The sequence below is a fragment of the Pseudomonas sp. DCB_AW genome, assembly GCF_026240895.1.
Lineage (GTDB): Bacteria > Pseudomonadota > Gammaproteobacteria > Pseudomonadales > Pseudomonadaceae > Aquipseudomonas > Aquipseudomonas kermanshahensis.
Genome location: NZ_JAPFCE010000003.1, coordinates 1 through 55,587 on the forward strand (window position 1 = coordinate 1; position 55,587 = coordinate 55,587).

Here is a 55,587-nt window from a genome sequence, read left to right on the forward strand (position 1 = left end):
AAGGGCTGCGCAGCGGCCCCAGCAATCTATGGGGTTTGCTGAAATCTTGGGGCTGCTGCGCAGCCCTTTCGCGACGCAAGGCCGCTCCTACAGGGCATGTGTTTTATTCGGATTTCCGAACAAGCATAGGAAAACCTGTTCGGTTTTTCGGAAAAATTCCGGATAATCTGCGCCAGGCGTGACTCGCCCTTAACAGCCAAACGGATTTGACAAAACCAGGTCCTGTTTCCATAGTGAGTCAACGCAAACGTTTGCGATCCGATAAAAAACACAAGATTCGGAGTCATCGTCCATGAAACTGCCGTTCCCCGGTCGTCTGCTGGCCCTCGCTGTCGTCTCGTCACTTTCCCTGGCCTTGCCGCTCAGTGCTGCACACGCCGAAGAAAAGCCCAAAGTCGCCTTGGTGATGAAGTCCCTCGCCAACGAATTCTTCCGCACCATGGAAGACGGCGCCAAGGATTATCAAAAAAGCCACGCCAATGATTTCGACCTGATCGCCAACGGCATCAAGAACGAAACCGACACCGGCGAGCAGATCCGCATCGTCGAGCAGATGGTCAACGCAGGGGCCAAAGCCCTAGTGATTGCGCCAGCGGACTCCAAAGCCCTGGTTTCAGCCGTTAAAAAAGCCGTGGACCAAGGCGTGGTGGTGATCAACATCGACAACCGCCTAGACCCCGAACTGCTCAAAAGCAAAGGCATCAGCGTACCCTTCGTAGGCCCCGACAACCGCAAAGGCGCCCGCTTGGTGGGCGACTACCTGGCCCAGCAGAAGCTCAAGGCCGGTGACCAGGTCGGCATCATCGAAGGCGTGCCGACCACCACCAACGCCCAACAGCGCACCGCTGGCTTCAAGGATGCGATGGAAGCCGCTCAGATGAAGATCGTTTCGGTGCAGTCCGGCAACTGGGAAATCGACAAAGGCAACGCCGTCGCCGCCTCCATGCTCAACGAATACCCCGAGCTCAAGGCCCTGCTAGCCGGTAACGACAGCATGGCCCTGGGCGCCGTGTCGGCCGTGCGCGCCGCAGGCAAGACCGGCCAGGTGCAAGTGGTCGGTTACGACAACATCAATGCCATCAAACCCATGCTCAAGGACGGCCGCGTACTCGCCACCCTCGACCAGGCCGCCAGCCAGCAGGCGGTGTTCGGTATCCAGGCGGCGCTGAAGATGATCAACGGTGAGAAGCCGGGCGTGGATGCCGACAATGTCATCCAGACCCCCGTCACGCTCATCACCCAGCCCTGATACCCGCCAGGAGAGAGGGCCATGCCTGCAACGGCCAATGAAGTGGTGCTCGCCGCCAGCGGGCTGGGCAAGACCTACGCCCAGCCGGTGCTCGGTGACGTCGGCCTGAGCCTGCGCGCCGGTGAAGTATTGGCCCTGACGGGCGAGAACGGTGCTGGCAAGAGCACGTTGTCCAAGCTCATCAGTGGCCTCGAGGTGCCCACCACCGGGCACATGACCTACCGCGGCCAGGCCTACGCGCCCGGCAGCCGCAGCGAGGCCGAGCGCCTCGGTGTGCGCATGGTCATGCAGGAACTCAACCTGCTGCCGACCCTGACCGTGGCCGAAAACCTGTTCCTCGACAACCTGCCCAGCCGCTTCGGCTGGATCAGCCACAAGCGCCTGCGCCAACTGGCCACCGCTGCCATGGCCCAGGTCGGGCTGGACGCCATCGACCCGGACACCCCGGTCGGCGAGCTGGGCATCGGCCATCAGCAGATGGTCGAAATCGCCCGCAACCTGATCGGCGATTGCCGTGTGTTGATCTTCGACGAACCCACCGCCATGCTCACTGCGCGTGAAGTGGAGCTGCTGTTCACCCAGATCGAACGCCTGCGCCAACGCGGCGTGGCCATCGTTTATATCTCCCATCGCCTCGAAGAACTGCAGCGCGTGGCCCAGCGCATCGTCGTGCTGCGTGACGGCAAGCTGGTGTGCGACGAGCCGATCCAGCGCTACAGCAGCGCCGAGCTGGTCAACCTGATGGTCGGCCGTGAGCTGGGCGAACACATCGACCTGGGCCGCCGCGAGATTGGCGCGCCGTTGCTGAAGGTCGACCGGCTTAGTCGGGGCGACAAGGTGCGTGAGGTGTCGTTCGAGGTCAGGGCAGGGGAGATCTTCGGTATCTCTGGCCTGATTGGCGCCGGCCGCACCGAGCTGCTGCGCCTGATCTACGGTGCCGACCGCGCCGACAGTGGCAGCATCGCCCTGGGCCAGCCGCCACAGGCAGTGACCATCGACTCACCCAAAGCCGCCGTCAAAGCCGGTATCGCCCTGATTACCGAAGACCGCAAAGGCGAAGGCCTGCTGTTGACCCAGTCGATCAGCGCCAATATCGCCTTGGGCAACCTTGGCGCGGTATCGCGCGCCGGTGTGCTCGACAGCGAGGCTGAAATGGCCCTGGCCGAACGCCAGATCCAGGCCATGCGCATCCGCAGCGCCGGCCCGCAACAGGCTGTTGGCGAACTGTCCGGTGGCAACCAGCAGAAGGTGGTGATCGGCCGTTGGCTAGAGCGTGATTGCCAGGTGCTGTTGTTCGATGAGCCAACCCGAGGCATCGACGTCGGCGCCAAGTTCGACATCTACGGTTTGCTGGCCGAACTGGCGCGCCAAGGTAAGGCCTTGGTGGTGGTGTCCAGCGACCTGCGCGAACTGATGCTGATCTGCGACCGCATTGCCGTGCTCTCGGCTGGCCGCCTGATCGACACCTTCGAGCGCGACCATTGGAGCCAGGACCAGCTGCTTGCCGCAGCCTTTGCCGGCTATCAGACACGTGACGCACTGCTGCATGACGCAGCACCCAGGATGGATGCATGAAAACCACTCCCCTCGACAGCCAAAACGCCGCCCCCGTGCGCCGCAGTGGCACGTACTTCGGCCTGGGCACTTACCTGGGCCTGGCCGGCGCGCTGCTGGCGATGATCGTGCTGTTCTCGTTCCTCAGTAGCCACTTCTGGTCCTATGCCACCTTCAGCACACTGGCCAACCAGATCCCCGACTTGATGGTGCTGGCGGTCGGCATGACCTTCGTGCTGATCATCGGCGGCATCGACTTGTCGGTCGGCTCGGTGCTGGCGCTGGCGGCCTCGACAGTCAGCGTGGCCATTCTCGGCTGGGGCTGGGGCGTGCTGCCCTCGGCGCTGCTCGGCATGGCCGTGGCAGCCCTGGCCGGTAGCATCACCGGCGGCGTTACCGTGGCCTGGCGCATCCCCTCGTTCATCGTTTCGCTCGGCGTGCTGGAGATGGCCCGCGGCCTGGCCTACCAGTTCACCGACTCGCGCACCGCTTATATCGGCGACGCCTACGCCTGGTTCTCCAACCCGATCGCGTTCGGTATTTCGCCGGCATTCCTCATCGCCTTGCTAGTGATCGTGTTGGCCCAACTGGTGCTGACCCGCACGGTGTTCGGCCGCTACCTGATCGGCATCGGCACCAACGAAGAGGCCGTGCGCCTGGCGGGCATCGACCCGCGCCCCTACAAAGTGCTGGTGTTCGCCCTGATGGGGCTGCTCGCCGGCCTGGCGGCGCTGTTCCAGATTTCGCGCCTTGAGGCCGCCGACCCCAACGCCGGGTCCGGCCTTGAATTGCAGGTGATTGCCGCCGTGGTGATTGGTGGCACCAGCTTGATGGGTGGCCGCGGTTCGGTCATCAGTACCTTCTTTGGCGTGCTGATCATTTCAGTGCTGGCCGCAGGGCTGGCGCAGATCGGCGCATCGGAACCCACAAAACGCATCATCACCGGGGCGGTGATCGTCATCGCCGTGGTGCTCGACACTTACCGTAGCCGGCGTGCAGGCCGGCGGAACTGAAAACATGGCAACCATTAAAGACGTCGCGGCACTGGCGGGTATTTCTTACACCACCGTGTCCCATGTGTTGAACAAGACCCGCCCTGTCAGTGAACAGGTGCGGCTCAAGGTCGAGGCCGCCATCGTCGAGCTCGACTATGTACCCAGCGCGGTGGCGCGCTCGCTCAAGGCGCGCAGCACTGCCACCATCGGCTTGCTGGTGCCCAACAGCGTCAACCCGTACTTCGCCGAACTGGCGCGAGGGATCGAAGACGCCTGCGAACGCAACGGCTACTGCGTGATCCTGTGCAACTCCGACGACAACCCGCAAAAGCAGCGCAGCTACCTGCGTGTACTGCTGGAAAAACGCATCGATGGCCTGGTGGTAGCGTCTGTAGGTGAAGACAGCGACCTGTTGCAAAGCCTGGCCTGCGTGCGCACGCCCATGGTCATCGTCGACCGCGAGCTGGACGGCGTCGACGCCGACCTGGTGCGCATCGACCACGAGCACGGCGCTTACCTGGCCACTCGGCACCTGCTGGAGCTTGGCCATCGCGACATCGCCTACATCGGCGGCCCGGCCGAAACCGGTGTCAGCCAACTGCGCCTGGCCGGTTTCCGTCGCGCCCTGCAAGAGGCAGGGGTAGAGGCGGAGCCCAGCCGCGTGCTGCATTGCGATTTCACCAGCCCAGGCGGCCACGGCGCGGCCGCACAGTTGCTGGACGGCAACCGGCCGACGGCGATCTTCGCCGGTAACGACATGATCGGCTTTGGCGTGCTGCGCGCCGCCGCCGAGCGCAACATCAACGTACCGGGTGAACTGTCGGTGATTGGCTTCGATGACATCGAGCTCAGCCGTTACGTTTACCCGCCGCTGACCACCGTGGGCCAGTCGATCCGCGAGCTGGGCGAAAACGCCGCCGCGTTGCTGCTCTCGCGCATCGCCACGCCTCGGCAGGGTTCGGCAGAGCAGCGCATCGTCGCCCCGCGCATCGTACAGCGCGAGTCCACCGGGCCACGCCCGGACCTATTCAATGATTACCGCTAAGGAGCGCTTATGCATGCCAAGGTAGTGGTGGTCGGTAGCCTCAACATGGACTTGGTCGCCCGCGCCCAGCGTTTGCCACGGGCCGGCGAAACCTTGCCTGGCGAGGCGTTTTTCACGGCGCCCGGCGGCAAGGGCGCCAACCAGGCGGTGGCGGTAGCACGGTTGGGTGGCAGTGTGGCGATGGTCGGCAACGTCGGTGATGACGCCTATGGCCAGCAACTGCGCAAGGCGCTGGAGCGCGAAGGCGTTGATTGCCAGGCGGTGAGCGTGTGCGAAGGGGTTTCCAGCGGTGTGGCGCTGATCACCGTCGACGCCGCCAGCCAGAACTGCATCGTCATCATCCCGGGTGGTAATGGCCTGCTGACGCCGCAGTCGGTGCAGGGCTTCGATAAGTTGCTGCAGGCAGCCGACGTCATCATCTGTCAGTTGGAAGTGCCGACCGAAACCGTGGCCTGGGCCTTGGCCAGGGGGCACGAACTGGGCAAGCGTGTCATCCTCAATCCGGCGCCTGCTACAGGCCCGCTGCCCTCAACCTGGTTTGGCCATATCGATTACCTGACCCCAAACGAAAGCGAGGCCGAAGCACTGACCGGTATCGCCGTCACCGACCAGGGCAGCGCCCTGCGCGCCGGTGAGCGATTGCTGCAACTGGGCGCTGGCAAAGTGATCATCACCCTCGGCGCCCAAGGCGCCCTGTTGGTGACCGCGCAGGGCCATCAGCACTTCCCCGCGCCGGTGGTGCAGCCGGTGGACACCACGGCCGCTGGCGACACCTTCGTGGGTGGTTTTGCCGCAGCTTTGGTGCGGGGCCTGGAGGAGGGCGAAGCAATCGCCTTCGGCCAGCGCGCCGCGGCATTGTCGGTCACCCGCGTGGGGGCGCAACCGTCGATTCCCTACCTCTCGGAGCTGCAGCCATGAAAAAGACCGCGCTGCTCAATATCGCCCTGTCACGGACCATTGCCGGCTTGGGGCATGGCGACATTCTGGTGATTGGCGATGCCGGGCTGCCGGTGCCGCCTGGCGTCGAGCTGATCGACCTGGCGCTGACGCCGGGCATACCGGATTTCGCCAGCGTGCTACGGGTGGTGCTGAGCGAGATGCAGGTAGAGCGGCATGTGCTGGCCGAGGAGATGCAGAAAGTAGTGCCACCCGGGCTGGTCGAGATTGAACGCTTGCGCGGTAAGCTGGGCAAGCGGGAGTGGATGAGCCATGAGGAATTCAAAGTGCTGTCGCGCAGTGCGCGTGCCGTGGTGCGCACGGGGGAGTGCCAGCCGTACAGCAACATTGCCCTGATATCCGGGGTGACTTTCTAACCCTGACGCGATCCCTTGTAGGAGCGGCCTTGCGTCGCGAAAGGGTCGCGTAGCGGCCCCAGGTTTTAGCAGCGCCGCATATACCGCAGGGGACCGCCATGCGGCCCTTTCGCGACGCAAGGCCGCTCCTACAGGAGATCGTGTGGCCTGCGAGTAACGCTGCAAAACCTGCACCTCACCCAAGGCAACAGGAGTGCCCTATGCTCAAACCCCTGCTACAAGGACTCACCCTCATGGCCGCAGCCACCACCACTACCCTCCAGGCCGCCCCGCGCGACCTGATCATCGACACCGACCCCGGTGCCGACGACGTGGTTGCGCTGTTCCTGGCCATGGCCTCGCCCGATGAGCTGAACATCCGCGCCATCACCACCGTGGCCGGCAACGTGCGCCTCGATAAAACCTCGCGCAACGCCCGCCTGGCCCGCGAATGGGCTGGCCGTGAAGACATCCCCGTGTACGCCGGGGCCGGCCGCCCGCTGGTGCGCACGCCCATCTACGCCGCCGAAGTGCATGGCGAAGAAGGCCTGACCGGTGTGCAAGTCCACGCGCCGCAAAAGCCGCTGGCCCAAGGCAATGCCGTGCAATACCTGGTCGACACCCTCGGCAGCGCACAACCCCACAGCATCACCCTGGCCATGCTCGGCCCACAGACCAACCTGGCCCTGGCACTCATCCAGCGCCCGGAGATCGCCCAAGGCATCAAAGAAGTCGTGGTCATGGGCGGCGCCCATTTCAACGGCGGCAACATCACCCCTGCAGCCGAATTCAACCTCTACGCCGACCCGCATGCCGCCGAGGTGGTGCTGGCCAGTGGCGTACAACTGACTTACCTGCCGCTGGACGTCACCCACAAGCTGCTGACCAGCGAAGCACGCCTCAAGCAACTCGCGGCGGTCAACAACCAGGCCAGCAAGCGGGTCGTGGATATTCTCAATGCCTACATCACCCACGACATGGACCTGTACGGCATGCCTGGCGGCCCGGTGCACGACGCCAGTGTCATTGCCTACCTGCTAAAACCCGAGCTGTTCAGTGGCCGACGCGTTCACATGGCCATCGACAGCCGCGAGGGCCCGACCTTTGGCCAGACCATCGCCGACTGGTATGGCGTGCTGAAACAGCCCGCCAACGTCATGTGGGTAGAGGAGGGGGATGCTCAGGGCTTTTTCGACCTGCTCAGCGCGCGCCTGGCTCGATTGCAATAGGGGAATGCCTGGCGAAGCGCTCGAACGCTTGGTCCATAAAGCTGCGCGCCGCTTCGCTGCCGCGGTCGCGCACCAGCAGGTCGATGGCAATCAGTAGCAACTCCTCCGGCGTGCTGGGGCTGTAGGCGCTCTGGCCCTCCGCCCATTTGACCTTGATATCGGCGTCGATGCTGTGGCTGCTCATGAAAGGCTCTCACTGGGGGCCTGGGACGAAGGGGCGAACACCGGATCCTGATGTTCGAGGGAGGCACGGCGCGCTCCACTTCTTGCAGTAAATCATGCCTTTGCGTCAATGACTCTGCGACATAAGAATAAAAAGCTTTGCGCGGCAAACCAAGCGTATTGTGCAAAATCCAGTCACGATTGCATTTCGCCTCCACCGGCATGTTCAGGCAGACTTGTGCGGTTTTGCAACAAACAATGCGCGCAGCTGTCGGATCAGACAGTGCCCAGATCGATTTTAGGAGGATTCATGTTCCGTACCCGTGCTTACCTGGCGACCCTGGCGGTGGCTGCTGTGCTGGCTGGTTGCAGTACCGGTGGCAATTCTGCTGGCAGTGCGCCTGCCGTACCGGCAGGCAACGACGGTCGCTGCGAAGCCAGCGGTGCCGATTTTGCCATCGGCAAGCCGGGCAGCCCAGACCTGCTGGAGCAGGCCCGCAAGGCCAGTGGCTCGCAGATGGCTCGTATGCTCAAGCCGCACGATGTGGTGACCCTGGAGTACCGCTCCGAGCGCCTTAACCTGAATGTGGATGAGCAAGGTGTGGTAACCCGCGTCAACTGCGGCTAAGCCGTTGCGAACCCCATAAAAAAACCCGCCACTTGGGCGGGTTTTTTTACAGCTGTCCGAATTACTCCGGACGAACCTGTGCAGCCTGCATGCCTTTCTGGCCTTTTTCGGCCACGAAGGAAACAGCCTGGCCTTCTTTCAGGCTCTTGAAGCCGTCAGATTCGATGGCCTTGAAGTGTACGAAGAGGTCGTCGCCGCCGCTTTGTGGGGTGATGAAGCCGTAGCCTTTTTCATCATTGAACCATTTGACGGTGCCGTTTTGGCGATTGGACATGGGGTGAATCTCCAGACATTTGATTTTTTCAGTGGTGCGATGTTGCCGAGGCTCCGAAGCACCGGCAACATCATAGTCTAATTCTGCGCATCTAGCGCCTTTTACGTTCGCCAGATGTTGATCCAGCGCAAACAATGGGTGTCGAATCGCGGCTTTATGGTTTCAGCCCTTCATGCATGCTTGCTGCACAACCGTTTGAGCTTTCTGCATCAGCTTGGCGTCAACGCCATCCTTGCTGTCTAGGTCCTTGATCTGCTCATCGCTGAAGTTCTTTTCAATAGCCGTTGCGCCACAGCTGCAGTGCTGCTGCGCCGCCTTGGCGTCCAGGCCCTGGGCGGTGGCGGCCTCGATGCACTGGGACATGTAGTTTTGCTTCGCGCCAGCCGGGAACGAACCCGCGTTGGCCGCAACCGGCAGCAGCAGGGCGCCAGCAACGCTCAGGGCCAGAAGAGACGGAAATCTCATAACCAGACACTCCTTGGTTTAGGTCTCATCAAGAGTAGGATGCTTCCCAAAGTCTGATAGGAATTTTTCCGCGTAAGTTCACCCCGGTTGTGTAATTTCCAAATATTTCTGCATCGTGCCCAACCCCGCGTGCTAGCATGCTCGGCTTGTAGCTGACAACGTGCAGCTCACCTGTTTTTTACCTTCCAGTCACTCTGGTTCGCCCCTGGTAAGCCGAAAGGCTTCTGCCACTGTGAGGCAGGCTTTCTTTCGAGAAAGACAGCGCGGATCTTGTACTGGCTCATCCCAACCCACGTGACCTTTGGTAGGGGTCACCAGTAGGAGAGGATGCGCCATGCCCGCCATTACTCTTCCCGATGGCAGTCAACCTTCGTTTGATCACGCCGTATCCGTAGCCGACGTCGCCGCCTCTATTCAGGCTCTTGAAGCCGTGAGATTCGATGGCACTGAAGTGTACGAAGGGGTCGTCGACGCCGCTTAGTGGGCTGATGAAGCCGAAGCCTTTTGCATCATTGAACCATTTGACGGTGCCGTTTTGGCGATTGGACATGGGGTGAATCTCCAGACATTTGATTTTTTCAGTGGTGCGATGTTGCCGAGGCTCCGAAGCACCGAAGCACCGAAGCACCGGCAACATCATGGTCTAATTCTGCGCATCTACCGCCTTTTACGTTCGCCAGATGTTGTTCCAGCGCAAACAATGGGTGGTGAACCTCCGCTTTATGGTTTCAGCCCTTCGTGCATGCTTGCTTAACAACCGTTTGAGCTTTCTGCATCAGTTTGGCGTCCACGCCATCACTGCTGTTCAGGTCCTTGATCTCGTCTTCGCTCAAGTTCTTTTCGATAGCTGTTGCGCCACAGGTGCAGTGCTGCTGCGCCGCCTTGGCGTCCAGGCCCTGGCCGGAGGCGACCTTGGTGCACTGGGGCATGTAGTTTTACTTCGCGCCAGCCGGGAGCGAACCCGCGTTGGCTGCAACCGGCAGCAGCAGGGCGCCAGCAACGCTCAGGGCCAGAAGAGACGGAAATCTCATAACCGGACAGTCCTTGGGTTAGGGAAGGTTTGAAATACCCACCGATTTTTTGATACTCCAATCACTTGGCGTTCAAAAAAACGGTGGCCTGCCAAAAATCAGGCTCTGGCACTTCTTAACTCATGGTTTTTCCTTGAACAGCGCCTTTCCGCGTATTTCGCGCATCACAGGCGCACCGCTCCCGCAACCAGCAGCCGTTTTCGCATCATCCACAGGTTCGACAGGGCAAACAGTGCGGTCTGTTGCGCGGTGTTTTTCAGGTGGCCGCGATAGCGCACTTTCGTATAGCCAAACTGGCGCTTGATCACTCGAAACGGATGTTCGACCTTGGCCCGTATCTGGGCCTTGGCGTATTCGATTTTGCGACGCGCCTGAGCGATCAAGCTCTTCTTGCCATGCTTCTTATACGTGCTGGGCCGTGCCGCAATCGACCAGATCATTTTGCGGTTCTGATGCTCAGGACGCTTGTCCACGCCGGTGTAACCGGCATCGCCAGAGACGTAGGTTTCCTCGCCGTGCAGCAACTGATCGACGTGCCAAGTCCGCCACATTCGCCGCCGTGCCCACCAGGCTACGCACCAACCCGGACTCGGCATCGACGCCAATGTGCGATTTCATTCCAAAAAAGTACTGATTCCCTTTCTTGGTTTGGTGCATTTCAGGATCGCGCTTGCCGTCCTTGTTCTTGGTCGAGCTCGGGGCATGAATGATCGTCGCATCGACCACGGTGCCAGGCGCAGCATTAGGCCACGGTCACTCAGATAACCGTTGATGACCTGCAAAATCCCGCCCGCCAACTCATGTTATTCCAGCAGGCGACGGAAGTTGAGGGTCGTGGTTTCATCGGGAATCCGATCCAGATGCAGCCCGGAAAACTGGCGCAGGATCGTCGTCTCGTACAGTGCTTCTTCCATCACCGGATCGCTGTAGCCGAACCAGTTCTGCATCAGATGAAGCCGCAGCATCGCCATCAACGGATACGCCGGACGGCCACCTTCACCCTTCGGATAATGCGGTTCGATCAAGGCAATCAAACCTTCGGGCACGACTTGATCCATCTCGATCAGGAAGCGCTCGCGGCGGGTCTGCTTACGTTTGCCAGCGTACTCGGCATCGGAAGGACATCTGTTTCATGGGGCTCAATCGTCGTGTTCGTGTCAGGCGGGTATTTCAACAGGGATGGGAGTCTTTTTCATAGTTTCCTTAGGTCTCATCAAGAGTAGGATGCTTCCCAAAGTCTGATAGGAATTTTTCCGCGTAAGTTTACCGCGGTTGTGTAATTTCCAAATATTTCTGCATCGTGCCCAACCCCGCGTGCTAGCATGCTCGGCTTGTAGCTGACAACGTGCAGCTCACCTGTTTTTTACCTTCCAGTCACTCTGGTTCGCCCCTGGTAAGCCGAAAGGCTTCTGCCACTGTGAGGCAGGCTTTCTCTTGAGAAAGACAGCGCGGATCTTGTACTGGCTCATCCCAACCCACGTGACCTTTGGTAGGGGTCACCACTAGGAGAGGAGGCGCCATGCCCACTATTACTCTTCCCGATGGCAGTCAACGTTCGTTTGATCACGCCGTATCCGTAGCCGACGTCGCCGCCTCCATTGGTGCTGGCCTGGCCAAGGCCACCCTGGCCGGCAAGGTCGACGGCAAGCTGGTCGACGCCTGCGACCTGATCACCTACGACGCCACCCTGCAGATCATCACCCCTAAAGATGAAGAGGGACTGGAGATCATCCGTCACTCGTGCGCCCACTTGATTGGCCACGCGGTGAAACAGCTGTACCCGACCGCCAAGATGGTGATCGGCCCGGTGATCGACGAAGGCTTCTATTACGACATCGCCTATGAGCGCCCCTTCACCCCAGAAGACATGGCCGCCATCGAAAAGCGCATGCTGCAGCTGATCGAGAAGGATTACGACGTCGTCAAGAAGATGACCCCGCGCGCCGAAGTCATCGACGTGTTCAAGGCCCGTGGTGAAGACTACAAGCTGCGCCTGGTCGAAGACATGCCGGATGAACAGGCCATGGGCCTGTACTACCACGAAGAATACGTCGACATGTGCCGCGGCCCGCACGTGCCGAACACGCGCTTCCTCAAGGCATTCAAGCTGACCAAGTTGTCCGGCGCCTACTGGCGCGGCGATGCCAAGAACGAGCAGCTGCAACGCGTCTACGGCACCGCCTGGGCCGACAAGAAGCAGCTGGCCGCCTATATCCAGCGCATCGAAGAAGCCGAAAAACGCGACCACCGCAAGATCGGCAAGCAACTCGACCTCTTCCACCTGCAGGAAGAAGCCCCAGGCATGGTGTTCTGGCACCCGGACGGCTGGACCGTCTATCAGGTGCTCGAGCAGTACATGCGCAAGGTTCAGCGCGACAACAACTACCTCGAGATCAAGACCCCGCAGGTTGTTGACCGTATTCTGTGGGAGCGTTCCGGCCACTGGTCCAACTACGCCGAGAACATGTTCACCACGTCGTCGGAAAACCGTGACTACGCGGTCAAACCGATGAACTGCCCGTGCCACGTGCAGGTGTTCAACCAGGGCCTGAAGTCGTACCGCGACCTGCCGATGCGCCTGGCCGAGTTCGGTGCTTGCCACCGTAACGAGCCGTCCGGCGCCCTGCACGGCATCATGCGTGTACGTGGCTTCACCCAGGACGACGCGCACATCTTCTGCACCGAAGATCAGGTGAAGAAAGAAGCCGCCGACTTCATCAAGCTGACCCTGGACGTCTACAAGGACTTCGGTTTCAGCGACATCGCCATGAAGCTCTCGACCCGCCCAGCCAAGCGCGTGGGCTCTGAAGAGCTGTGGGACCGCGCCGAGGGCGCCCTGGCCGATGCCCTGAACGAATCTGGCCTGGAGTGGGAATACCAGCCGGGCGAGGGCGCGTTCTACGGTCCGAAGATCGAATTTACCCTGCGCGACTGCCTCGGCCGTAACTGGCAGTGTGGTACCCTGCAGTACGATCCGAACCTGCCAGAGCGTCTGGACGCCAGCTACATCGCCGAAGACAACAGCCGCAAGCGCCCGGTAATGCTGCACCGCGCCATCCTCGGTTCGTTCGAACGCTTCATCGGCATGCTCATCGAGCATTACGCGGGTGTGTTCCCGGCATGGCTGGCGCCGACCCAGGCAGTGGTCATGAATATCACCGACAAACAGGCCGATTTCGCCCTTGAAGTTGAGAAATCTCTGAACGGTAGCGGTTTCCGTGCCAAGTCGGACTTGAGAAATGAGAAGATCGGCTTTAAAATCCGCGAGCATACTTTGCTCAAGGTCCCGTACCTTTTGGTTATAGGGGACCGCGAAGTCGAAACGCAAACCGTCGCTGTGCGTACTCGCGAAGGCGCAGACCTGGGCTCCATGCCCGTCGCGCAATTCGCTGAGCTCCTGACACAAGCGGTTTCCCGGCGTGGTCGCCAAGAATCGGAGTAATGACTATTAAGCGTGAAATGAGAAACGATAAACGTGCTGTACCGAAGGCCCCGATCAACGAGAATATCTCGGCCCGCGAGGTTCGGTTAATTGGCGCAGACGGCGAGCAGGTTGGCATCGTCTCGATTGATGAAGCGCTGCGTATCGCTGATGAAGCGAAGCTGGATCTGGTGGAAATCTCTGCAGACGCGGTACCGCCGGTCTGCAAGGTCATGGACTACGGCAAGCACCTCTTCGAAAAGAAGAAGCAGGCTAACGAAGCCAAGAAAAACCAGAAGCAGATCCAGATCAAAGAAATCAAGTTTCGTCCAGGGACGGAGGATGGGGATTACCAGGTAAAACTACGCAACCTGGTACGTTTCCTTACCGATGGGGACAAGGCCAAGATCTCTCTGAGATTCCGTGGTCGTGAGATGGCCCACCAGGAGCTGGGCATGGAGCTGTTGAAGCGGGTTGAAAATGACCTGCTTGAATACGGCACCGTTGAGCAGCATCCTAAGATGGAAGGACGCCAGCTTATGATGGTCATCGCCCCCAAGAAAAAGAAGTAATCTCCCGGGCACGGCAGGCCTGATGATTATGTGTAATTTTATCGAATGCGGAGTTCCAACATGCCAAAAATGAAAACCAAGAGCGGTGCTGCGAAGCGTTTCCTGAAAACAGCTTCGGGCTTCAAGCACAAGCACGCTTTCAAGAGCCACATCCTGACCAAAATGTCGACCAAGCGTAAGCGTCAACTGCGTGGTAGCAGCTTGCTGCACCCGTCTGACGTCGCGAAAGTCGCGCGCATGCTGCGCGTTCGTTAATTCTGGTCAAAGATAGAGGAAGTTACTCATGGCTCGTGTAAAGCGCGGCGTTATCGCTCGTAAGCGTCACAAAAAAATTCTGAAACTGGCTAAAGGTTACTACGGTGCACGCTCGCGCGTATTCCGCGTAGCCAAGCAGGCTGTCATCAAGGCCGGTCAATACGCCTACCGTGACCGTCGCCAGAAGAAGCGTCAGTTCCGCGCACTGTGGATCGCTCGTATCAACGCCGGTGCCCGCACCAACGGTCTGTCTTACAGCCGTCTGATTGCTGGCCTGAAAAAGGCGTCGATCGAAATCGACCGTAAGGTTCTGGCCGATCTGGCAGTGAACGAAAAAGCGGCGTTTGCTGCGATTGTCGAGAAAGCTAAAGCCGTTCTGGCTTAAGTACCCGCGACAATCACCCGGCGGCGCTAGCGTCGCCGGGCATTGAACGTCATCGATAGGGGAAGAGCCTTCAAAGCTCTTCCCCTATTTTCGTATCTGGAGTCTGTACATGGAAAACCTGGATGCGCTGGTCTCCCAAGCCCTTGAGGCCGTAGAGCGCGCTGAAGACATCAATGCCCTGGAACAGATCCGGGTTCAATATCTCGGCAAGAAAGGCGAGTTGACCCAGGTGATGAAGACCCTGGGCAACCTGCCAGCCGAAGAGCGGCCGAAAGTCGGCGCGCTGATCAACGATGCCAAGGAACGCGTCACCGAGGTGCTCAACGCACGCAAGGCCGCCTATGAAGAAGCCGAGCTCAGCGCTCGCCTGGCTGCCGAATGCATTGACGTCACCCTGCCAGGCCGTGGCCAGACCACCGGTGGCCTGCACCCGATCACCCGTACACTCGAGCGCATCGAGCAGTTCTTCACCCACATCGGCTACGGCATTGCCGAAGGCCCAGAGGTCGAAGACGACTACCACAACTTCGAAGCGCTCAACATCCCCGGCCACCACCCGGCGCGGGCGATGCACGACACCTTCTATTTCAATGCCAACATGCTGCTGCGCACCCATACCTCGCCGGTGCAGGTGCGGACCATGGAGTCCAGCCAGCCGCCCATTCGCATTGTCTGCCCGGGCCGCGTCTACCGCTGCGACTCGGATATCACCCACTCGCCGATGTTCCACCAGGTCGAAGGCCTGCTGATCGATCGCGATATCAACTTCGCCGACCTCAAGGGCACCATCGAAGAATTCCTGCGCGTCTTCTTCGAAAAAGAACTGGCTGTGCGCTTCCGCCCGTCGTTCTTCCCCTTCACCGAGCCGTCCGCTGAAGTCGATATCCAGTGCGTGATGTGTTCTGGCAAAGGCTGCCGCGTCTGCAAGCAGACCGGCTGGCTCGAAGTCATGGGCTGCGGCATGGTCCACCCGAACGTGCTGCGCATGTCCGGTATCGACCCTGAAGAATTCCAGGGCTTCGCCTTCGGCATGGGCGCCGAGCGCCTGGCCATGCTGCGCTACGGCGTCAACGATTTGCGTCTGTTCTTCGACAACGACCTGCGCTTCCTCGCGCAATTCCGCTAGGTCAATGCCCGACGCAACTTTCAGGAGAACAGCATGAAATTCAGTGAACAGTGGCTGCGCGGTTGGGTAAACCCGCAAGTCTCCCGTGACGAACTGGTCGCCCGCCTGTCCATGGCCGGCCTCGAAGTCGACAGCGTGACCCCCGCTGCCGGCCAGTTCAGCGGCATCGTCGTGGGCGAAATCCTCGCCACCGAGCAACACCCGGACGCCGACAAGCTGCGCGTCTGCCAGGTCAGCAACGGCCAGGAAACCTTCCAGGTTGTCTGCGGCGCCCCCAATGCGCGCCCGGGCATCAAGATCCCGTTCGCCATGATCGGTGCCGAACTGCCAGGCGACTTCAAGATCAAGAAGGCCAAGCTGCGCGGCGTCGAGTCGTTCGGCATGCTGTGCTCGGCGGCCGAGCTGCAGATCAGCGAAGAAAACGACGGCCTGCTGGAACTGGCGGCTGACGCTCCGGTTGGCGAAGACATTCGCCAGTACCTGAGCCTGGACGACGCCAGCATCGAAATCGGCCTGACCCCGAACCGCGGCGACTGCCTGTCCCTGGCCGGCCTGGCCCGCGATGTCAGCGCCCTGTACAACGTCCCGGTCACCCGCCCAGTCTTCCCGGCTGTACCGGCTGCCCACGACGAAGTGCGCCCGGTCGAAGTGACTGCCCCGGCTGCCTGCCCACGCTACCTCGGCCGCGTCATCCGCAACGTCGACCTGTCCAAGCCGACCCCGCTGTGGATGGTCGAACGCCTGCGCCGCAGTGACGTGCGCAGCATCGACGCCGCCGTCGACATCACCAACTACGTGATGCTCGAACTCGGCCAGCCGATGCACGCCTTCGACCTCGCCGAAATCAACGGCGGCATCCGCGTCCGCATGGCTGAAGAGGGCGAAAAACTCGTCCTGCTCGACGGCCAGGAGGTCGCCCTGCGTGCCGATACCCTGGTCATCGCCGACCACACCCGCGCCCTGGCCATTGCCGGCGTCATGGGTGGCGAGCACAGCGGCGTCAACACCGAAAAAACCCGCGACCTGTTCCTTGAAAGCGCCTTCTTCGAGCCGATCTCCGTCGCTGGCAAGGCCCGTTCCTACGGCCTGCACACCGATGCCTCGCACCGCTACGAGCGCGGCGTCGACTCGCAGCTGGCCCGCGAAGCCATGGAACGCGCCACCGCGCTGATCCTGGAAATCGTCGGCGGCGAAGCCGGCCCGATCGTCGAAGCTGTCAGCGAACAGCACCTGCCCAACGTCGCCCCGGTAACCCTGCGCGCCGAACGCATCACCCAGATGCTTGGCATGGAGCTGGAAGCCGCCCAGGTCGAGCAACTGCTCAACGCCCTGGAACTGACCACCACGGCGAACGGGGCAGGGCAGTGGACCGTCAACGTCCCGAGCCACCGCTTCGACATCAGCCTGGAAGTCGACCTGATCGAAGAGCTGGCCCGCCTGTACGGCTACAACAACCTGCCGGTCCGCTACCCACAGGCGCGCCTCGCGCCCCAGGGCAAGCCGGAAACCCGCGGTGACCTGCCGAACCTGCGCCGCCTGCTGGTCGCCCGCGGCTACCAGGAAGCCATCACCTACAGCTTCATCGACCCGAAGTTGTTCGAGCTGTTCACCCCTGGCGTGGAGCCGCTGCTGCTGGCCAACCCCATCTCCAGCGACATGGCCGCCATGCGCGCGTCCCTGTGGCCGGGCCTGGTCAAGGCGCTGCAGCACAACCTCAACCGCCAGCAAGACCGCGTACGCCTGTTCGAAAGCGGCCTGCGCTTCGTCGGCCAGCTCGGTAACCTTGAGCAGCAACCGATGATCGCCGGCGTCGTCACCGGCAGCCGCCTGCCAGAAGGCTGGGCCAACGGCCGCGACGGCATCGACTTCTTCGACGTCAAAGCCGACGTGGAAGCCCTGCTGGGTTACTCCGGCGCGCTGAGCGACTTCACCTTCAGCGCCGGCAAACACCCCGCCCTGCACCCAGGCCAAACCGCCCTCATCGAACGCGACGGCAAGCCCGTCGGCCACCTCGGCGCCATTCACCCCGAGCTTGCCAAAGCCCTGGGCCTGGATCGCCCGGTGTTCCTGTTCGAGCTGGTGTTGGGTGACGTGGTCGAAGGCCGCCTGCCGAAGTTCAGCGAACTGTCCAAGTTCCCAGAAACCCGTCGCGACCTGGCGTTGATTGCAGGACGTGATGTAGCTTCTAACGCGGTGCTTGAATTAATTCGTGACAATGCAGGCGAATGGCTCACAGACCTCAGGCTGTTTGATGTCTACCAAGGTAAAGGCATTGATCCTGATAGAAAAAGCCTGGCCGTCGGCTTGACCTGGCAGCATCCATCGCGCACTCTTAACGACGATGAGGTGAACGTTACCCTGCAAAATATCCTCACCTCGCTCGAACAAAGGTTGAACACCACGTTAAGGAAATAACGGCATGGGTGCTCTGACGAAAGCTGAGATGGCCGAAAGGCTGTACGAGGAGCTGGGGCTTAACAAGCGTGAGGCCAAGGAGTTGGTCGAGCTGTTTTTCGAAGAAATTCGGCACGCACTTGAAGAGAACGAGCAGGTCAAGCTGTCCGGTTTCGGCAACTTCGACCTTCGCGACAAACGCCAGCGGCCGGGCCGCAACCCCAAGACAGGGGAAGAGATCCCGATCACCGCTCGCCGCGTCGTCACCTTTCGTCCAGGGCAGAAGTTGAAGGCCCGGGTTGAGGCCTATGCTGGAACCAAGCCATAACGACGAACTGCCCCCCATACCGGGCAAACGCTACTTCACCATTGGTGAAGTCAGCGAGCTTTGCGCGGTAAAGCCGCACGTGCTGCGGTATTGGGAGCAGGAGTTCCCTCAGTTGAACCCCGTGAAGCGGCGGGGGAATCGGCGGTATTACCAGCGCCAGGACGTGCTGATGATCCGCCAGATTCGAGCGCTGCTGTATGACCAGGGGTTCACCATTGGCGGGGCGCGGTTGCGGCTCTCCAGTGATGAGGTGAAGGATGAGTCAAGCCAGTACAAGCAGCTGATTCGGCAGATGATTGTTGAGTTGGAGGATGTGTTGGTGGTGTTGAAGAAGTAATTTGCTCCGACGAATGGAAATTTTTTTGAGAAAAAGCTTTCATTTATCAAAAGGTTAGGGTAGATTCTTCAACGTTCTCAGCGGTATCGAGAATAGAGTCGGGGCGTAGCGCAGCCCGGTAGCGCACTTGCATGGGGTGCAAGGGGTCGAGTGTTCGAATCACTCCGTCCCGACCAAATAACTCCAAAGAATCCAGTCACTTAGCGGTGACTGGATTTTTTATGGCTGTCCGCTTTTTCGTGGTTAGCAATTTTGCCCCACTTTTTGCCCCACCGAATTTCAGCTGCCCACTGTCTAAGAGTTTGAATCGGACGATCTCTGGCGCTGCACCCACTCATGCGGAAGGCGAGTAGCCTGGAGGGGGATGTGATGGTGCGAATCCCTACGCTTCCGCCACCAATTCTAATTAAAGCCCTGATTTTTCAGGGCTTTTTTTTGGTGCGCCCGGCAGGGCGCGCTCACTCAGGGGTGAAAGTCCCCCGCACACCCGGCAAGGGGAAGTGCTAGCTAGAGGCAAGGGTTTCGCGGGCGACTGCGAGTCTGAAGGAAGCCCGAGGCAAATCGCTGGCCTGACGAACAGGAAGCGGATACGAGGCGGCATGGCGGGGTAAGCAGTCCAAAATCTGCGAAGCCCAATACTTGCACAGAACGCCATGACGTAGATCCGACAGGCATAAGCGTGAAAGTGGGTGCGCAATACCCGGGGAGATCTGCACGGTTGCCCGTCAGGGCTACCGGCACCGCGAGGTGCTGGAATGACTGTGCAGAAGTCAGCAGAGGGCATAGTAGGTCGCGAGACTGAAGGCCTGAACGATTAATACCGAGAGTAGAACAGCTGATCTCGACAAGGCGGCACTGCTGGAGGATCGGTACCTGCCACGGGCGGTGCGCCGAGTGGACATTCCCAAGCCTAATGGCGGGGTTAGAACACTCGGCGTACCCACGGTGGTGGATCGGCTTATCCAGCAGGCGCTCCATCAAGTACTGCAACCGATCTTCGAGCCAACCTTCTCCGATGGCAGCTACGGCTTTCGTCCGCAGAGAAGTGCGCTCGATGCGGTCGCCAAGGCGAAAGAGTATGTGGCCGAAGGAAAGCACTGGGTAGTGGACATCGACCTGGAGAAATTCTTCGACCGGGTCAACCACGACGTGTTGATGGCTCGACTCGCCTATCGAGTGAGGGATGGTCGCGTACTCAAGCTGATCCGGCGCTTCTTAGAGGCGGGGATGATGGCTAATGGCGTGATTCAACCCCGCAGCGAGGGTACGCCTCAGGGTGGGCCGCTGTCCCCATTACTGTCGAATATCCTGCTGACCGATCTTGATCGAGAGCTGGAAAGGCGGCAGTTGAAGTTCTGCCGATACGCTGACGACTGCAATATCTACATCGGCAGTGAAGGCGCAGGGCAACGGGCGATGGCGAACATCAGAGCCTTCCTGGAAGGTCATCTGAAGCTACGTATCAACGAGCAGAAAAGCGCAGTAGCACGGCCTTGGAAGCGAAAGTTTCTGGGCTACGCGATTACGATCTATCGCCAAGAGACACGGGTGCGACCTGCCCCCGAAAGCCTGCGAAGACTGATGGATCGAGTTCGTGAGTTGCTGCGCAAGGGGCGAGGACGGTCCTTGTCTCACACTATAGAGATGCTAAATCCCGTGTTGCGGGGGTGGGCAAACTACTTTCGGCTTGCTGGCCGGTGAATACCATCCCCAAGCCGTACGTGCGGTTGAAATTCCCAAGCCGCAGGGCGGCACGCGGCAACTGGGAATTCCCAGCGTCGTGGATCGCCTGATCCAGCAGGCATTGCTGCAACAACTCACGCCATTCTTCGATCCTCTGTTCTCGGATTTCAGCTACGGCTTCCGTCCGGGCAGGAGCGCGCATCAAGCTGTCGAGATGGCCCGTGCCCATGTGGCATCGGGGCACCGGTGGTGCGTGGAAGTCGATCTGGAGAAGTTCTTTGATCGGGTCAACCACGACATCCTCATGGCCTGTATCGTGCGCCGGGTCTACGAGGGCGCGCAACCTGATGCGTCTGGGCTTAAGCGAGGAGCGTGCCTGTAAATCGGCCTATAACGGCCGAGGCCCATGGTGGAACTCGGGGGCGCCACATATGAATCAGGCGCTGCCGAAGAAACTATGGGACCGACTCGGACTGGTCTCGATACTGGATACGATCAACCGGCTTAGCCGCATAGCTTGAACCGCCGTGTACGGAACCGTACGCACGGTGGTGTGAGAGGACGGCGGGTGTGAACCCGCCTCCTACTCAATCCTGCTCGTTTCTAGCCCATCTCCTAGCCCATACTTTGGGCGCTGGCTTTTCCTGGTTCACCATGGAATTTTCTGCCGAACGGGCACGCGGTCACTTCAGGCGCTGGTGCAATACTGTTCGTGGCCTGCTATCACACGCTCCATTCGATCTCCTGACTTCAGGAAGGCGAGGGCATGCCAAGCTAGTAGTCGGCTCTTTCATCGCGAGCGTTCAGCCATCTCACCTTGCGTGATTTCACCAGACAGCGACTGATCTGCGAGCAGTTTGTTCCGTATCGGTTGCGCTCGCCTCCCCTTTTATCGCGAGACTGGAGCAGCAGATCGCGCTGATTCGCAAGGCAAGGACGTGATTCTCTACGCCGGCCAATCCAATCCAGCCAAACTGGACTTGTGGTTGGCGAAAGTATCAGTGGTGGAAATGGCGAGGCGGATGGCACTCTGCTAGCGTCATTTGACCCACTTATTAGAAGGGAGTCATATGGACACGCAGGGACAAGTTCGCACATGGTTGCTTGAGCAGCAGGACTGGCTTCAGGAGGCCGCTGATAAGCTCTTAAAGCATGGGATCCTTACGCCGAAGGATATCTCACACCTGGTTGCTTTGCTCAAAACGCCTGCCGGGCAAGCCGTTCCAAAGAATCGCAGTTTTGATGAGTTGACTCATGCCCCGGTCGGGTCGGTGCTTCGATTAAAAAGCATTGCAGACGTAGAGGGTATCGAGAGCTTGGGACCTCGTGCACCGCTTGACTTTGGCCCAGGTAACTTGACGGTCATCTACGGGCACAACGGGTCTGGAAAGTCGTGCTACACCCGGATTTTGAAGAAAGCGACGGGGAAGGCCCGTGCGAGCGACCTGAAACCGAACGTTTTCCATGCCACGCCCGCAGCGAGCAAGTGTACGTTGAACTTTGAGCTGGACCAAACGGCAGATAGCGTGGAATGGCACATCACGCACCCAGCGATAGAGCAGCTGCGCGAGATAGACATCTTCGACAGTGATGAGGCCTTGCATTATCTGAAGAGTGAGAGTGCAGCGACCTACAGCCCGCCGATCATGGGTCTATTTGAGAAGCTAGCAGCCGGTACTGACGCGGTGAAAGATGCGTTGCAAGCTGAGCAGGATCAGCTTGTGAGTAAGCTTCCGGTCATCCCGGCGTCTTATCATGAAACCAGCATTGGCAAATCATACCGCAGCCTTGGAACCCTCGCGGCGTCGGCTGTTGAGCAACTGCTAAGCTGGAGCTCCGAGGACGCCAGCAGCCTTGAGGCGTTGAATGAGCGTTTGAAGACTACAGATCCTGCATCCTTGGCAAAACAGAAACGCGATACCAGCGTGCAATTGATGCATCTCATCAACGGTGTCAAGAAGGCCGCAGTGGCGTATGGACCGGCGCAAGCTGAAATTATTCGCGCACTGCGTTCGGCGGCCTCCGAAAAACGGCAGATTGCGATCGAAGGGGCTCACGCTAAATCCGCGGTTCTGGAGGGGGTCGGCACGTCCACTTGGAAAGCAATGTGGGAGGCGGCCCGCGCGTATTCCCAGATCCCCTATCCCGGGCAGCTTTATCCGGTCACCCAGGACGGACGCTGCGTTCTCTGCCAGCAAACACTACCCCCCGACGCCCAGCAGCGCTTGAACAATTTCGAAGCATTCATCCACAGCAGATTGGAGGCCGACGCGAAGGCCGCCGAGCTCACCTACAACGAGACACTGCGTGCGCTGCCTGACAGCCTCACAGAAGCGGAGGTTCAGACTCAGTGCACGGCTGCTGCCTTGACCTCCCCGGAGTGGCACGCCGCCCTGTGGCGTTTTTGGCGCAGTGTAGGAGAGTCGAGGAAAGCGCTACTGGATCACGAGCAGGCAGGCTTGGCGGGTCTCATCCCAGATTTCACCGCGAACCTGCTCATACTTGATAGGTTCGCCCAGCAACTGACGTCAGAAGCTGCGCAGTTTGACCAGGATGCGTTGCAGTTTGATAGGCCGAAGGCACTTGCGGAAAAAGCGGTGCTTGAAGCACGACAGTGGGTTTCGCAGCAGAGCGAGGCCGTCAGGAATGAGCAGCAGCGGTTGAAGGATTATAAATTGCTCGACAAGCTCAAGAGCACCGCAAGCTCGCGCCGCATCTCCACCAAGGCAACGGAAATCTCCGAAAACGTGGTTACTGAGGTCTACGTGGCACGCTTCAATAAGGAGCTGCGAGCGCTCGGCGCGACGCGTATTCAAGTCGAATTGGTCAAGACCAGAACCTCACGCGGCAAAGTGCTGCACCAACTGAGACTTAAGGCAGTAAAAAGTGGCGATCACTCACCGGATAAGGTACTCAGTGAAGGAGAACGCCGGATAATATCGTTGGCGGCGTTTTTAGCGGATGTGACTGACAAACCGGGGGTTGCCCCGTTTATCTTCGACGACCCGATTTCGTCGCTGGACCATGATTTTGAATGGAAGGTTGCCTGCCGGTTGGCCGAGTTGGCCAAAGAGCGTCAGGTACTGATTTTCACGCATCGGTTGTCATTGTACGGGGCGATGGATGATGTCGCCAAAAAGATTGGCGAATCCTGGAAGAAAAATAACCTCCAGCAAATGTGTATCGAATCCTTTGGTGGGGTGTCTGGGCATCCCGCTCACCAAGCTGTATGGAGCAGCTCCACCAAAACAGCGAACAATATTCTGCTCGACAGACTTCGCGACGCCAAGAAAGCTGGAGAGGCGGCGGGCGCTGCGGCTTACTACTCTCTAGCGCAGGGGATCTGCAGCGACTTTAGAAAACTGATCGAACGATCGGTGGAAGATGACCTGCTCTTCAAAATCGTTGTGCGCCATCGCCGCGGAATATCCACGGATGGCCGCTTGCCAGCATTGCTTGGGATCACCCGCGAGGACCTTCATCGTATTGACGATTTGATGACAAAATACAGTTGCTTTGAGCATAGCCAGTCGGATGAACTGCCCGTCCAACCGCCTGAAGAGGCGGAGCTCAAAGCTGATATCGAATCCCTCAAGCAGTGGCGAGATGACCTGGAAGCGCGGCGCAAGAAGGCAGCCTAGCAGAAGGGCACGGAAGTGCACGCTATTGCGCCATGCGGAGCAAGGCGACATTTAGGTTGCATGGATTATTCATACCTCGAATTGTGACTCAGGCTTGAGCCCCATGATGGCGTGCATCTCACCTGAAACGAACTAATTACGCTACGGAGAATTTAAATGGAGATGGTTCGGGTCAATTCTTCAGCCATGATTGCTGTGGGCTATGACACCGCTACTGGGAAATTGAGGATCATGTTCAAACAGGGGCGGGCGTACGACTACTGCCGAGTCCCGGCGCAAGTACACGAAGGGCTTATGCGGGCAGGGTCGAAAGGGACGTACTTTGACCGGTACATCAAGGACCGGTACCAGTGTTAGGTTTAAGACCGCTTACAGATGCTATCAAGCCGCACGTACGGGACAGTCGGCCTGTTGATTTTCAGCGGGGAATGTCACTGTGTCGCACATGACCTTTCAACCTTGTGTCCAGAAATAGAGTGCGGTGAAACTGACGTTTGCTTCGTGAAAACGCCGGCAACGACCTACCTGCAGCGCCAGATATCTGCCCGGAGCCAGATGTATCGACCGCCGTACTATCCGGTTGCACTGGCTAAACTAGTCTGAGGAATGGATTGTCCATGGGCTGCTGCTCTGTAATTACCCGAGGATCCAATAGCAAGTACCCATTGAGCTTGGCTTTTTTGCGAGGCCCTTGGACGTGGCAAGTCCAGATATTTCGACCATCTGCACTGCGCCGGTGAAGATTCATTTTTTCAAATGCCTTCTGCACCCCCACCCAGGTGCGAGAGTCATCGTCCTGGGCTGCTTGGCCCCGGCTCTCCTGAACGTAGCGCTGGAAAATTCCTGGTGTGACCAAAAAGAAGGTGCCGTTCACAGTATGCACTTTCGCTCGGCTGTCATTGATTATCAGCGTGTGGTCCTCCAGGCCGGCACGCAACCATTTTACAAATCGGTTGCCTAGCTGCTCAGAAGCGCCTTCCGCCAGGTTGATGGGTGGATCTTGCTCTACATTGCTAGATGTTTCGAAAAGCTCCAGCAATGCGCCAAGGTAGTCAGCATCATCCAGGTCGATAGGGGTAACTTCCGCTGGCATCGGGCCAGTTGAGGCCTGGGAAAAAGCTGGGCTGGCCATAGGGGGGGCTGATTCGGTGTGGCCAGCCGATTCTAGATGTTCGGCTTCGCCGGCCTCGAGCTCAAAAGCGACGTCGACTGTGCCCGCGAAGGCGTTCGGGCGCGGTTCATTCACCCAGATCAGCGAGGGTGGTAGGCGCAGGAAGGTAAACCGTTGCTGCCAATCACCGTCAGTGATCTTGCCCAGCCAGATGGCCTTGCCATCGGGCGTAGCCTCGACTAAGCCGTGTGACTGCAGTTCATCGAACAAGGCGATGTTGGAGGATGGGATCCCATCCACGGATTGAGCCAGCAGGTAGGCACGCAATTTATCGGTCGCGGTTTTACTAACCAACCAAAGATGGTTCTCGGTGAGCCATCCGGTAGCGCCAGGCTGGTTGAGCTTGAACTCGTTTTTGACCAGGTGGCGCAATCCTGTGAGCAGATGGTGTTGTAACGAGTGCTTGGGGGCCTGCAGCGCTTTAGTGGGATTGGCACCGATGTTTTGTGCCGTGGACACCCGGTCTGCTTGCAACACCAATTCTCCGAGGGTGCCGGCATACTCGTAGTGGTCGGCCAGCAAGTTGAGCAGATGTCCCCACAAGGTCGGGTAGTCGCTGAGCCAATCGAGTAGGGCGGGCGTCAGGATCTGCGTATACAGCAGCCCAGCGGCGGAACCGTGTAGCTGGTAATCCCGGTCGAGGTGGTAGCGGAACCGGTAAGGCTGGTTCAGGGGGCCGTGCCAGGGGTGCCACACCACGCCATTCTGATACTCCACCTGGAGATCGACGGCAATTTTCCCAATGTCATGGAGCAGAGCGCCGTAGGCAATGGCGGCGCTCCAGGCATCAGCCTGTGCGGCTTGGTCTTCCGGTGCGGCACCACTGGGGAGCAGGTAGGACTGGCGCAGCTTCAGGCTGCACGCCACCAGCTCCAAGCCGTGGTCGAGCATGCCACCTGGATAGGCATGGTGATGGCTCTCACTGGCCGGTAGTTGCTGTACATAGGTGGCGTAGCGACGAATCGGTTCGAGGTAGAGTTGTTCGAACTGTAGCGGGGAGAGTGCCGTGTATTGCCAGATGCGCTCGAGCATCCTTTTCCGGTGGCTGGCAGCGAGCAGTGATTCCGCCGACAGTGGTTTATGAAAGCCCACATGGGCGGGGGCGGTCTCTTCGGCAAGGCCTTTTTGAGGTTTGAACCACCAGCGTTTCATCGCAGTTCCTGCCTTTCGTTCAAAAGGTCCTTTTGCCTTTTCGGATAAGACTCTTACCCTTGCGCCCCCTTCCATTGACACCATTACGCTTTACCGCCTTGGCCTTTTTCGCGAGAGCGATAATCCGAAATCTGGCGCGTCGGGTTAGTCGGCCGATCGGCATAGCCGACCCTTTCGCGTGGGGGTAGACTGCCCGGCATCATGTTTCTTACCTGGGGCCCTGATGACGCTGAGTGATGCTGTATTGATCGTGCTGCTTGCGGACCGGATTCATGGCACAGATGCTGCCATTCGGTCTGCCGCCAAGCGCTGTGCGAAAAATTTGCCGCGCAGCCAGCGCGAGATCTTGTTCAAGATTGGCAACAGCGCGGCGCCTCGCGAAGTGGTGGCGCACCTCTGCCAGAACTTGGCTGATTGATCTGTCACAGAGTTGTGCAATTAATGACCATGAAATGACTCTTAGATTGGGAATTAATACTCGGATATTGAGTTTGTCTCAGTTACTATGCTTTCACATGTCTCATACCTAGGAAAGATTTCTCATGTCCAAACTTGCCGAATTCAAAGCACTGGAAGCGCAGCTGGCCGCGCAACTTCAACAACTGGATGCGATGAAAAACGATTCCGGCCTGAAGCAGGAGATCGAGTTTGAACAGAAGCTCAAAGCCTTGCTGGAAGAGTACGGCATGAGCCTGCGCCAGGTGATCACCATTCTGGACCCGTCCAAGGGCGTGAGCGTGAGTGCCGCCAGCGTGTCGAGCAGTGCTCAGCGCAAGCCACGCGAGGTCAAGCGCTACAAGAACCCGCACAGCGGCGAGGTCGTGGAAACCAAGGGTGGCAATCACAAGATCCTCAAGCAGTGGAAGCAGGAACACGGCTCGGATACCGTCGAGAGCTGGCTGCAGTGATCGACTGCGTAGTTGCAGCGGCCGACTCACGGCGCTGCAGGCAAAACAAAGGCCCCAAATCGGGGCCTTTTGCTGGCTGAGGGACATCACGCCGTGAGTAGCTCCGTCGCTTCAATGGTGTGATCGGACTGCAGCGCCAGTAGGTATTCCGAGGCCTCACGGGCCTGGCCACTGGCGCGGAAGATCGCGCGCTTGTCCTCCTTGAGGATCTTCAGCCAGGAGGCCAGGTACTCCTCGTGGCGCAACTCCCCCTGCGTACCAGTCAGTGCGCAAAGAAACGCTGCACCCATTTCCGCGACCAACTCCTCGAAGGCATAGGCTGCGGAACCGAACGCGTGCCCGCCGGTGATGCCCTCGCGGTTCAGCCGTGATCGATGACCGGACCAATGCGTCAGCTCATGCAGGGCAGTCGCGTAGTAGCTGCCGACGTCCTCGAACTGGGCCTTGGTGGGCAGTTGGATGCGATCGCGCAGCGGCTGATAGAACGCGCTATCGCCGTAGCAATGCTCGATCTGCGCGCCGCTGGCTAGCAGCAACTGTTCGGCTGGGGCATGGTCGATAAAAGCGGTTGGCTCGGTGTGCTCAGCGGAATCTGCCTCCTCGGCAGGCACGTCTTCGGTCTGCTCGATGTTGAACAGGCAGTGGGTGCGCAAGAGGGCGAACTGCACCATCTTGATATTGCCCTGATCATCGCGAACGACCTGGCCGTCCTCGTCATGCGCCTCCTTGCTCATCGGTTTGTACAGCACCGCGAGGGTGGATTGTTCACCCTTGCGTACATGGCCGCCAGCTTTGCGTGCTTGATTGAAGGTCAGCCAGCGATCGCGGGTGAAACCTCGCAGGCGCGCCTCGGCCCACAGCAGTGGAATGTTGATGCCGGCGTAGGGGCGTCTGGTGATGGCGTTGATGGGAAAAGGGCAGTCAGCACTTGAACCGGTGGTGGTCCAGGGTTTGATCCAGGGGATCACGCCTTGGCTCAAGGCGCTGACGATCTTGTTGGTGACATCCAGGTAGATATCGGACATGGCGTTCTCCGGGCGTGTAGGGGGGAACGCTGCCCAGCCGGGAAGGGTTCCCGGTGGGGTAGTGAGGCAGTAGCGGTGTTGACAGGGTCAGAGGGCGGCGATATCGACTACGATTTCGCCGGGCAGCCGGATGAGCAGAAAAACCGGGCCGCTGTGTGGCGTGATGCGAGCCAGTTGAAGCTGGGGCAAGTGAGCAGATACCGAAGTGCCGTTGCGCCGCGAGCGGTTGAGTTGCAGCTCAATGGGGCAGTGCGAGGTACGCGGTGTCGAGGTCAGCACGCTGTTGAGCAGGTCTGTCAAACGCAGGGCTGACTGTCCGATCGGTTCCTCGCCTGTGGCAGGTGCAATGAACTGCTGCCAAACGCCTGGGCTCAGCACCACAGCGTTGGAAAAGCGCTTCATCCTGGACATTGGGACCTCCGCGTAGCTGATCCCGCGACACCTCATGTGAGGTTCGTGCGTGGATCTGCTCAATCTCAACAAGGCATTGAGCAGGGTGCGTCCATGTATTAAACCGCGCTTGGACGTGAGGTCAATCTCCGGCCGTACCTCCAATGGAGGTCTCTGTCCAGGGTGTTCCAAGGGAGATTTTCGGCCTTGGATTCCTGACAAACGGCGATCTTCAACTGACTGAAGATGGATGCGAGAGGCGCCCAGAGTGGCCCGGTTAAGGTGCCACTCTGGGTACGCGTGGAGCTCGCTTCTGCGTTCAAGACTTGCCTGCCGGATCAACCTCGGCGGCCAGGTACAGGTGGGTGGAGGTGGCCTCTACCACCAATGATCCTGCAGTGCCGCGAAGGCTGGCGAGGACAGGATCATCGATGTCGAAGTACTCGGCAAAATCATCGCCGCCGAATTCTTCGCGGGCCCGATTCCACCAGGTGTCGAAGTCGTCGACGTTGGGGTTGCAGCCAGTGGCATAGGCCACGCGTTTGCGGCCGCCACCGTCCGGTTTGCTTTCGCCGATCTCGGACATGAGGTAGACACCGTGGTCCTTGACCAGTATCAGTCTGCAACCATTGATACCGGCCTCGGCCAACACGGCGTGAAGTTCAGTGCCTGTAAAACGCAGCATGATGAGATCCTCCAAAGGGTGCGGAGGAACGCCATCCCATGTGGGAGAGTTCCCAGCACTGGAATGGATGTGAGTAGGGTGCGACGACGACGCAGGTTCAGTGAACCCGGAAGATTAGAAAGCGTTCATCACCAGGGAACGGTGACCATGCGCGCTGCCGAACGCGAATCGCATTTCGGGGTAACCATCACATGTGTGACGTAGCCTTAAAGGTTATGGCTACCTGGGGTGCTGGAAAACCAGCGATTGCACCTACTCAATACCAAGCAGGATGGCTGCGGTCAACGGCAGGAACCGTGCACAATCAGGCTGCGAGTCCACAACGTTCCAAGGCGATGTTTCAGCCTGCTGCTGAACGATGAGCGGTGCTGTTCGTAGTTCGGAAAGGAGTAGACTTTAATCTTGGATCCAACGGGCTGTTCGCCTGTGGAGGTGCAAGATGACAAGTCAAATCCGTCCTTCATTTTCGGGCCGCCTGGGTTCTTGCCTGGGCAGAGCTTGGCGAAATTTGGTCTCCAAGCTATCTGGCTCTAGTATTCTGACTCAAAGCCCGCGTAGACAATTGTTGCTGACAACAGCTAGAAAATTGCTTTGCTTGTTTGGTCTTGTTGCTGTAGCTCTTGCTTTTGTTTTGCTGGTCATCACCCACCTGATAGTTGCGCTGCTACGTCGCTGGTGGGAGAACACTGGGTCCCCGGAGAGCGGAGAAGAAACAGCCCCGGACTATTTGGGCGCTGATTTTTATATTGGCGATTACGATAGCAACGGCCACTACATAGGTGATTGTAAGTCACCTGATTGATTTTTTGCCGGCGCTCGTCAATTGGGCTGAGCCTTTGCTGGCGGCGTCCGCCCCAGTCTTGCCCCCGTATGCCAACATGCTCTGGATTCCGTTGCCTACGGCATAGCCAGCCCAGCTCATAGTGCCCACGAACAAAGCTGGCAAGACAATGAACATTGCCCCCATGACGTACTCGATCACCTGCGCGGTCACCGTCCCGTCCATGAAGCCTGCTGTCGGCAATGACAACAGCGCTTGGTCTGTGACCGATACCTGGTTGTACAGCGTTTCCAGCATGCTGGAGTCGATCCAGCGCGCGAGCTCCCACCAGAACGTCAGCATGTGCAGGGTGAACAGCGCGAATGTGATCGTCATGAGCGCCTTGAGTTGGTAGGTGCTGATCAGCAGTACCAGCGGCAGACAGATGATCGTGCCCATGATCAGAAAGGCCTGGACCATCGGCAATGCCGCGCGCAGTGCATTCATCGCCGGGAAGTTGCTGAACGAGCCTAGGGCCAGGCCGGTGTTGGTGGCCAGGTTATTGAGCCCTTGCGTTAGCGAACCGCCGCGGGCGCTGCTGCCGTAGTCCTGAAAAACCTGCCCAGGCGCCATACTCAATGACTGCTGCCGTGGGCTCACCAGCTCGCGCAAGGTAGCGTCTTCGACCTCCGTAGAGGTGTGCCCTGTCAGCCAGCCCCGCAGCTGCGATAGCAGTGATGGATCAACCTTGGCCACCAAGCGATCACGCAGTCCGATCGTGCCGTCGCTCCACCACTGTTTGCAGGTGGGGTAGCCGGCGCCGCTGTCGAGCTGAGGCAGGGAGGTGTCCCGGGTCTCGTCGTACGGCCAATCGACTCTGGGCATTCGCGAGCGATCGGTATCGTAGTAGCCCGGCGTGTTGAGCAGGTAGGTCGAGCCTATCCAGGACGCATCGTAGCTTTGCGACTCGTCCAGCTCGGGCCGGTTGGTGAACAGCCGCGAGCGCGAAAAACCGTAGCAGTCCCGGGTGAAGTCGGCGACTTCCTGTAACAGCACCTGGTCATTGATGCGCGAGCTGTCGATCTCCATGCGCATCGCACGGATGTCGGGTGCACAGGGAATCGACGCGGTGGCGGCGGCGGTGATGCCTTTGCTCATGGCATGCACGAGGAACCACCACACCGGCACGTTCGCTGACTTCTCGCCGATGGTGTTGAAAGTCGTGCCCCAGGCCGTGTCGGCGGGTCTGGCCATGGACACCCCACAGCGCTGGCTCGCGGCATCGTCGAAGGTCACGGATGACAGGTTCAGCGGGAAGAACGGCATACAGCCGAACAGAATGACCACGTAGCTCATCCACAGCCGGTTCTCGACGCGAGGGATCGACAGCAGTCCCTTGTTGCCCTCATCGGCGCCCTGTTGGCGGGCCGACAGCCACTCCTGCAGGATGATCGCACCGAAGGGGGCGGCGAACAGCCCGGTGTCCGCCAGCGTGTTCCAGATGCCGTTGTTGATGATCCAGGCCAACAGTGACAGGTAGTACTCGAGGTAGCTGTTGGTGCTCATGTTCATGGCTGCACCTCACAGGCGAGACAGTTCGACCAGAATGATCGAGCTGAAGCCGATCAACCCCAGACGCTTTAGCCGTTGCTGGTCCACAGGCGCAGGCCGCCTGCGCAACGCTGCGGCCCAACCGGTGAAGATCAGGGTGTACAGCAGGGCGCGCCACCACGCGAAGTAGGCGGCAGTTGCCCGCGTTGGTACGAGCCAATCCAGTTGGGCGGCGGGCAGTTGTAGTGCCATCCAGGCAATCAGCAACATGATCACCATGGCGCCGAGTATCAGCAGCACGTGGGCGATCATGGACCTCACAGCAATCGGCATCATGGCGTGCTCCTTTCCTGTTCAGCCCGTCGCAGTCGGTCCGGCTCCGGGTCGCGTTGATCGATGTTTCGCGAAGCGTCAGCACCGCCGGCGTGACGATCGAGGACCAGGCTGGCGGTATTGGTGGCCAGCGATTGACGTACCTGCAGCTCGGTTTGCAGCAAGCGGATCTCGCGTTCCAGGGTTTCGACGTTGCTATTGAGGGCAGTGGTGGCGGGCTGTGCCGACGCCACGTTCGGTTCGTGGCTGCCGGCGAATAAGGTGCGCTGCAGCAGCATCGCCCTGTAGATCACGCTGGACAGCGCGGTCTCACTGGCCAGGCGCCGGGCCAGCAAGTTCTGGTCTGGGTCATCGCGCAGCCCCTCGATAACGCCGCGCGAGACCTGCAGCAAGGGGCTGGAGACCTTGCTGAGGTTCTCTGGGGTAGGCTGGTCGGCGCCCGAGACCATGCGTTGCAGGCCTTCCAGGTGTTCCGTGTAGGTTTCCTGGATCAGCGGTGACAGGCCCGTACCGGCGGTTACACGCAGCGTCTCGCAGTCGTCACAGGTCTCCACCTCAGTTTCACCGAGCACCCGTGTCGCCCATTCCGAGGCCTCCTCGGGGCTCGACCAGGCTTGGCAGATGGCGCCATTCTGGCAAGCCGACCCGACGGCCGAGGTGTCCTCGACGGACCGGTTGTGCAGCAGGTTGTAGCCAGCCTTGACCACGTCCGAGGTCACCCGGATGGGCTGCTGGCCGTTGCCACCGGCTTTCTGCCCGCCGACCCAACTCACGCCGTTGTTGCCGTTGTTCGACTCGGTATCTTTCACCGCCATTACGGCATCGCCGCCGGACTGCTCGAGGTTGTGCTGCATTTCCTGATTCTGAGCCAGCGCGCCCCACCCAGCCTGGTCGACTTTGTCGGCCATTTTCGCCGCCATCGCCTGGCAGGTGAGCTTGGAACGATCGAAGTCGATGCGCCCCTGCAGCACGCCATTACTCAGCAGCTCATACAGCCCGGGGTTGGCGCGCTGGATGATCATCGCCGGCAATGACATCACCGCCTGCGTGGCGTTCTGGATGACGTTGCCCATGATCTGCTGGAAGCCCTGGGTTGCACCATTGAGCTGGTTTTGCAGGGTGTTCGAGAGGTTCATGTTTCCGCACATCATGTTGGCCCGCCATGACATGCCCACGCCGAGGCCATTGGGTCGGTAAAGCGAGGAGGGCGCGCCCGCCGCCGAACCGCCACCGATGGTATACATCACGCGGTCGTCCAGGACCGAGGCTTGATCACCCAGGTGGTAGTCGTTCTCTGCAGCTTGACCTGCGGCACACACGAGGAAGCACACGAATCCGAGCAAGAGGTTGTTCATCATTGGCCTCCATCAAAGTCGATGCTGAACAGAAAGGTCTGGCCCATACGCTGGCAGCAACGGTAGGGCCGCCACAGCGACCAGGCATAGGCGCCGTCGGCGCTCTGGATCGTTGGGCTGGGAAAGATGGCGCAGGTGTTCTGGATCACCGGGACGAGCAACTGCCAGCGATGGTTGTTGACGTTGTTCTCCATCACCGGCCGCGGCGGCCAATAGCCGGGAGCCGGCATCGGCTGCAGCGGCCGATAAACGTGCGGCTGGCCGACGCGGGTGATGAAGTCGCTGGCGCGCTGGGCCATCACGGCCGCCGCTTTGAAATCATCGGGCTGCACCAGAAAACCGTGGCGCGGATACACGCTGCCCCACATGTCCCCGAGAGCCTGGTTGCCGATCTCGCGCATCCCCGGGACCAGTGCCTGTGGGTAGACAGACTCGGGGATCGCCTGGCGCCACGCCAGCGGGTCGAGCGTGCTGAGATAGTAGGGCGCAAACGGTACGGCTCCGCTTGGGCACGCATAACCGAACGTATGCGCGAGAGCTGTGAGGGCTGCCCCGCCTGGATGGCCAATGCCGTCGACATTCTTGAACCTGGGCAGGTTATCGCGCAGCGGCGAGGGCGTGATTAGGTTGCCTCCCCCTTGCGACGCCGGCGTCGGCGCCGACAGCGCCGACATTTCGCTCCAGGGATTGGCGCCGGTGTCGGCATAGCTGGATACCACCAGCTCGGGAATGAAGTGACGGATCTTCGGTGAGGTTCGCACCGTGCAGCCGAAGGGTGTGCAGAGCAGCCAGTAGCAGATGCCGACGACCCGGTACTCCAGGCACTGCAGCGAAGAGATGGAGGCGATGAGCGTTGGCGTGGTCAATGCCAGACACTGCTCGGCGGCTACCAGCAGAGCAGCCGCGGTGAAGGCACGGCCACGGCGAGCGTTTTTGGATTTCCGCACTTTGCTTCGGGTGAAGGCGGTGACGTTCATGGGCAACGCTCGGCAGGTGGCAGCGGTGTGCATCCGTGCGCCAAGTTTCAGCATCCCGTATCCGAGGCAGGTGGTGGGCGGACAAACCGCAGCCAGGACGATCGTATTAATAAGTGGCCAGATAAAGGGGGCTGATAAAGAAGCATGCCAGGAGTACAAGTGTACTCCTATGTCGCGCTAACGAATGCTGTGCGCGATGAGGCGGAGGTGGTCGTTTGACTTCGAGGATCTCGGCCGGGACCTCATCGGTAAAGAGGAAGGAATTCGCTTTGAAGCATTCTGCGCAGGCCCAGATGTCGGCATGCGCATGCCAAAGCACTCATCCCCCTCCCGCCGACGGGCTTCGTCTAATCATCAGGATTTGACTCAAGGAATTTAAAGTACTCGCAGTAATTGTTGGCTAGAGATAATGTTTCCAGTTTTTCAATATCTTCCTTCGCGTACTTCATCGAGATATTTGTGCGGGTGAACATCAAGAAAACAAAAGAAAAAGCAGCGGCTAGCAGGGAAAGTAAACCCCCTTTAACTGATAGAAATGCAGCGCTTAACTCCGCCCACGTGAAGGAGACGTTGGGAGTGCTGACGGCCGGCATGAATGTTAACGGATAGATAACGCCGGCGAGGAATATGCCTCCAACAAAAAGTAGTGACCAGGTTATCTGGGGTGGGGATTCTGGATTGCCTCTTACAGATTCAAGGAAATCACTTATCACTCTGGCATGATGTTTTGCCTCTAAATGACATGCGGTGATCAATTCCCTTTCCTTACGCAGCTCGACCCAAGGTGTATTGAACCCCGCGACATCCAACACCGTTTTGCGTGTATCGAAGTTAAACATTTCTGTGTTGGAGCGCATCATTGCGGCGAACTGAGCCAGGCCCGTCAGCTGTCCGCTAGCGCTTTCCTCTTTGGCCCGCTCAGCTGCTTCTTTCCGAAGACGTTTATCGAGATTTAGCTGGCAAACGTTGTTAGCTTCTTCACGCAATTTATCAAGTATTGGTCCTCTCTCTGAAAACTTAGAGAAAGCAGCGTCGTCGTAAATTTCTAGGAGCATCTCATCTGTAACTTCTGCAGCTTCCTCGTAATCTAGTTCATGTATCTTTTTCGCTGCACTGCTATATGCAGCTGAGTTCTTTTCTTGGTTGTACCAGTCGAATGCAATTGTGTCGATTCTGTCGAGAATCTTTTTGGACTCAACAACAAGTGTTTTCATTCTGTTGTTTTTTTCGGAGAACGACGCTTGGTTTGCAAATATCTTGGCAATAATGAATGCGCCGATGATACCTACGATGGCAGCAGTTGATTGCGATAGTGTGCTGAAAAACCAATTCCAATCGGGTGTCATGATCCATATCCGTGAGGTTCATCAAAACGTAGGCAGAGTGACAGCAGGCAACTCTAGCAGATCGCCAAGTCGCAGTATCAGGCTGTGAATGAATACCAACTCAAAGCTCTAGGTCGCCTTGGCGGCCTTGGTGGCCCTGCACACTAACCGGTTCAATCAGCTGTGGCCCTTGATTGCGCACGTTACCGACAGCCTTGCCGACCGGGTACCAACAAAAATCCTCTGCAGGGCGGCATCCCGTCTCTATGATCGCCGCAGCGCGTTCGGGCGATGTGCCTGGGTCCAACCATTCTCTTGCTACCTCAGGTGCAAGCACCAAGGGCTTCCTGTCGTGGATGTCGACCAAGCCTTGATCTGCAGCTGCCGTGATCACCACGAATCCATCGTGGTCGTCCGGTTCGATTCCCTGGTGCACTTCCGCAAGCGCGCCAAAGAAAAGCGGGGCGCCGTCGGCGCTTGTGATGTAGTACGGCTGCTTTCGCTTGGGGTCTGCTGGGTCCGGAATCCACTCGAACCAGCCATTCGCAGGGGCTAGAGCTCTACCGTATGGCCACAACGCCTTGAAGAACCTCCCCGTCATCACCGTTTCTGTTCGAGCATTGATCGGGTCGGGACGTTTCCCCTTTGCCCAAAATGGCGACCATCCCCATTTGACGCGATCCACACTCAGGCCTTCACCGATCTGGCGAATGACTTCGACACGCGTCGAAGGCGCCACGTTGAAGCGGCTGATTGGCTCGTGGTCATATCCATTAATCACCACCAGGTCCAGCGATAGCTGACGCAGGTAGTGATCCATCGACTCATACATCGAGTACCGTCCGCACATAACCCGCCTCTCGCTTGTCAGAATTTTCACCGCCCAGGATTGACCGGGCACCCAATGCCATATCTACTGTATATGCATACAGTTTGCATTGGACCTTCCATCATGACCATCACATTCTTGGGCGTGCCCACCGGCGGCACTGAACCCTTACCCCTGTATTCGTTTCACGTTCCTGCCGGCTTCCCGTCGCCTGCAGCGGATCACTTGGAAGGCCATATTTCCCTCGATGAGCTATTCGACCTCCGCGCGCCCCATGTGTATCTGGTCAAAGTGGAGGGCGATAGCATGCAGGGCGCCGGTATCTATTCCGGGGATATCGTCATCGTAGACCGGGGGCGAGAAGCGGAGCACGGCGATATCGTCATTGCGGCCGTCAATAGCGAGCCGGTATGCAAACGGCTTCACCGTCGTGACGGGGTGGTAATCCTCAAGTCGGAAAACACAGCGTATCCCCCACGCTACATCATGGAAGGTGACGAGCTGGTCGTTTGGGGTGTGGTCCGGTACAGCGTCCGTGATCATGCGCAGTGACCCGGTGTTCGCGCTCATTGATTGCAATAGCTTTTACGCAAGTTGTGAGCGCGTGTTCCGCCCGGATTTGGCCAAGACACCGATTGTCGTACTGAGCAACAACGACGGCTGTGTGATCGCTAGGTCTTACGACGCGAAGCCCTACGTGAAGATGGGGGAGCCTTATTTTCAGGCGAAGGAAAAGCTCCGCCGGCACGGCGTCGTGGCGTTCAGCAGCAATTACGCCTTGTACGGCGACATGAGCGAGCGGGTTATGACGCTGATCGAATCGATGGTGCCGGCGACTGAGGTCTACAGCATCGATGAGTGCTTCGCTGACCTATCCGGCATTCCTGAAAACCTGACCGAGTTCGGGCGAAAGGTTCGATCGAGAATTTTCCAGTGCACGGGCATCCCGGTCGGTGTAGGTATCGCCAGCACAAAGACGCTCGCCAAGCTGGCTAACCATACGGCTAAACGCCTCCAGGCGCAGACCGGCGGAGTGGTGGACATCACTGATCCGTTCAAGCGCGATTGGGTGCTGCGCAATACCGAGGTGAAGGAGGTATGGGGCATTGGCCGGCGGATGACGGCTCACCTTGAGGCGATGGGCATCCGGACGGCCATGGACTTGGCCAAGGCCGACGCTTGGACACTTCGGCAGAAGTTCAGCGTGGTGGTGGAAAAGACTGCCCGCGAGCTGGCCGGCACGCCCTGCCTTGAACTGGATGAGGTCGAACCGCCCAAACAAGAGATCTGCTGCAGCCGGATGTTTGGTAAGCGGTTAACCGAGTTGGCGCCAATCAAGCAAGCCGTGGCCACCTATGTCGGCCGTGCGGCGGAAAAGCTCCGCTCCCAGGGATCGGTGTGCAAGCGCATGCGCGTGAGCATCCGCACGGGGATGTTCAATCCGGACGAGGCCCATCACACCCAGGGCGCTCTGGTGGAGCTGCCATGCCCAACCTGCGACACGCTACTGATGACCAGACTGGCCACCGACGCAGTCGCGCGGGTCTTTCGGCAAGGGTTCCGGTACAGCAAGGCAGAGATCCTGCTGATGGACCTGCGGCAGCCCGGCGAGTTTTCGGAGGATTTGTTTGCGCTGAAGCAGTCAGTTGCATGTGACCGGCTGATGCAGGTGATGGACAACATCAACGAGCGCTGGGGAAGGGGGACGATGCGCGCCGGTAGTGTGCCGGTGGCGCCGGAATGGGGGATGAGAAGGGAAATGATGAGTCAATCGTTTACGACCAGGATCGATCAGTTGTGGACAGTCAAATGCTGAGCCTTCCTGCGGCGTGGCTCGCTGAACTGAATGATCAGACGGCCCTTCAAGCTGATCCGTGCGGCCATGCGTTGGTGCTGTACGAGATGGCGTATGCCGCCCATCGCCGGCGGGAGATCAGCGATGAAGATTTGGCAGAGATGCTCGAGCTCGCAGACGCCGGCAGGGAATGGGCATTGCTCGAGGATTAGGAGGGTTGGCTCGGAACGGCGTGGGAGGGTGGAGGTAGCAGTCGGTATCAAGGTAGGACGGCGCTCATATCAGCGCACAGAATCCTCACTCCGATGCATGGCGCAGACCATCACCTTACCTTCGCGTAAAAGTGGCCTCAACGGTGAACGCTAAGGTTTGAGCCTGTTTTGCGTGATCGGTGCGGAAGCGGCCAAATCCTAAGACTGTCCTAGAGGGCCGCACGAACTTGAGTTGCGACTCATATCACTTTAGGACTGGGCCGGTGGATATGGGCTGCAAGCCGGTGGTGCTGGAACAATTATGAGATGCCCCGCAGATGATCGATCTGCGCCGCGACCTGCAGGGCGGCTTCAAGCTCTGACTGTTGCTGCTCCTCCATCAACCGCCAGCGCTGGGCTTTTTCCTCGGGCTCGGTCATGGCCAACGCGAGGTACAGACTCGGTGGCACCGCCCGGAATAGTGTCTCAAGGTTCTTCGACAGGACCACGCCCTCGGTGTATTTGCCCGAGGCCTTGCTTGCGGAGAGCAGCAGCGCTTTTTGCGCCGGCGTGAGTTTCTTGAAGCGGGCAATCTCCTCGATTTCTGCCGGCGGCATATTCAAGCAGATCCACCACTCGATCATGTTGAGCATGGTCTGCGCCGCATCGGGCAAGTCGGCCATGTTCTGCGTTGCCAGCCAGAACCAGGCGCCGAGCTTGCGCCACATCTTCGTGCCTTTGACCACAAAGGGGGCCAGCAGCGGGTTCTTGGTGATGATGTGGCCTTCGTCGGTGACCATGATGATCGGTCGCCCCAGGTACTGATCGCGCTCGGCGATGTTGTTCACCGTGTTCATCAAGCTGATGTAGCTGATGGACATCTGCGCTTCGTAACCCTCACGGGCATAGGTGGCGAGATCGACGATCGTCACGTCCCTCTCCGGCCAGGGGGTGCCGGACCGGTCGAACAGGGCGCCCTCGAAACCCTGACAGAACAGGTCGATGGACTCGGCCATCTCCTGCGCGCGCTCGCGGCGTTTGTCCGGAAGGTGGGCGTCGCTGGCGACCTTACGCAGGGCATCGCGGACATGGCGGGTCAGCACCTGCTGCTCAGTCGTCGCGCAGTGCCGGGCGGCATCGAGGATGCTCTCGCGGATCAGGCTGCGGTCTGCCCGGGTCAGGCGTGCCTCTTCCTTGGCTTCGCCACCGGTGATCATCAGCCGCGCGGTGATCTCCAGTTCGCCCAACACATCGCGCTGCTCGTCATTGTCCGGCGCGACCTCATCCAGGTCTTCAGTCGACAGAGTGGCTACCTGATCCGGATGTTCGATCAGGCGTCGGGCATGGGCGAACGGCGCCAGGCTCACATCACTGCCCGGTTTGAGCTGAACCTTGTTGACGGACAGCCCGAGCGTGGCGAAGTAGTCGCCCTGCAGGCCAAAGGAGTTGCCCGCTTCGACGATAAACAGTCGGGGCCGGTACACGGCCATGACTTGCATCAGGATCGAGACCAGGGTGGCCGACTTGCCGGCGCCGGTCGGGCCGAACAACAGCAGATGGCCATTCATCGAGCGGTCAAAGCGTGACAGCGGATCGAACGACAGCGGCGCACCGCCACGGTTGAAAAAGGTGATGCCCGGGTTGCCGGTACCGATGCTGCGTCCCCAGAGCGGCAGCAGGTTGGCGACGTGCTGGGCAAACAGCAGTCGGGTGTACCAGTTGCGTGTGTCCCGCGCCGGGTTGTAGACCATCGGCAACCAGCGCAGATAGCTGTTGCACGCGGCCACTTCATCGCCCTCGCGCACCGGTTGTAGGCCGGCGCCGAGCAGCACATTGGCGGCCTGGACCGAACGCTGGCGCAGCTGCTGTTCATTGGCGCCGCGCAGGTACAGCGCCAACGTCCCGCGGTACAGCTTGTGCTGGCGGCCAATCAGCCCGCGGGCCTCTTCCACGTCCTGACGGGTCTGGGTCGAGGCGAGGTTCTCGCCGATGGCTTTTCGCGCCAGGCGATTGAGCTGCTCCTCGAGCACATCCTGGGGCGTGATCACCAAGGTCAGGCTCATGACCGACCGCTCGGGCAACTGATCGAACAAGGCGTTCAACGCTTCGCCCTTGCGTGTTTCACCGGTCAGCTGGCCGATATGCGGTGGCCTGCGCAACTTGTCGACCACCATCACGGCGTGAGGCTGTTGATCGAAGTACCACAGACCCTGCTCGCTATCGGAGCGCGGCTCTTGAAAGAACAGCCGCTCGGCGAAATCGTGGTCGAACGGCAGCGGCAGCTCCTCGCCGTCATCCACGTCCGGGTAGGGCACACGTCGATAGAACGCGGCGGGGGACTCGCCAGTGAGGGCTGGGGCCGGGTTGAACCAAGGCAACAACCAGGCGTAAAAGTCGCGCCCGGTCAGCCGCCGAGGGCTGACCCCGCAGGCCTGCAGCGAGGCCACCAAGCGGTCGCAGGTGCGGTTCAACAGCTGAGCCGGGCTCTGCCCATCATCGTCAGCCTGCTCCCCGAGCCAGCGGTAGACCACCAGGCGAATACGCCGATTGCTACCGCGCCAGGGGAGGTGAGACACCACATGGTCGTCGAACAGCCCGCCCGGTTTGCCGACGGCATCAAGGTGACGCTGCATCGACGCGAAGAAGGCTTCGGTGAACGGCGTGCCTCGCGCACGCGGCGCGATATAACGCTCCAGGCTTTCAAGGTACGGGGCAAAGTCACTGTCGTCTTGGCAGAAGAACTGCACCACCCAGGGCGCCTGATCGAGCTCGTCGAAGCTATCCTGCAGTGCATCTTCCAGCGCATCGCGCGCAGCCATCAACCATTCGGGCTCACGACCCTCGGTACCGATCGGCTGCAGCTCGAACACGGCGCCCGCCGAGCGGTTGTCGTCTAGCAGAAAACACTGCTCATCCTCGAGGTACTCGACCCAGGGCAGATGGTCGGCAAAGCTGGGGTTGTGCGCGTACTGGGCGGCCTCATCGGCAAGTGTGGCGCGCCGACGCTGCGCCGCACGCCAGGGCCTCCAGCGCAGCGGGTCGCGACTCGCGTCATCGGCCATCACAGATCGTCCAGGCGCTCGCCGGGCAGCGCGTACTGGACCTTCTCGTACAGTGGGAACACGGTCGAGTAGCCAGGCACTGGCGTCTGTTGGGTACCGGCCAGATGCGGGTAGACATACATGACCAGGTCCGGGTTGGGCAGGCGCGGGAACTGGGTGCGTATCTCGTTGGCAGCCGTCCGCGTGTAGGCGCTCTGGTCGTTGATCAGGCGTTCGGGATCAAGCACCGGGCGACGCAGTTCGCCACGCGCCTCCAGCAGCTGTTGCTGAGTACCGACCGAGCCACCGCCGTTCCAGATATCCAGCATGGTGTGATCGCCGTGGGGCAGCATTTCTTCCTTGCTGGTGGAGCAGCCGGCCAGGTGCAGACCGAGCAGCAGGCTAATCCAGATCCAGTACCGAGACGGATGGGCTTTCATGGTTCACTCTCCGGCCTTTGGGTTCGTAGTCGATGCTGATTTCGTGGTCCAGGTGCAGAGCCACCTTGACCCCGGGCGGCACGTAGATGGCGGCGAAGGCTTCGCCGTAGAGCTTGTTGATCCACTCGCGGATGTCGCCAATGCCACCGCTGATCACCGAGTTCAGCGCGCTGTTGCCGCTGTTCTGAGACAGGCCCAAGCTGCCGCTGGCCGAATTGATGAACGAGGTGTTGGTTTGCTCGCTGCCCAGCGCTGCAGCGAAACCTGCACCGGCAGCGGTGATCAGGCTCTGGCTGCCCAGGTACTGCTGGGCGTTGGAGCGGCGCTCGCCGGAAATGCAGGGGATGCCGTAAGGGTCGGAGATGTAGCCCAGGCCGCCGCGGATCTTCTCGGTGTCCGAGGTCTGCGTGCTGCTGCGATTGCGGCTGACGACCTTCTGCGGCTGCGGCACCGTGCGGACAGTACCGTCGCTGAAGACAAAGGTGATCGACTCGACCTGGCCGCGCACGCAGGACAGCGTCCAGTCGCCGGCGGCGGTGCCGCCCATGACCGCGCCGACCACGTCCGGCAGGTCGATGCCGTTGGAAGTGAGGTTGTCTGGGCCCACCAGCACCTTGAACGGATAGGGATCGTTAACCGTGCCGTCCACCGGCACCCGGCCAATCAGCGCGGTCATCGCTATCGAGCCCGTCAGCGTCGAATTCTCGGGGATGGTGTAGACGGGGCGGGCACCTTCGGTACGGTCCTGGGCGTTCTCCAGGTCACGTTCGCCTTTAGCGACGGCACGCAAGCGGTCCTGGCCACGGTCGATGGCGTTGTTGTCCAGGCCGTGCAGGTCCTTGAACTTTGAGGTCAACGACGACAGCGGACCGTCGGCGTTGCCGGTGTCCTCTTGGCCGGCGCGGGTATTCGATGGCTCGATCCACTGCACCGCATCTGCGGGTGCTGGAGCACCTGAAAACTGCTGCTCATCGCCCGGTTCAAGACCGAGGCCCGCAGGAACATCTGACTTTGCGGCGGGCTTGCCGGTGAGCTGGTCCTTGAGCCTGGAGAGTAGCCCCTGGGTCTCGCGGTGCTGTTGCTCGGCCTTCTGCCGAGCATCGTTGGCCTGCTGGCGTTGCTCGGTGACCTGTTGGGTGACGCTGCTCAAGGTGCTCTGAATGCGCGTGTCGATGTTGCCTTCGCGCGTGCGCAGCCGGTTGTTCTCGGTCTGCAGCGCATCGTTGCCTTTCTTCAACGTCTGCATTTCGCTGCGCATCGCTTTTACCTGGCCGATCAGCGTGGCCACGGTGTCGCGCGGAGTGTCGCCGGCGATGCCCAAGGCCTTGGCCTGTTCGGCAGTTAGCGTGGCCTTGTCCAGATCATGAGTGGGCTGGCCATCTGGAGCGGACACCCACGATTTGATGATGATCAGCACGATGCCCAGCAGGACCGCAGGCACCAGCCATTTCAGCAGGCTGTTAGCTTTCATGATTGGCAGCCTCCGGTTTTGGCGGGGGCAACAGCAGCGCATGCTTCAGGTCGCCGCCGCGGGTGACGAGGTAGGCCACCGTGGTGTCTTCAGGCGTACCGGTGAGACCTAAATCCGCGTGCTGGAAGGTTGCGGCGTACAGCGTGGCCTGTAGGTGACGGGGGTCAAGCGCGACCTTGCCGGGACCGCGGTTCACGATCTTTACCGCCGTCACCCAGTAGTCGCCCAGCCGCCAGGCCGCGAGTGCCTTGATCGAAACCCGCTCGGTGGGTAGCAACGAGCTGAACGCAACAGAGTCGCTCAGTGGCACCCGTCGCACACCGGGCAGTGGGGCCACGGTCCGCAGGGGCGCATAGAGGTTCTGCGCCGCATAGCGGGTGAGCACCACCGGTACCGGCGTCGCAGCAGGTGCCGTGTCTTTCTCAGTGTTCACGTCCGGTGCCGGAGCCTGGGCCACTATCTTGACCGGCTCCAGCGCCTCGCTACCCTCGAGCGCCTCGATGTCGATCAGAATGATGTCGCCTGACTTCACCGATTGCAGCTGCAACCGGGTAGGTGGAAGGGATTCTGCGGCGCGCAGATACACCGTGCCGCCGACGGACTGCACGCGGAGCTTGCCGGCGATCGCACTCGGCAGTCCGACGCGCACATCCTCATCCAGCATCAGGACGCGTTCCTGGCCCACCGTAAGTGGAACGGCCAGCGGCAGGCGGTCCCAGTATTTGACCTCGACGGCACCAACGGCTGAACACCAGCCGACGGCCACCACCAGAATCATGATCAAGACACGCGTCATTTCGCACCTCCAGGCAGCGTCAGCTTCTGCGGTGTGCCTTCGTAGCAGTCCAGGGCCAGGCCCCACTTGTTGTGCTCTGGGTCGACGTCGAAGCGCACCACCCGTAGCGGATAGCGCACCACCACGCGTTTCACTGGCTCTGCGGCGTAGTACTCGTCGGCGTTGAGGTCGAGCTTCACCAGCCAGCTGTGCTTGTCCAACTGTTTCACCCGCAGGTCGGGGTCGTCGCTGTAGCCGCGGCCCAGCACCTCGTATACGCCGCGCACCCGGCCGCGCAGTTCGCCGGCGGCCTGGCGGTACTCGAAGTCACCGTCGAAGAAGCTCTTGCACGCCGGGGTCAGGTAGGGTTGCAGGGCAAAGATGGCGCGGTGATAGTCGACTTCGCCGTCGGTGGGCCAGCGGTTGAGCTGGCCGAAGATATACAGCGCGAAGGCATAGATGTTTTCCGGGGGTACATCCCACCATTTGCGTGTGCTGCCGGAGCGCAGGTCGGGCGGCACGTGAATGGTCAGCTCGGAGGGTGCTGACTGCCAGCCGTACCAAAGCCCGCAGCACAGCAGTGCCAGGATCGATACGGCCAGACGCAGGCTGAAGATATGCGCCTGCTGCGCGTCGACTTTGTTGCGGAAACGGCTCATTCAGCAGCCCTCACATGTCGACGTGTACGGCGGACGGTCCAGGGCCCCGAATGCAGTATCAGCTGATGAGTGCTGATGCCCCAGTGCACCGCCAAGTGCCACTGTAGACGTCGGTACAACCAGGTTTCCGGACGGGCGCGCTTGGCTCGGCGCATCAGCTTGCCGCCGCCCAGCAACACCAAAGCCATACAAATGAACATGCAGGTGGGGAGGGTGGCGATGGAGGCGGTGGCCACCGCCAGCGGCGCACCGAGGATCACACCCAGTCCTGCGCCGACGATCAGCGCGACCCACATCTCGTCGTTGGTGAGCCCACGCAAGACGGCCGGGTCACGATTGAGGCGCTCAGGGAGGAAGGTCAGCGTGCCGTCAGGCAGGGTGGTAGGGGCGTCGGACATGGTGACCTCACAGGATTGTCGCGGCTTTGGTGAGGAACCACAGGATCACCACCACCAGCAGGGCGCCGACGCCGACCACGGCGCCGAGGTCCTTCCAGGTCTTGCGCTGGTTTTGCACGTCGGCGTAGACGGTGAGCGAGTGCCAGGCCACGCCGAGGAAGGCGAGGGTGGCGATCAACAGACCGAGGAGGATGCCGCCGTCGTAGGCATAGTTCTTGATGGTGTCGATCAGGCCCGAGCCTTCGCCGCGAGAGGGTGCTTCCATGGTCGGCAGGTCGGCCCAAGCCAGCGTCGAACTCAGCAACACCAGGCCACCGAAAAGGACTTGCGAACAGGACTCCCGCAACAGAACGAGCGGGCGATGGCAACGGCGGGAGAGGTTCATGGCAAGTTCTCCTGATTACGACAGCATGAAAAACATCAGCACGATCAGGGCCAGGACCAGGCGCAGCGTGCTGCCGCCGAGCGCACCGAAATTGAGGTTGCCGGCCGCCCAGCCGCGGTAGCCGGTCCACAGCGCCCAGGTGCACCAGAGCAATGCGAGTACGAGCACCGATGACCGCCACAGCACCGAACTGAGCTGCGGGGTAAATCCGGCCACGGCCGAAAACGCGCTGAGTTGGGCTTCAGTCATGCTCATCGGATGGTCTCGCGAGGTACGCTTCGGCACGGTAATCCCCGGTCAGCTCAACCATGTCACCCGGCTGCGAGCGGGAGGGTGAAAGGTATTTGTGGATGCCTTGACGCATACGCTCGAGGTCCGCAGCGAACCTTGAATAATCGAAGCGATAGCGGCCCCCAGCAGCATCGGCTGAGCCGCTGCTTGCACGGTCGGCCAACAGCTCAATCGCGGTGATCTGCCGCTGCACCAGGCTCAGATCCGAACGCTCGCGCCCCTCTTGAGCTACGGCACCGAGCGACACCAGATAGGCAAGAAGCAGGGCGGAAGAAATAGTCGTCATGGCAAAGTCCAGTTGTGCATCTGGTATCCACCTTGAAGGCGTGGTTTGGCATTGGCATGTGAAAAAAGGAATTGGACTGAGTCATTTTTTATGACTGCGCTGATCCGTTCAGCTGTCGACCCAGAGCCGATGTTGAGGCTTGACGAGGCATGGCGCCTCCCACAGAATCAAGGCACTATGCCATTACCAATGAATGTGTGGGTTTGAAATGGATTTCTCGATACTTATTGATTGCCATTTTGACGATTTAAAACTTATTGAGCCCTCTGAAATGACGGCTCAAAAGAAGGTTTTAAGCGTGGTCAATGATTACGAAGATGGCAAGTGGAGATATACTAAGTTCCAGGACTTTATTTGGGATAATATCGCAGAAACTTCACTATCACAGAGGGAGCGAGAAAGCCTGGGCGGTAAGCCATCTTCCTTATTGAGGGCTGCAGCAAAAAATCTCCGGTTGACCGACAAAGACGGTGATATTGGGCGTGGTAGTGAGTTGGCTGAAATTGTGCTTTATGGAATTATGAAGCATCAATATTCGGCTTTGCCGGTAGTGCCTAAAATCTTTTACAAGCAAAATTCTCAAGATAATGCAAAGGGTGCGGATAGCGTGCACATTGTCTTGGAGGGAAAAGATTTTAGTATATGGTTTGGTGAGGCTAAGTTTTATACCAGTATCAAGGATGCCAGGCTGGGTTCGATTATTGCTTCAGTGGAAAATGCTCTTGATACGAACAAATTAAAGAAAGAAAATAGCATAATTACTAATGTGAGCGATCTGAATGGGCTTTGCCTTGATGCAGAGCTTGTTGCGCGAATTAAAGATTCTCTTTCAAATCAGAATTCAATTGATGGGCTGAAGCCAAGGCTAAATATACCTATTTTGTTGTTGCACGAGTGTGATATCACTAATGGCTCTGGAACATTTAGCGCAGCTTATGAGTTAGAAATTATTGAGTATCATAAGCAGAGAGCGCTGGCCTATTTCAAGAAGCAAGCGGAGGAGCTTGGGGGTAGGGTTTTTCTTTACTCTGAGATAAAGTTCCACATCATATTATTTCCGGTTCCTCAGAAAGCGCCAATAGTCGATAAGTTCGTTTCTAAGGTTGAGTTTTTACGAGATGAGTAGCATGGATGCGTTTGAGCAGTGTCACGTCGTCAACGATCTTATGGAAGGCGGAAATGAAAGTGCCGCGAGGGATGAGTTGATAAAGCTTCTACATGAGTTCAAGGTCTCGGGTACGTCATACTCGCCGATAGTAAATCACCTCATTCGCAGAGCTGGCCTTTATCCTTATTTAGAATTAAACTCGTCTTCTTGGCAGGATAGATTAGTTCATGAGGCATTTAAGGTAGATGTGGGTGGGAGTGAAAAAATCACACTGCACCGAGAGCAGTCATTCTTGCTTCATAAGTTGCTCGATGGGGAAAGTATTGCTGTAAGTGCGCCGACAAGTTTTGGGAAGAGCTTTGTCATAGACTCGTTTATATCTGTGAGGCGACCCAAAAATATTGCAATAATTGTCCCGACGATAGCCCTGACTGATGAGACTAGACGGAGATTGCAGCTGAAGTTTGGTTCCAAATATAAGATCATTACTACAGCAGACCAAACGCTTGCGGATAACAATATTTTAATATTTCCTCCTGAAAGGGCTATTCAGTATGCTGAGAAGCTCGAGTCATTGGATATTCTAATTATTGATGAGTTTTATAAGGCGAGTCATGCGTTGGATAAGGAGCGCTCGCCAGCTTTGCTGAAAGCAATTCTCCGGTTAAGTAAATTGTCAAAACAGCGATACTTCCTAGCGCCGAATATTAGTAGCATTAAAGACAATGTTTTTACTAAGGGCATGGAGTTTTGCAACTTAGATTTCAATACGGTTTTCTTAAAGAAGTACGACCTCCACGAAGAGATAGGTGGGGACGAAGTCAGAAAGAGTGAAGTCCTCCTTAAGATCCTTTCAGAAACAACTGGGAAAACGCTGATCTACGCTGGAACTTATTCAAATATCGACCGCGTCACAACTCTTCTTATCGCTGACGCTGCTCGGAGCACTAGCCCACTTTTAGAAGATTTTAGCTACTGGCTTGCCAAGAACTATGATCCTAATTGGCCGCTTACTCAACTGGTGAAACGTGGAGCCGGCATTCATAATGGCCAGCTGCATCGATCCTTGAGTCAATTACAAATCCGCTTGTTTGAAGAAGTTGACGGGCTTCAGCGAATAGTATCTACCTCTTCGATAATTGAAGGTGTTAATACTTCAGCGCAGAATGTTGTGCTTTGGAGTAATCGTAGCGGTAAAGGCACGGCTAAAATCACAGATTTTTCATACAAGAATATTATTGGGCGAGGAGGCCGAATGCTTCGACACTTCGTTGGTAATATTTATATTTTGGATAAACCTCCAGTTGAAGTTGCTACTGAGCTAAAGCTATCGGTGCCAGATGAATTATTGGGCGGAACTAATGAAGAGGATTTTCGAGACGATTTGACGGCAGATCAAATCGCTAAAATCGTGGCGTATAAAGAAGAGCTTGTTGAGCTTGTCGGTGATGACGGCTACAAGTTTATACGTGATAGTAACTCCATTCAAACAACGCACTCTGGCGTAATCAAGGATATTGTGACTGATCTGCACAATAATCCTAACTCCTGGAACGGGTTGAAGTACCTTAATTCTGAGCGAACCGGCGACTGGGATCGCCTACTATACAAGATCTTGCGGCTGCAACCCGGGGTTTGGGGCGCATCATATACTAGCGTTGTTGAGTTTATCAAGATACTGTCTGGGAATTGGCGGTACTCGATTCCAGAACTTTTGGCACAAATGGAAAGTCTTGATATTGGTGTGGACGATTTCTTTAAGCTAGAGAGAACCGTAACTTTCCGCTTGCCAGGGCTGTTGGGTGATATCTGTGTTCTGCAGGAGAAGCTTCTGGGAGCGCCCGCAAACGACATTAGCCCGTTCATAGCAAAAGTTTCTTCTGCTTTTTTGCCAAAAGTAGTCTATCAGTTGGAGGAGTATGGGCTGCCGAGATCGATTTCAAAAATAATTCATCGCTCCGGCTTACATGACTTTGAGGATGAGCAATCAGATATTCATGCTGCCATAAATAAGTTATTGCAGAAAAAAGATAAGATTCTGGACTATTTTAATAGTCAAGGGGATCGGTTTGAGCTATACATTCTTAATTATTTCTACGAAGGTATTACTCATCGATGAGCTGTTTTAATTAAGCAGAGATCGCGTGGGTAATGCCTTTGGCTACATTTACAGAAGGCGGTCAAGTCACGCCGCCTCGAAATTTATGCTATCAACTGTAATTGACACTTACCAATTTAGCTGCTGGATCGGGTGGAAGATCGGGCTTGGAAATTTATTCTCACCCAGTCCAGTAGGCTGTTTATGTCTCTAAATATTCTTTCACAACTCTGGCTAATCATTGGGTTGTTTCCAGTGGGTAACGCCTGTCTGATATCTTCCTGCAGGGCGATGCATCTCTTGTTATTTGCAAAGCAGTAGCCTAATTCAAATGCTACACCTTCGTCTATGTGTGCGCCGTGAAGCACTGCTAATATAATGTCGGATTCTGACATGGCCAGGATGTCTGCATCAAATACCATTCTGGCGGCAATGTCTTCCCGAACTCCACCTTTAACGATGTCGCGCAATAATAGGCCGTCGTCTTGCGGTAGAAAAACATCAAAAAATGAGGAGAGTTCTTTTTTCAATGAAGAGTTGTAGTTTAACTCCATTTCATTGAAGAGTGGGGCGGCAAGATACAAGCTAGGTCTTTTAGGCATTTGCGATATTCCTAAGTTCGCTGTCTAGGTCGGAAGGGGTGTATGCTGCCGAAAATATTATCTTAGCAACATCGCGGATTACATCTGTTTCTTTCCTTCCAGTTGACTGGACGAAGTTTGGATTTAAGGGTTTGTACAGTTTAAGGCTTTTGTCCTGTAGCTGAGCTATCTTTTCAGGAGGCCAACTGGTTTCCTTTCTCTTTGTTATCAGCCTCGACCATATCTCTGAAGGCTCGCCAATCATGTGAATGATTTCTCCAGCTGCTACAGTCTTTGATGATTTTCCGGGCCTAATTCCTTGGCAGAGCATTGATCGAGCTCGGTCCTCAATGGTGATGTCCACGACAAAAGTCAATGGGTCCATCGGGGACCTATCAATTATGAATACACCAACCTTCTTACTTGACAGGTAATTGTTTTTCTTTCCGAATTGCTGGTTTGTCCAGGAGTCGATAGTGATGGTCTTATAGGTGGATAAATCTTCTGGTGAATTCGCCATTTCGGCAGGGCGCTCGTCGAACCACTCATCGAGCGTTATTAAATTGCCGAACTGGCTTAAGACGGTAGACTTCCCAATTCCTATAGAACCAACCATGTAATAACAATATTTGGTGGGAAGTCCGAGGATGTCAGATTCAAGCAAGAAGTCATCTTCTGGAAGTGTTATTGCGTCCAAAAACTCTCGAATGTCTGAATTTCTGAAGAATAGAGTAATGAGGTTGTAGTTGTTAAAGTTTGCCTCAAAAATAGCAGCCTTAGATTGGGCGTCTAATGTTTCGTCGTCTCTCACGTATCGAATGAAATAATTGTAGTTGCCGGGGCTTATCGTGGCGGACTTACGGAGAAGGTGTAATAAGGTTGAGTCTGTCAGTGAGTGTCCTAGCAATATGCTGGTCTTCTTTGTCAGTACATGAAGCAAAGTTGAAAGGCCACCGCCAATCCCTTCAAGGAGTTGATCCGCGAAAGCCCCATCGGAAAATATCAAATTTTCACTTTGAAACTTCTTTTTGTCGAATGGTAGAAAGCCGTTTGGGTGATAAATTACGCACTTGTCCTTGGTGAACTGTGAGTGGTGAGACCAGATGGTTTGATAGGGGCGCTCATGTTTGGTTGGGTTGAGGTCCGTAAATGACAAGCCATACTCAACATAATCATCAAAATTGTAGTTGACAGTCAATTCTGATTGTTTGATGAAGGCTATCATCTGCTTGAAGTATGGGTGCTCGTCGATAGTTTTTCGGCGCTCGTTTTCTTTTGTGTCGCTATATAAAGCTTCATGAATCAGTTCGCGCCAGTCAGAGAGGATTTTACGCTCCACTAAGTTTGAGTCAGTGTAGATCTCACTTGCGATGATTTCAGATTTTTTAAATGAGTAAAATATTTCGAAAAGTACTAGTGCGGCCTTTCCGGGCGCATCGGTGACCAGCATGGCTTCGGGTGCCTTAGTTTGCATGGCATTCTTTATTTTCTCGATTAAGCTCTCCCAAAGAGGAAGCTTTAAATTCCAGCTGATTCCAGCTCCCAGGACCAGACTTGCCTTGTTTTTATGGAGCTGTACTCGAAGTTGGCATATATACTTCCACGCAGCTATGACCTCACTGGATTGAAATTTTGATTCCGTCGGAGCCATTATTGTCTTCCCTAGCGTAAGCTGTGAGATAAAAATCAAACAGATAATTGTCTGAAATACTAATGTGGTTCGTGTGGGGGTTGGCTTATGGATCGAGTAAGTATATTCGATTTTTTTAATGCATTGGTAGCCAGATTAAAGACGGAATCGATAGCTACCACTGCCAAAGAGCCTGAGGGCGTGGAAGTATGGATAGAGACAGCATTTCGATTGGGTCAAGATTGAAACACTCGCGCCGAGGCCTTAGGTGATCCGCAGGCGCGTGCTGACTGGATCGGTCGGGTCTGAGATGCCTCGTCAGGTAATGCACAGCAGTTAAAGGTATTTTTTGAACGTCGTGGCGGTTATCGCCACCATGCACCCGAGCAGCGCGGCACATGGTAACAGCACCCAGATGGGGTTGAGTGACCAAGGCAGGGAGAGATAGATGATCCAAGGGCTTATCATCAACGGCAGCAATGTTCGCTTCGCTCTATGGTAGACAAAGCTGCTCTCGCGTCCCGCTCCGAATTTGCGCAGGTCACGGCGCATCAAGCCGTCGACGCCACCAGTGATCACCGCGAGTAAGAACAGGGGGGTGGCCAAGGCGAGCACGGCTAGGCGCACTACGAAAGTGAAGATCGTGAACAATGCTGCAAGCAGGTAGTCCTGCACTAGCACATATGCCTGCGCGAACTGCCCCTGCAATGATGTCTCGTGACTGAGCAGCTTCAGCTGGGTATCGGATTGCTCCCATCCAGAGCGCACTACGACCCAGTCATTCAAGTGCTCGAGTACCTTCGCGGTAGCCTGCGCGGGTTCTTTCACGAGCAGTGAGCTCTTGAAGTGATTACTGAGCCAGCCTAGCTCACTCAGCCACATGGTATGGCTGTGATGCCAGCCCTGCTCGGGCCAGAACCAGAGCATGCCTACGAACTCCAGCACGATGGAGAAGATTAGCGACGCGAACAGCAGGCCGAGTAGCCGCAGGCATAGTTCGAGCATGCCGAAGATAAGGCCCGGACTTCGCTGTGGAGGAGGTGGGATGGCTGGGGTGGTAGGCATACGGGCTCCACATCTCGGTTGCTGACCGCGCGCTTACAGGGAGTGCCTGCGCCCGGGTGGCGGCTGCTCTGGGTCGAAATCGATCGTCGGCGCACCGCCAGCGCTGCTCCACCAACTTCCCGCACTGGCGTTGTAGGAATCGCGCATACTCGCGGCCAGGGTCTGTAGGTCCGCCGGCATCGCATCGTCGCTAGCCGGCTTCGGTAGCGGCATGTGCACCTTCCACAGTTGCCCGCCCTCCTGAAACGAGAACATCTGTCCCTTGGGTAGGGCGATGATGTGCGCCGGTTCGATCAGTGGTACGGCGGTGGTGGTAACCCGATCCTGCGAGGAGGAGGTGAAGTCGGTTCGGGCATCCGGATCGGCGGTGTCCGTCGCGCCAGAGACCAGGGTGCGGGTCTGCACATTGACCTTGGGCAACTGGTTGGTCAGCAGTTCGGCGGTGGCGGTCTCCCGTACCCGTAGCATCTGCAGGGTGTTGAAATTGCCGATGACCTGACCGGCCTTGGCCCGGTTGCCGATACGCGCCTCAATGTCGCTCAAGGTCTGGGTGTAGGCGGTAACCTGGATACCGGCGCCGCCACCCTTGTTGATCAGCGGAATGAACTCGTCCCCCATCAGCTCGTTGAACTCGTCGGCGTGCAGGTTGATCGGCACCTTGTCCGCGGCGCTGGAGGAGCCTGGCAGCCCGTGGTCAATGCCGTGCTTGTAGATATGGCCGGCGACGGAGACCAGGTCGGTAAACATCGAGTTGCCGACAGCAGCGGCGACTTCAGCATCGGACAGCGCATCCAGGCCGACGTAGACGATGCCGCGCTTGCGGATGACCTGCAGCCAGTCAAAGATCGGCCGCGGATCGTCGAGGTCGGTGTAGTTGGGGGCGAGCAGTTGCGCTGTCTTGCCACTGGTGAGCTTTTCCAGCAGCGGCAACAGCGAGGCTACGATCTTGTCGAAGTAGGTGCGGTCGTAGCGTACCGCCGAACGGAGGCCGTCCATTACCGGATCGAAAATGCGTTTTGCGGTCAGGTACTGCTCGATGGCGACCACGCGCTTTTCCCGGCCAATCATATGCCGCGGGATGTTCTTCTCGTTCAGGCGACCTTCGATCTGCACGATTGCTTCCCAGGCCTGCGGATCATGACGGGCGAAGAAGTGTTGAGCGTACTCGATGAACAACGCATCGATGTTCACCACGTGCCGCTGGATCTGCAGATAGTCTGGGCGCCGGCCGAGCTCGATCAGCGCCCGGGCGATGATGTTGACGAACCGCCAGGCGAACTCGCGAAATGCAGCCGAGTTGCCTTCACCGCTCAGTTGGCCAGCGATGCGGGTGGCGACTTCGGAGATGCGGCCGAAGCGGCCGATGGCGTTGTAGCGGGCGGAGATCTCCGGCCAGCCTAGGTGGAACACATAGAACTCGTGCTCGCGGCCGGCGCGCTGCGCCTCCACGTACATGCGCTTGAGCAAGTCGGCATCGCCCTTGGGATCGAAGACGATCACCACCTCCTGGCTGGGTCGATGGATGTCCTGCGTTATGTATACCTCGGCCAGGCGCGTTTTGCCGACTCGTGTGGTCCCCAGCACCAAGGTGTGCCCGACACGTTCGCCCAGCGGCAAGCTGGCTTCCTGTTCCTGCGGCTCGACGCCATGCAGCAGTGGAGAACCACCCACTGGCGGTAGCGGACGTACCGGGTTGAATGGGCTGTCCCAGGCAGTCAGGCGTGGCAGTAGCGACAGCCCGGGGGGAGCCTTCTCCAGCAAGTGCTCCATCCGGCGCGCCCACTGGTGAGCAGTCGATTGATTGACATAGCGGGCCAGCGCCGGGTCCTGCGCCTCGAGCAGGCGCTGGGTGTGCAGGCGGGTCCAGCGAAAGCCACGGCCCATGAACAGGCGCTTGCCGCTCACCGGGATCTGCCGGCTGGTCAGCGAATAGCGCGGCAGGCGGCGGATGTTGCGCCGGTAGCGCAGGACGATCCGTGCCTCGTTAAGCCGCTTCAGGCCGAATGCGGTGTAGGCCAGTGCCATGCCTGCCCCTACCTCGGGCGACAGGGCTAATGCCCAGGGCGAATGCAGGCATAGGGCACCGGCACCGGCGCAGATGCCCACGGTGTACAGCTCCACCGCAGGGCGCAGCAGGGACTCCATCGCATGTTCGCCCATGATGCACCCTCACTGTTCCAAGCCGGTGGGCGTGATCAGCACCGGGTAGTGCTGCAGATCCAGGCGTTCGGCGATGTCGTCACCACTCACCGGCCAGATTTCCAGCCCCTGAGCTGCCGCCTGGATGCGGCGCAAGGCTTGGGCGTCGGCCACTTCAACAGCCAGGCCGCTGGCGCCCAGGTCCTGCAGCCTCAGTGCATGCTGGGCCAACCATTTCAGGGACGCGGGGTCTTGCCCGACCAGGAACAGCGGCGTGAACCCTGGCAGATTCAATGTCCTTGGCGACACAGCACCGGGTGTAAGGCGTGTGCTGTGTACTGGCAGGGTCCAGATCAGCGCGCGGGGATCGGGCAGCTGGCTGGGGGCTGCGAGCGCGGCAAACGTCCAAAAGAGACAAATACACAGCGTTACCCAGCACCGACGGCTCATGGCCGTGGCCCTCTCGGAGAGGACACGACTGCCTGCACACGTTGCCAGTGCTGGCTGAACTGTCGACGGTAGCGCGCTGCAGGTTTACCACCGGCAGGGCGGTGATAGCGGCCCGCCGCTTCTACCCAGTCACCACTGTCGGCGTAGTGGGCGCGTAACAGCTCGGCAGTCACGGCTAGGTTGGCGCGAGGATCGAGAGCCTCGCAGGCGCTGTGGTAGCGGTCCGGGTGGTAGCCGAGATTGGTTTGGCCCAGCCC

General features: G+C 58.4%; 56 protein-coding genes, 1 tRNA gene and 5 pseudogenes (1 of these 62 only partly in view). 31 read left to right on the forward strand and 31 right to left on the reverse strand.

Translation table 11 applies throughout. The features are described from left to right. From OO306_RS03195 to OO306_RS03230, 8 genes are all read left to right on the forward strand, one after another. Positions 1-182 (forward strand): hypothetical protein (locus tag OO306_RS03195; protein WP_265967669.1); only part of this gene is annotated, 182 nt, incomplete at its 5' end. Between the two features lie 110 nt (positions 183-292). After that, positions 293-1,249: a sugar ABC transporter substrate-binding protein gene (locus OO306_RS03200; protein ID WP_265967670.1), complete on the forward strand. Its 957-nt coding sequence runs from the start codon at positions 293-295 to the stop codon at positions 1,247-1,249. A 21-nt stretch (positions 1,250-1,270) separates the two neighbouring features. Beyond that, entirely contained in the window at positions 1,271-2,824 is a 1,554-nt protein-coding gene (locus OO306_RS03205) for a sugar ABC transporter ATP-binding protein (RefSeq protein ID WP_265967671.1), read from the forward strand. Then, a complete protein-coding gene (locus tag OO306_RS03210) occupies positions 2,821-3,816 on the forward strand; it encodes an ABC transporter permease (protein ID WP_027596138.1) in 996 nt (331 codons plus the stop codon). Before OO306_RS03205 ends, OO306_RS03210 begins: the two co-directional genes overlap by 4 nt. 4 nt (positions 3,817-3,820) lie before the next feature. After that, positions 3,821-4,843 (forward strand): LacI family DNA-binding transcriptional regulator, encoded by a 1,023-nt coding sequence (locus OO306_RS03215; protein ID WP_265967672.1) that lies wholly within the window; start codon positions 3,821-3,823, stop codon positions 4,841-4,843. 9 nt (positions 4,844-4,852) lie between these two features. After that, positions 4,853-5,761: a ribokinase gene (rbsK, locus tag OO306_RS03220; RefSeq protein WP_265967673.1), complete on the forward strand. Its 909-nt coding sequence runs from the start codon at positions 4,853-4,855 to the stop codon at positions 5,759-5,761. Then, on the forward strand, positions 5,758-6,156 hold the full coding sequence (gene rbsD / locus OO306_RS03225) for a D-ribose pyranase (RefSeq protein WP_027596141.1): 399 nt from the start codon (positions 5,758-5,760) through the stop codon (positions 6,154-6,156). The genes rbsK and rbsD overlap by 4 nt, the downstream gene beginning before the upstream one ends. A 200-nt stretch (positions 6,157-6,356) precedes the next feature. Then, positions 6,357-7,364, forward strand: coding sequence for a nucleoside hydrolase (locus OO306_RS03230; RefSeq protein WP_265967674.1), 1,008 nt, complete (start codon positions 6,357-6,359; stop codon positions 7,362-7,364). Here the strand turns inward: OO306_RS03230 and OO306_RS03235 are convergent. Then, positions 7,336-7,548, reverse strand: a complete 213-nt coding sequence (locus OO306_RS03235; protein WP_027596143.1) for a hypothetical protein — start codon at positions 7,546-7,548, stop codon at positions 7,336-7,338. The two genes, OO306_RS03230 and OO306_RS03235, sit on opposite strands and share 29 nt — an antisense overlap. Before the next feature lie 288 nt (positions 7,549-7,836). On the opposite strand from OO306_RS03235, the gene OO306_RS03240 reads away from it, so the two are divergent. Beyond that, complete coding sequence (locus tag OO306_RS03240; RefSeq protein WP_265967675.1) at positions 7,837-8,154, forward strand: I78 family peptidase inhibitor; 318 nt, start codon at positions 7,837-7,839, stop codon at positions 8,152-8,154. 61 nt (positions 8,155-8,215) lie between these two features. On the opposite strand, the gene OO306_RS03245 is transcribed toward OO306_RS03240, so the two are convergent. The 5 genes and pseudogenes from OO306_RS03245 to OO306_RS03265 all read right to left on the reverse strand — a co-directional run bounded on the left by OO306_RS03245 (position 8,216) and on the right by OO306_RS03265 (position 11,058). Then, on the reverse strand, positions 8,216-8,428 hold the full coding sequence (locus tag OO306_RS03245) for a cold-shock protein (RefSeq protein WP_027596145.1): 213 nt from the start codon (positions 8,426-8,428) through the stop codon (positions 8,216-8,218). A gap of 162 nt (positions 8,429-8,590) precedes the next feature. Continuing rightward, positions 8,591-8,893, reverse strand: a complete 303-nt coding sequence (locus OO306_RS03250) for a hypothetical protein (RefSeq protein ID WP_027596146.1) — start codon at positions 8,891-8,893, stop codon at positions 8,591-8,593. Between the two features lie 415 nt (positions 8,894-9,308). Beyond that, positions 9,309-9,443, reverse strand: a pseudogene (locus OO306_RS03255) (cold-shock protein); the annotation flags it as partial. Positions 9,444-9,621: 178 nt separating this feature from the next. Then, positions 9,622-9,924, reverse strand: a pseudogene (locus OO306_RS03260) (hypothetical protein). A 164-nt stretch (positions 9,925-10,088) separates the two neighbouring features. Further along, positions 10,089-11,058 (reverse strand): annotated as a pseudogene (locus tag OO306_RS03265) (IS5 family transposase). A 385-nt stretch (positions 11,059-11,443) separates the two neighbouring features. On the opposite strand from OO306_RS03265, the gene thrS reads away from it, so the two are divergent. The 14 genes and pseudogenes from thrS to OO306_RS03335 all read left to right on the forward strand — a co-directional run bounded on the left by thrS (position 11,444) and on the right by OO306_RS03335 (position 24,423). Next, positions 11,444-13,366, forward strand: coding sequence for a threonine--tRNA ligase (thrS, locus tag OO306_RS03270; RefSeq protein WP_265967676.1), 1,923 nt, complete (start codon positions 11,444-11,446; stop codon positions 13,364-13,366). Next, the gene (gene infC / locus OO306_RS03275) at positions 13,366-13,917 is read left to right on the forward strand and encodes a translation initiation factor IF-3 (RefSeq protein ID WP_016487884.1); all 552 of its coding nucleotides are present in this window, start codon (positions 13,366-13,368) and stop codon (positions 13,915-13,917) included. Before thrS ends, infC begins: the two co-directional genes overlap by 1 nt. A 60-nt stretch (positions 13,918-13,977) precedes the next feature. Continuing rightward, the gene (rpmI, locus tag OO306_RS03280) at positions 13,978-14,172 is read left to right on the forward strand and encodes a 50S ribosomal protein L35 (RefSeq protein WP_008100408.1); all 195 of its coding nucleotides are present in this window, start codon (positions 13,978-13,980) and stop codon (positions 14,170-14,172) included. Between the two features lie 28 nt (positions 14,173-14,200). After that, positions 14,201-14,557: a 50S ribosomal protein L20 gene (gene rplT / locus OO306_RS03285; protein ID WP_003250671.1), complete on the forward strand. Its 357-nt coding sequence runs from the start codon at positions 14,201-14,203 to the stop codon at positions 14,555-14,557. A gap of 109 nt (positions 14,558-14,666) precedes the next feature. After that, on the forward strand, positions 14,667-15,683 hold the full coding sequence (gene pheS, locus OO306_RS03290) for a phenylalanine--tRNA ligase subunit alpha (RefSeq protein ID WP_027596148.1): 1,017 nt from the start codon (positions 14,667-14,669) through the stop codon (positions 15,681-15,683). Positions 15,684-15,716: 33 nt separating this feature from the next. Next, the gene (pheT, locus tag OO306_RS03295) at positions 15,717-18,098 is read left to right on the forward strand and encodes a phenylalanine--tRNA ligase subunit beta (RefSeq protein ID WP_265967677.1); all 2,382 of its coding nucleotides are present in this window, start codon (positions 15,717-15,719) and stop codon (positions 18,096-18,098) included. Between the two features lie 4 nt (positions 18,099-18,102). Then, on the forward strand, positions 18,103-18,405 hold the full coding sequence (gene ihfA, locus OO306_RS03300) for an integration host factor subunit alpha (RefSeq protein WP_003250679.1): 303 nt from the start codon (positions 18,103-18,105) through the stop codon (positions 18,403-18,405). After that, on the forward strand, positions 18,386-18,742 hold the full coding sequence (locus tag OO306_RS03305; RefSeq protein ID WP_008100384.1) for a MerR family transcriptional regulator: 357 nt from the start codon (positions 18,386-18,388) through the stop codon (positions 18,740-18,742). The genes ihfA and OO306_RS03305 overlap by 20 nt, the downstream gene beginning before the upstream one ends. 99 nt (positions 18,743-18,841) lie before the next feature. Next, a tRNA-Pro gene (locus OO306_RS03310) sits at positions 18,842-18,918 on the forward strand. 670 nt (positions 18,919-19,588) lie between these two features. After that, positions 19,589-20,431: pseudogene (gene ltrA, locus OO306_RS03315) on the forward strand (group II intron reverse transcriptase/maturase); the annotation flags it as partial. Beyond that, positions 20,430-20,807, forward strand: a complete 378-nt coding sequence (locus OO306_RS03320; protein WP_265967678.1) for a reverse transcriptase domain-containing protein — start codon at positions 20,430-20,432, stop codon at positions 20,805-20,807. The pseudogene ltrA and the gene OO306_RS03320, both read left to right, overlap by 2 nt. Beyond that, a pseudogene (locus OO306_RS03325) lies at positions 20,752-20,946 on the forward strand (maturase); the annotation flags it as partial. The gene OO306_RS03320 and the pseudogene OO306_RS03325, both read left to right, overlap by 56 nt. A 549-nt stretch (positions 20,947-21,495) precedes the next feature. Continuing rightward, positions 21,496-24,066, forward strand: a complete 2,571-nt coding sequence (locus OO306_RS03330; protein WP_265967679.1) for an AAA family ATPase — start codon at positions 21,496-21,498, stop codon at positions 24,064-24,066. Between the two features lie 186 nt (positions 24,067-24,252). Beyond that, on the forward strand, positions 24,253-24,423 hold the full coding sequence (locus tag OO306_RS03335) for a KTSC domain-containing protein (protein ID WP_265967850.1): 171 nt from the start codon (positions 24,253-24,255) through the stop codon (positions 24,421-24,423). A 232-nt stretch (positions 24,424-24,655) separates the two neighbouring features. On the opposite strand, the gene mobH is transcribed toward OO306_RS03335, so the two are convergent. After that, entirely contained in the window at positions 24,656-26,389 is a 1,734-nt protein-coding gene (mobH, locus tag OO306_RS03340; protein ID WP_265967680.1) for a MobH family relaxase, read from the reverse strand. A gap of 223 nt (positions 26,390-26,612) precedes the next feature. Here mobH and OO306_RS03345 point away from each other — a divergent pair, with 223 nt between their 5' ends. Together OO306_RS03345 and OO306_RS03350 are read left to right on the forward strand one after the other, a co-directional pair. Next, entirely contained in the window at positions 26,613-26,807 is a 195-nt protein-coding gene (locus OO306_RS03345; RefSeq protein WP_265967681.1) for a hypothetical protein, read from the forward strand. Between the two features lie 124 nt (positions 26,808-26,931). After that, complete coding sequence (locus OO306_RS03350; RefSeq protein WP_210014331.1) at positions 26,932-27,297, forward strand: histone-like nucleoid-structuring protein, MvaT/MvaU family; 366 nt, start codon at positions 26,932-26,934, stop codon at positions 27,295-27,297. A gap of 86 nt (positions 27,298-27,383) precedes the next feature. Here OO306_RS03350 and OO306_RS03355 read toward each other — a convergent pair whose 3' ends face one another. The 3 genes from OO306_RS03355 to OO306_RS03365 form a co-directional block, all read right to left on the reverse strand. Next, entirely contained in the window at positions 27,384-28,322 is a 939-nt protein-coding gene (locus OO306_RS03355; RefSeq protein ID WP_265967682.1) for an ArdC family protein, read from the reverse strand. 87 nt (positions 28,323-28,409) lie between these two features. Further along, the gene (locus OO306_RS03360) at positions 28,410-28,733 is read right to left on the reverse strand and encodes a hypothetical protein (RefSeq protein WP_265967683.1); all 324 of its coding nucleotides are present in this window, start codon (positions 28,731-28,733) and stop codon (positions 28,410-28,412) included. A 298-nt stretch (positions 28,734-29,031) separates the two neighbouring features. Then, complete coding sequence (locus OO306_RS03365; protein WP_086974472.1) at positions 29,032-29,397, reverse strand: DUF3085 domain-containing protein; 366 nt, start codon at positions 29,395-29,397, stop codon at positions 29,032-29,034. Between the two features lie 439 nt (positions 29,398-29,836). Here OO306_RS03365 and OO306_RS03370 point away from each other — a divergent pair, with 439 nt between their 5' ends. Continuing rightward, positions 29,837-30,199 carry a hypothetical protein gene (locus OO306_RS03370; RefSeq protein WP_265967684.1) on the forward strand — a complete coding sequence of 121 codons (363 nt, stop codon included), beginning with the start codon at positions 29,837-29,839 and terminating at the stop codon, positions 30,197-30,199. Here OO306_RS03370 and OO306_RS03375 read toward each other — a convergent pair. From OO306_RS03375 to OO306_RS03400, 6 genes are all read right to left on the reverse strand, one after another. Continuing rightward, positions 30,188-31,729, reverse strand: coding sequence for a conjugal transfer protein TraG N-terminal domain-containing protein (locus tag OO306_RS03375; RefSeq protein WP_265967685.1), 1,542 nt, complete (start codon positions 31,727-31,729; stop codon positions 30,188-30,190). The two genes, OO306_RS03370 and OO306_RS03375, sit on opposite strands and share 12 nt — an antisense overlap. Positions 31,730-31,738: 9 nt before the next feature. Further along, positions 31,739-32,044: a hypothetical protein gene (locus OO306_RS03380; protein WP_265967686.1), complete on the reverse strand. Its 306-nt coding sequence runs from the start codon at positions 32,042-32,044 to the stop codon at positions 31,739-31,741. Next, positions 32,041-33,396 (reverse strand): integrating conjugative element protein, encoded by a 1,356-nt coding sequence (locus OO306_RS03385; protein ID WP_265967687.1) that lies wholly within the window; start codon positions 33,394-33,396, stop codon positions 32,041-32,043. The genes OO306_RS03380 and OO306_RS03385 overlap by 4 nt, the downstream gene beginning before the upstream one ends. Beyond that, positions 33,396-34,373, reverse strand: a complete 978-nt coding sequence (locus tag OO306_RS03390; protein ID WP_265967688.1) for a TIGR03756 family integrating conjugative element protein — start codon at positions 34,371-34,373, stop codon at positions 33,396-33,398. The genes OO306_RS03385 and OO306_RS03390 overlap by 1 nt, the downstream gene beginning before the upstream one ends. 347 nt (positions 34,374-34,720) lie before the next feature. After that, entirely contained in the window at positions 34,721-35,719 is a 999-nt protein-coding gene (locus OO306_RS03395; RefSeq protein ID WP_265967689.1) for a hypothetical protein, read from the reverse strand. Between the two features lie 100 nt (positions 35,720-35,819). Further along, a complete protein-coding gene (locus tag OO306_RS03400; RefSeq protein WP_265967851.1) occupies positions 35,820-36,548 on the reverse strand; it encodes an SOS response-associated peptidase family protein in 729 nt (242 codons plus the stop codon). Between the two features lie 102 nt (positions 36,549-36,650). Between OO306_RS03400 and OO306_RS03405 the strand changes: the two genes are divergently transcribed. Genes OO306_RS03405 through OO306_RS03415 form a run of 3 tightly spaced genes read left to right on the forward strand, consistent with a single transcriptional unit; the run spans position 36,651 to position 38,534 of the window. After that, complete coding sequence (locus OO306_RS03405; protein ID WP_265967690.1) at positions 36,651-37,079, forward strand: LexA family transcriptional regulator; 429 nt, start codon at positions 36,651-36,653, stop codon at positions 37,077-37,079. Next, on the forward strand, positions 37,069-38,343 hold the full coding sequence (locus tag OO306_RS03410; protein WP_265967852.1) for a Y-family DNA polymerase: 1,275 nt from the start codon (positions 37,069-37,071) through the stop codon (positions 38,341-38,343). The genes OO306_RS03405 and OO306_RS03410 overlap by 11 nt, the downstream gene beginning before the upstream one ends. Continuing rightward, positions 38,337-38,534 (forward strand): hypothetical protein, encoded by a 198-nt coding sequence (locus OO306_RS03415; protein ID WP_265967691.1) that lies wholly within the window; start codon positions 38,337-38,339, stop codon positions 38,532-38,534. Before OO306_RS03410 ends, OO306_RS03415 begins: the two co-directional genes overlap by 7 nt. A gap of 299 nt (positions 38,535-38,833) precedes the next feature. Here the strand turns inward: OO306_RS03415 and OO306_RS03420 are convergent, their stop codons facing one another. From OO306_RS03420 to OO306_RS03460, 9 genes are read right to left on the reverse strand one after another with little or no spacing between them, the layout of a single operon-like run. Then, on the reverse strand, positions 38,834-41,575 hold the full coding sequence (locus tag OO306_RS03420; protein WP_265967692.1) for a conjugative transfer ATPase: 2,742 nt from the start codon (positions 41,573-41,575) through the stop codon (positions 38,834-38,836). Continuing rightward, positions 41,575-41,994 carry a TIGR03751 family conjugal transfer lipoprotein gene (locus OO306_RS03425; RefSeq protein WP_265967693.1) on the reverse strand — a complete coding sequence of 140 codons (420 nt, stop codon included), beginning with the start codon at positions 41,992-41,994 and terminating at the stop codon, positions 41,575-41,577. Before OO306_RS03425 ends, OO306_RS03420 begins: the two co-directional genes overlap by 1 nt. Then, the gene (locus OO306_RS03430) at positions 41,957-43,465 is read right to left on the reverse strand and encodes a TIGR03752 family integrating conjugative element protein (RefSeq protein ID WP_265967694.1); all 1,509 of its coding nucleotides are present in this window, start codon (positions 43,463-43,465) and stop codon (positions 41,957-41,959) included. Before OO306_RS03430 ends, OO306_RS03425 begins: the two co-directional genes overlap by 38 nt. Further along, positions 43,455-44,261, reverse strand: coding sequence for a TIGR03749 family integrating conjugative element protein (locus OO306_RS03435; RefSeq protein ID WP_265967695.1), 807 nt, complete (start codon positions 44,259-44,261; stop codon positions 43,455-43,457). Before OO306_RS03435 ends, OO306_RS03430 begins: the two co-directional genes overlap by 11 nt. After that, positions 44,258-44,899, reverse strand: coding sequence for a PFL_4703 family integrating conjugative element protein (locus OO306_RS03440; RefSeq protein ID WP_265967696.1), 642 nt, complete (start codon positions 44,897-44,899; stop codon positions 44,258-44,260). The genes OO306_RS03435 and OO306_RS03440 overlap by 4 nt, the downstream gene beginning before the upstream one ends. Next, positions 44,896-45,297, reverse strand: coding sequence for a TIGR03750 family conjugal transfer protein (locus tag OO306_RS03445; protein ID WP_265967697.1), 402 nt, complete (start codon positions 45,295-45,297; stop codon positions 44,896-44,898). Before OO306_RS03445 ends, OO306_RS03440 begins: the two co-directional genes overlap by 4 nt. Positions 45,298-45,304: 7 nt before the next feature. Further along, on the reverse strand, positions 45,305-45,682 hold the full coding sequence (locus tag OO306_RS03450; protein WP_265967698.1) for a TIGR03745 family integrating conjugative element membrane protein: 378 nt from the start codon (positions 45,680-45,682) through the stop codon (positions 45,305-45,307). A gap of 15 nt (positions 45,683-45,697) precedes the next feature. After that, positions 45,698-45,937: a TIGR03758 family integrating conjugative element protein gene (locus tag OO306_RS03455; RefSeq protein ID WP_265967699.1), complete on the reverse strand. Its 240-nt coding sequence runs from the start codon at positions 45,935-45,937 to the stop codon at positions 45,698-45,700. Then, the gene (locus OO306_RS03460; protein WP_265967700.1) at positions 45,924-46,259 is read right to left on the reverse strand and encodes an RAQPRD family integrative conjugative element protein; all 336 of its coding nucleotides are present in this window, start codon (positions 46,257-46,259) and stop codon (positions 45,924-45,926) included. The genes OO306_RS03455 and OO306_RS03460 overlap by 14 nt, the downstream gene beginning before the upstream one ends. Before the next feature lie 208 nt (positions 46,260-46,467). Here OO306_RS03460 and OO306_RS03465 point away from each other — a divergent pair, with 208 nt between their 5' ends. Further along, a complete protein-coding gene (locus OO306_RS03465; RefSeq protein WP_265967701.1) occupies positions 46,468-47,385 on the forward strand; it encodes a DUF1837 domain-containing protein in 918 nt (305 codons plus the stop codon). Between the two features lies 1 nt (position 47,386). After that, the gene (locus tag OO306_RS03470; protein WP_265967702.1) at positions 47,387-49,486 is read left to right on the forward strand and encodes a DEAD/DEAH box helicase; all 2,100 of its coding nucleotides are present in this window, start codon (positions 47,387-47,389) and stop codon (positions 49,484-49,486) included. Positions 49,487-49,602: 116 nt separating this feature from the next. On the opposite strand, the gene OO306_RS03475 is transcribed toward OO306_RS03470, so the two are convergent. From OO306_RS03475 to OO306_RS03500, 6 genes are all read right to left on the reverse strand, one after another. Continuing rightward, positions 49,603-50,067, reverse strand: a complete 465-nt coding sequence (locus tag OO306_RS03475) for a nucleoside 2-deoxyribosyltransferase (RefSeq protein WP_265967703.1) — start codon at positions 50,065-50,067, stop codon at positions 49,603-49,605. After that, positions 50,060-51,697, reverse strand: coding sequence for an SIR2 family protein (locus OO306_RS03480; RefSeq protein WP_265967704.1), 1,638 nt, complete (start codon positions 51,695-51,697; stop codon positions 50,060-50,062). Before OO306_RS03480 ends, OO306_RS03475 begins: the two co-directional genes overlap by 8 nt. A 315-nt stretch (positions 51,698-52,012) precedes the next feature. After that, positions 52,013-52,741, reverse strand: a complete 729-nt coding sequence (locus tag OO306_RS03485) for a TIGR03747 family integrating conjugative element membrane protein (protein WP_265967705.1) — start codon at positions 52,739-52,741, stop codon at positions 52,013-52,015. 33 nt (positions 52,742-52,774) lie between these two features. Continuing rightward, positions 52,775-54,901, reverse strand: a complete 2,127-nt coding sequence (traD, locus tag OO306_RS03490; protein WP_265967706.1) for a type IV conjugative transfer system coupling protein TraD — start codon at positions 54,899-54,901, stop codon at positions 52,775-52,777. A 9-nt stretch (positions 54,902-54,910) separates the two neighbouring features. Next, positions 54,911-55,174 carry an integrating conjugative element protein gene (locus tag OO306_RS03495; RefSeq protein WP_323055823.1) on the reverse strand — a complete coding sequence of 88 codons (264 nt, stop codon included), beginning with the start codon at positions 55,172-55,174 and terminating at the stop codon, positions 54,911-54,913. Positions 55,175-55,326: 152 nt separating this feature from the next. Continuing rightward, positions 55,327-55,587 carry the 3' end of a transglycosylase gene (locus OO306_RS03500; protein ID WP_265967708.1) on the reverse strand. The gene runs 294 nt beyond the window's last position, so the window shows 261 of its 555 coding nt (coding positions 295-555); its start codon lies off the right edge, out of view; it ends in the stop codon at positions 55,327-55,329.

Coding starts and splice junctions, on each gene's coding strand:
- OO306_RS03450 (WP_265967698.1), bottom strand. CDS start 45,682: ATGAACCTCTCCCGCCGTTGCCATCGCCCGCTCGTTCTGTTGCGGGAG.
- OO306_RS03395 (WP_265967689.1), bottom strand. CDS start 35,719: ATGACACCCGATTGGAATTGGTTTTTCAGCACACTATCGCAATCAACT.
- OO306_RS03465 (WP_265967701.1), top strand. CDS start 46,468: ATGGATTTCTCGATACTTATTGATTGCCATTTTGACGATTTAAAACTT.
- OO306_RS03385 (WP_265967687.1), bottom strand. CDS start 33,396: ATGAACAACCTCTTGCTCGGATTCGTGTGCTTCCTCGTGTGTGCCGCA.
- OO306_RS03440 (WP_265967696.1), bottom strand. CDS start 44,899: ATGAGCCGTTTCCGCAACAAAGTCGACGCGCAGCAGGCGCATATCTTC.
- OO306_RS03235 (WP_027596143.1), bottom strand. CDS start 7,548: ATGAGCAGCCACAGCATCGACGCCGATATCAAGGTCAAATGGGCGGAG.
- OO306_RS03245 (WP_027596145.1), bottom strand. CDS start 8,428: ATGTCCAATCGCCAAAACGGCACCGTCAAATGGTTCAATGATGAAAAA.
- OO306_RS03480 (WP_265967704.1), bottom strand. CDS start 51,697: ATGGCTCCGACGGAATCAAAATTTCAATCCAGTGAGGTCATAGCTGCG.
- OO306_RS03305 (WP_008100384.1), top strand. CDS start 18,386: ATGCTGGAACCAAGCCATAACGACGAACTGCCCCCCATACCGGGCAAA.
- OO306_RS03215 (WP_265967672.1), top strand. CDS start 3,821: ATGGCAACCATTAAAGACGTCGCGGCACTGGCGGGTATTTCTTACACC.
- OO306_RS03400 (WP_265967851.1), bottom strand. CDS start 36,548: ATGTGCGGACGGTACTCGATGTATGAGTCGATGGATCACTACCTGCGT.
- ihfA (WP_003250679.1), top strand. CDS start 18,103: ATGGGTGCTCTGACGAAAGCTGAGATGGCCGAAAGGCTGTACGAGGAG.
- OO306_RS03375 (WP_265967685.1), bottom strand. CDS start 31,729: ATGAACATGAGCACCAACAGCTACCTCGAGTACTACCTGTCACTGTTG.
- OO306_RS03365 (WP_086974472.1), bottom strand. CDS start 29,397: ATGCTGCGTTTTACAGGCACTGAACTTCACGCCGTGTTGGCCGAGGCC.
- OO306_RS03200 (WP_265967670.1), top strand. CDS start 293: ATGAAACTGCCGTTCCCCGGTCGTCTGCTGGCCCTCGCTGTCGTCTCG.
- OO306_RS03415 (WP_265967691.1), top strand. CDS start 38,337: ATGCTGAGCCTTCCTGCGGCGTGGCTCGCTGAACTGAATGATCAGACG.
- mobH (WP_265967680.1), bottom strand. CDS start 26,389: ATGAAACGCTGGTGGTTCAAACCTCAAAAAGGCCTTGCCGAAGAGACC.
- infC (WP_016487884.1), top strand. CDS start 13,366: ATGACTATTAAGCGTGAAATGAGAAACGATAAACGTGCTGTACCGAAG.
- OO306_RS03460 (WP_265967700.1), bottom strand. CDS start 46,259: ATGACGACTATTTCTTCCGCCCTGCTTCTTGCCTATCTGGTGTCGCTC.
- traD (WP_265967706.1), bottom strand. CDS start 54,901: ATGGGCGAACATGCGATGGAGTCCCTGCTGCGCCCTGCGGTGGAGCTG.
- OO306_RS03330 (WP_265967679.1), top strand. CDS start 21,496: ATGGACACGCAGGGACAAGTTCGCACATGGTTGCTTGAGCAGCAGGAC.
- rpmI (WP_008100408.1), top strand. CDS start 13,978: ATGCCAAAAATGAAAACCAAGAGCGGTGCTGCGAAGCGTTTCCTGAAA.
- pheS (WP_027596148.1), top strand. CDS start 14,667: ATGGAAAACCTGGATGCGCTGGTCTCCCAAGCCCTTGAGGCCGTAGAG.
- OO306_RS03335 (WP_265967850.1), top strand. CDS start 24,253: ATGATTGCTGTGGGCTATGACACCGCTACTGGGAAATTGAGGATCATG.
- rbsD (WP_027596141.1), top strand. CDS start 5,758: ATGAAAAAGACCGCGCTGCTCAATATCGCCCTGTCACGGACCATTGCC.
- OO306_RS03390 (WP_265967688.1), bottom strand. CDS start 34,373: ATGAACGTCACCGCCTTCACCCGAAGCAAAGTGCGGAAATCCAAAAAC.
- OO306_RS03350 (WP_210014331.1), top strand. CDS start 26,932: ATGTCCAAACTTGCCGAATTCAAAGCACTGGAAGCGCAGCTGGCCGCG.
- OO306_RS03445 (WP_265967697.1), bottom strand. CDS start 45,297: ATGTCCGACGCCCCTACCACCCTGCCTGACGGCACGCTGACCTTCCTC.
- rplT (WP_003250671.1), top strand. CDS start 14,201: ATGGCTCGTGTAAAGCGCGGCGTTATCGCTCGTAAGCGTCACAAAAAA.
- OO306_RS03210 (WP_027596138.1), top strand. CDS start 2,821: ATGAAAACCACTCCCCTCGACAGCCAAAACGCCGCCCCCGTGCGCCGC.
- OO306_RS03455 (WP_265967699.1), bottom strand. CDS start 45,937: ATGAGCATGACTGAAGCCCAACTCAGCGCGTTTTCGGCCGTGGCCGGA.
- OO306_RS03230 (WP_265967674.1), top strand. CDS start 6,357: ATGCTCAAACCCCTGCTACAAGGACTCACCCTCATGGCCGCAGCCACC.
- OO306_RS03360 (WP_265967683.1), bottom strand. CDS start 28,733: ATGTCCAGGATGAAGCGCTTTTCCAACGCTGTGGTGCTGAGCCCAGGC.
- OO306_RS03475 (WP_265967703.1), bottom strand. CDS start 50,067: ATGCCTAAAAGACCTAGCTTGTATCTTGCCGCCCCACTCTTCAATGAA.
- OO306_RS03430 (WP_265967694.1), bottom strand. CDS start 43,465: ATGAAAGCTAACAGCCTGCTGAAATGGCTGGTGCCTGCGGTCCTGCTG.
- rbsK (WP_265967673.1), top strand. CDS start 4,853: ATGCATGCCAAGGTAGTGGTGGTCGGTAGCCTCAACATGGACTTGGTC.
- OO306_RS03250 (WP_027596146.1), bottom strand. CDS start 8,893: ATGAGATTTCCGTCTCTTCTGGCCCTGAGCGTTGCTGGCGCCCTGCTG.
- OO306_RS03435 (WP_265967695.1), bottom strand. CDS start 44,261: ATGACGCGTGTCTTGATCATGATTCTGGTGGTGGCCGTCGGCTGGTGT.
- OO306_RS03405 (WP_265967690.1), top strand. CDS start 36,651: ATGACCATCACATTCTTGGGCGTGCCCACCGGCGGCACTGAACCCTTA.
- pheT (WP_265967677.1), top strand. CDS start 15,717: ATGAAATTCAGTGAACAGTGGCTGCGCGGTTGGGTAAACCCGCAAGTC.
- OO306_RS03485 (WP_265967705.1), bottom strand. CDS start 52,741: ATGCCTACCACCCCAGCCATCCCACCTCCTCCACAGCGAAGTCCGGGC.
- OO306_RS03240 (WP_265967675.1), top strand. CDS start 7,837: ATGTTCCGTACCCGTGCTTACCTGGCGACCCTGGCGGTGGCTGCTGTG.
- OO306_RS03425 (WP_265967693.1), bottom strand. CDS start 41,994: ATGAAAGCCCATCCGTCTCGGTACTGGATCTGGATTAGCCTGCTGCTC.
- OO306_RS03470 (WP_265967702.1), top strand. CDS start 47,387: ATGGATGCGTTTGAGCAGTGTCACGTCGTCAACGATCTTATGGAAGGC.
- OO306_RS03380 (WP_265967686.1), bottom strand. CDS start 32,044: ATGATGCCGATTGCTGTGAGGTCCATGATCGCCCACGTGCTGCTGATA.
- OO306_RS03420 (WP_265967692.1), bottom strand. CDS start 41,575: ATGGCCGATGACGCGAGTCGCGACCCGCTGCGCTGGAGGCCCTGGCGT.
- OO306_RS03205 (WP_265967671.1), top strand. CDS start 1,271: ATGCCTGCAACGGCCAATGAAGTGGTGCTCGCCGCCAGCGGGCTGGGC.
- OO306_RS03410 (WP_265967852.1), top strand. CDS start 37,069: ATGCGCAGTGACCCGGTGTTCGCGCTCATTGATTGCAATAGCTTTTAC.
- thrS (WP_265967676.1), top strand. CDS start 11,444: ATGCCCACTATTACTCTTCCCGATGGCAGTCAACGTTCGTTTGATCAC.
- OO306_RS03345 (WP_265967681.1), top strand. CDS start 26,613: ATGACGCTGAGTGATGCTGTATTGATCGTGCTGCTTGCGGACCGGATT.
- OO306_RS03370 (WP_265967684.1), top strand. CDS start 29,837: ATGACAAGTCAAATCCGTCCTTCATTTTCGGGCCGCCTGGGTTCTTGC.
- OO306_RS03355 (WP_265967682.1), bottom strand. CDS start 28,322: ATGTCCGATATCTACCTGGATGTCACCAACAAGATCGTCAGCGCCTTG.